At 49.2% G+C, this 52,806-nt stretch carries 45 protein-coding genes and 1 rRNA gene (1 of these 46 only partly in view); 24 read left to right on the top strand and 22 right to left on the bottom strand.

Annotation, left to right across the window (positions count from 1 at the left end):
• A protein-coding gene (gene rapZ, locus DES37_RS18010; RefSeq protein ID WP_110027141.1) for an RNase adapter RapZ crosses the window boundary here: on the top strand, positions 1 to 421 show its end. The gene continues 434 nt to the left of window position 1, outside the view; only the last 421 of its 855 coding nucleotides appear in the window; its start codon lies beyond the left edge, outside the window; the stop codon is at positions 419 to 421.
• A complete protein-coding gene (gene npr, locus DES37_RS18015; RefSeq protein ID WP_036104940.1) occupies positions 418 to 690 on the top strand; it encodes a PTS phosphocarrier protein NPr in 273 nt (90 codons plus the stop codon). The genes rapZ and npr overlap by 4 nt, the downstream gene beginning before the upstream one ends.
• Before the next feature lie 7 nt (positions 691 to 697).
• Here npr and mtgA read toward each other — a convergent pair whose 3' ends face one another.
• From mtgA to mnmL, 4 genes are all read right to left on the bottom strand, one after another.
• Complete coding sequence (mtgA, locus tag DES37_RS18020; protein WP_036104942.1) at positions 698 to 1,426, bottom strand: monofunctional biosynthetic peptidoglycan transglycosylase; 729 nt, start codon at positions 1,424 to 1,426, stop codon at positions 698 to 700.
• Positions 1,423 to 2,076 (bottom strand): isoprenoid biosynthesis glyoxalase ElbB, encoded by a 654-nt coding sequence (elbB, locus tag DES37_RS18025; protein ID WP_110027143.1) that lies wholly within the window; start codon positions 2,074 to 2,076, stop codon positions 1,423 to 1,425. The genes mtgA and elbB overlap by 4 nt, the downstream gene beginning before the upstream one ends.
• Positions 2,077 to 2,305: 229 nt before the next feature.
• Complete coding sequence (gene arcB, locus DES37_RS18030) at positions 2,306 to 4,642, bottom strand: aerobic respiration two-component sensor histidine kinase ArcB (protein WP_110027145.1); 2,337 nt, start codon at positions 4,640 to 4,642, stop codon at positions 2,306 to 2,308.
• A 61-nt stretch (positions 4,643 to 4,703) separates the two neighbouring features.
• Complete coding sequence (gene mnmL / locus DES37_RS18035) at positions 4,704 to 5,633, bottom strand: tRNA modification radical SAM protein MnmL/YtqA (RefSeq protein WP_110027147.1); 930 nt, start codon at positions 5,631 to 5,633, stop codon at positions 4,704 to 4,706.
• Positions 5,634 to 6,321: 688 nt separating this feature from the next.
• Here mnmL and gltB point away from each other — a divergent pair.
• Together gltB and DES37_RS18050 are read left to right on the top strand one after the other, a co-directional pair.
• A complete protein-coding gene (gltB, locus tag DES37_RS18045; RefSeq protein ID WP_110027148.1) occupies positions 6,322 to 10,782 on the top strand; it encodes a glutamate synthase large subunit in 4,461 nt (1,486 codons plus the stop codon).
• Between the two features lie 11 nt (positions 10,783 to 10,793).
• A complete protein-coding gene (locus DES37_RS18050) occupies positions 10,794 to 12,212 on the top strand; it encodes a glutamate synthase small subunit (RefSeq protein ID WP_110027150.1) in 1,419 nt (472 codons plus the stop codon).
• Between the two features lie 149 nt (positions 12,213 to 12,361).
• Here DES37_RS18050 and sspB read toward each other — a convergent pair whose 3' ends face one another.
• The 5 genes from sspB to zapE form a co-directional block, all read right to left on the bottom strand.
• Complete coding sequence (gene sspB, locus DES37_RS18055; RefSeq protein ID WP_036104958.1) at positions 12,362 to 12,868, bottom strand: ClpXP protease specificity-enhancing factor; 507 nt, start codon at positions 12,866 to 12,868, stop codon at positions 12,362 to 12,364.
• Positions 12,869 to 12,873: 5 nt separating this feature from the next.
• The gene (gene sspA / locus DES37_RS18060; RefSeq protein WP_036104961.1) at positions 12,874 to 13,512 is read right to left on the bottom strand and encodes a stringent starvation protein SspA; all 639 of its coding nucleotides are present in this window, start codon (positions 13,510 to 13,512) and stop codon (positions 12,874 to 12,876) included.
• 316 nt (positions 13,513 to 13,828) lie between these two features.
• The gene (gene rpsI, locus DES37_RS18070) at positions 13,829 to 14,221 is read right to left on the bottom strand and encodes a 30S ribosomal protein S9 (RefSeq protein ID WP_000829818.1); all 393 of its coding nucleotides are present in this window, start codon (positions 14,219 to 14,221) and stop codon (positions 13,829 to 13,831) included.
• 15 nt (positions 14,222 to 14,236) lie between these two features.
• Positions 14,237 to 14,665, bottom strand: coding sequence for a 50S ribosomal protein L13 (gene rplM / locus DES37_RS18075; protein ID WP_036104968.1), 429 nt, complete (start codon positions 14,663 to 14,665; stop codon positions 14,237 to 14,239).
• A gap of 228 nt (positions 14,666 to 14,893) precedes the next feature.
• Positions 14,894 to 16,024 carry a cell division protein ZapE gene (gene zapE, locus DES37_RS18080; protein WP_110027152.1) on the bottom strand — a complete coding sequence of 377 codons (1,131 nt, stop codon included), beginning with the start codon at positions 16,022 to 16,024 and terminating at the stop codon, positions 14,894 to 14,896.
• A 213-nt stretch (positions 16,025 to 16,237) separates the two neighbouring features.
• Here zapE and zapG point away from each other — a divergent pair, with 213 nt between their 5' ends.
• The 3 genes from zapG (at position 16,238) to degS (ending at position 19,315) form a co-directional block, all read left to right on the top strand.
• The gene (gene zapG / locus DES37_RS18085; RefSeq protein ID WP_036104973.1) at positions 16,238 to 16,639 is read left to right on the top strand and encodes a Z-ring associated protein ZapG; all 402 of its coding nucleotides are present in this window, start codon (positions 16,238 to 16,240) and stop codon (positions 16,637 to 16,639) included.
• A gap of 149 nt (positions 16,640 to 16,788) precedes the next feature.
• Positions 16,789 to 18,156 (top strand): serine endoprotease DegQ, encoded by a 1,368-nt coding sequence (gene degQ / locus DES37_RS18090; protein ID WP_110027154.1) that lies wholly within the window; start codon positions 16,789 to 16,791, stop codon positions 18,154 to 18,156.
• A gap of 91 nt (positions 18,157 to 18,247) precedes the next feature.
• Entirely contained in the window at positions 18,248 to 19,315 is a 1,068-nt protein-coding gene (gene degS / locus DES37_RS18095) for an outer membrane-stress sensor serine endopeptidase DegS (RefSeq protein WP_110027155.1), read from the top strand.
• Positions 19,316 to 19,356: 41 nt separating this feature from the next.
• Here degS and mdh read toward each other — a convergent pair whose 3' ends face one another.
• Positions 19,357 to 20,295, bottom strand: coding sequence for a malate dehydrogenase (gene mdh / locus DES37_RS18100; RefSeq protein ID WP_036104979.1), 939 nt, complete (start codon positions 20,293 to 20,295; stop codon positions 19,357 to 19,359).
• Between the two features lie 408 nt (positions 20,296 to 20,703).
• Here mdh and argR point away from each other — a divergent pair, with 408 nt between their 5' ends.
• Both argR and yhcN read left to right on the top strand, forming a co-directional pair.
• The gene (gene argR / locus DES37_RS18105; RefSeq protein ID WP_064600675.1) at positions 20,704 to 21,174 is read left to right on the top strand and encodes a transcriptional regulator ArgR; all 471 of its coding nucleotides are present in this window, start codon (positions 20,704 to 20,706) and stop codon (positions 21,172 to 21,174) included.
• Positions 21,175 to 21,548: 374 nt separating this feature from the next.
• Positions 21,549 to 21,812 (top strand): peroxide/acid stress response protein YhcN, encoded by a 264-nt coding sequence (gene yhcN, locus DES37_RS18110; RefSeq protein ID WP_036104984.1) that lies wholly within the window; start codon positions 21,549 to 21,551, stop codon positions 21,810 to 21,812.
• 83 nt (positions 21,813 to 21,895) lie between these two features.
• Here yhcN and aaeB read toward each other — a convergent pair whose 3' ends face one another.
• From aaeB to aaeX, 3 genes are read right to left on the bottom strand one after another with little or no spacing between them, the layout of a single operon-like run.
• Positions 21,896 to 23,866: a p-hydroxybenzoic acid efflux pump subunit AaeB gene (gene aaeB, locus DES37_RS18115; protein ID WP_110027157.1), complete on the bottom strand. Its 1,971-nt coding sequence runs from the start codon at positions 23,864 to 23,866 to the stop codon at positions 21,896 to 21,898.
• Between the two features lie 5 nt (positions 23,867 to 23,871).
• Entirely contained in the window at positions 23,872 to 24,804 is a 933-nt protein-coding gene (aaeA, locus tag DES37_RS18120) for a p-hydroxybenzoic acid efflux pump subunit AaeA (protein WP_036104990.1), read from the bottom strand.
• A 7-nt stretch (positions 24,805 to 24,811) separates the two neighbouring features.
• A complete protein-coding gene (gene aaeX / locus DES37_RS18125) occupies positions 24,812 to 25,015 on the bottom strand; it encodes a p-hydroxybenzoic acid efflux pump operon protein AaeX (RefSeq protein WP_036104992.1) in 204 nt (67 codons plus the stop codon).
• A 185-nt stretch (positions 25,016 to 25,200) separates the two neighbouring features.
• Between aaeX and aaeR the strand changes: the two genes are divergently transcribed.
• Complete coding sequence (gene aaeR, locus DES37_RS18130) at positions 25,201 to 26,133, top strand: HTH-type transcriptional activator AaeR (RefSeq protein WP_036104995.1); 933 nt, start codon at positions 25,201 to 25,203, stop codon at positions 26,131 to 26,133.
• 63 nt (positions 26,134 to 26,196) lie between these two features.
• Here aaeR and tldD read toward each other — a convergent pair whose 3' ends face one another.
• The 8 genes from tldD to csrD all read right to left on the bottom strand — a co-directional run bounded on the left by tldD (position 26,197) and on the right by csrD (position 38,488).
• Positions 26,197 to 27,642, bottom strand: a complete 1,446-nt coding sequence (tldD, locus tag DES37_RS18135) for a metalloprotease TldD (protein WP_110027159.1) — start codon at positions 27,640 to 27,642, stop codon at positions 26,197 to 26,199.
• An 87-nt stretch (positions 27,643 to 27,729) separates the two neighbouring features.
• Positions 27,730 to 31,536 carry an AsmA2 domain-containing protein YhdP gene (gene yhdP, locus DES37_RS18140; protein WP_110027160.1) on the bottom strand — a complete coding sequence of 1,269 codons (3,807 nt, stop codon included), beginning with the start codon at positions 31,534 to 31,536 and terminating at the stop codon, positions 27,730 to 27,732.
• A 29-nt stretch (positions 31,537 to 31,565) separates the two neighbouring features.
• A complete protein-coding gene (gene rng / locus DES37_RS18145; RefSeq protein WP_036105004.1) occupies positions 31,566 to 33,035 on the bottom strand; it encodes a ribonuclease G in 1,470 nt (489 codons plus the stop codon).
• Positions 33,025 to 33,618 (bottom strand): Maf family protein, encoded by a 594-nt coding sequence (locus DES37_RS18150; RefSeq protein ID WP_036105011.1) that lies wholly within the window; start codon positions 33,616 to 33,618, stop codon positions 33,025 to 33,027. The genes rng and DES37_RS18150 overlap by 11 nt, the downstream gene beginning before the upstream one ends.
• A gap of 9 nt (positions 33,619 to 33,627) precedes the next feature.
• Positions 33,628 to 34,116, bottom strand: coding sequence for a rod shape-determining protein MreD (gene mreD / locus DES37_RS18155; protein ID WP_036105019.1), 489 nt, complete (start codon positions 34,114 to 34,116; stop codon positions 33,628 to 33,630).
• The gene (gene mreC, locus DES37_RS18160) at positions 34,116 to 35,138 is read right to left on the bottom strand and encodes a rod shape-determining protein MreC (RefSeq protein WP_036105031.1); all 1,023 of its coding nucleotides are present in this window, start codon (positions 35,136 to 35,138) and stop codon (positions 34,116 to 34,118) included. Before mreC ends, mreD begins: the two co-directional genes overlap by 1 nt.
• Positions 35,139 to 35,201: 63 nt before the next feature.
• Entirely contained in the window at positions 35,202 to 36,245 is a 1,044-nt protein-coding gene (mreB, locus tag DES37_RS18165) for a rod shape-determining protein MreB (RefSeq protein WP_000913396.1), read from the bottom strand.
• Between the two features lie 302 nt (positions 36,246 to 36,547).
• Positions 36,548 to 38,488 (bottom strand): RNase E specificity factor CsrD, encoded by a 1,941-nt coding sequence (gene csrD / locus DES37_RS18175; RefSeq protein WP_110027162.1) that lies wholly within the window; start codon positions 38,486 to 38,488, stop codon positions 36,548 to 36,550.
• Positions 38,489 to 38,785: 297 nt separating this feature from the next.
• On the opposite strand from csrD, the gene msrP reads away from it, so the two are divergent.
• The 14 genes from msrP (at position 38,786) to DES37_RS18245 (ending at position 52,226) form a co-directional block, all read left to right on the top strand.
• Entirely contained in the window at positions 38,786 to 39,790 is a 1,005-nt protein-coding gene (gene msrP, locus DES37_RS18180) for a protein-methionine-sulfoxide reductase catalytic subunit MsrP (RefSeq protein ID WP_110027164.1), read from the top strand.
• Positions 39,791 to 40,396 (top strand): protein-methionine-sulfoxide reductase heme-binding subunit MsrQ, encoded by a 606-nt coding sequence (msrQ, locus tag DES37_RS18185; protein WP_110027166.1) that lies wholly within the window; start codon positions 39,791 to 39,793, stop codon positions 40,394 to 40,396. It abuts the gene before it with no gap.
• A 224-nt stretch (positions 40,397 to 40,620) separates the two neighbouring features.
• Entirely contained in the window at positions 40,621 to 41,073 is a 453-nt protein-coding gene (gene aroQ / locus DES37_RS18190) for a type II 3-dehydroquinate dehydratase (protein ID WP_110027168.1), read from the top strand.
• 20 nt (positions 41,074 to 41,093) lie between these two features.
• Positions 41,094 to 41,564, top strand: a complete 471-nt coding sequence (gene accB, locus DES37_RS18195; RefSeq protein WP_110027169.1) for an acetyl-CoA carboxylase biotin carboxyl carrier protein — start codon at positions 41,094 to 41,096, stop codon at positions 41,562 to 41,564.
• A 10-nt stretch (positions 41,565 to 41,574) separates the two neighbouring features.
• Positions 41,575 to 42,924 carry an acetyl-CoA carboxylase biotin carboxylase subunit gene (gene accC, locus DES37_RS18200; protein WP_036105054.1) on the top strand — a complete coding sequence of 450 codons (1,350 nt, stop codon included), beginning with the start codon at positions 41,575 to 41,577 and terminating at the stop codon, positions 42,922 to 42,924.
• A 107-nt stretch (positions 42,925 to 43,031) separates the two neighbouring features.
• Positions 43,032 to 43,274: a YhdT family protein gene (locus DES37_RS18205; RefSeq protein ID WP_110027171.1), complete on the top strand. Its 243-nt coding sequence runs from the start codon at positions 43,032 to 43,034 to the stop codon at positions 43,272 to 43,274.
• The gene (gene panF, locus DES37_RS18210; protein WP_110027173.1) at positions 43,264 to 44,754 is read left to right on the top strand and encodes a sodium/pantothenate symporter; all 1,491 of its coding nucleotides are present in this window, start codon (positions 43,264 to 43,266) and stop codon (positions 44,752 to 44,754) included. Before DES37_RS18205 ends, panF begins: the two co-directional genes overlap by 11 nt.
• Positions 44,729 to 45,610, top strand: a complete 882-nt coding sequence (gene prmA / locus DES37_RS18215) for a 50S ribosomal protein L11 methyltransferase (RefSeq protein WP_036105063.1) — start codon at positions 44,729 to 44,731, stop codon at positions 45,608 to 45,610. Before panF ends, prmA begins: the two co-directional genes overlap by 26 nt.
• 343 nt (positions 45,611 to 45,953) lie before the next feature.
• Positions 45,954 to 46,919 (top strand): tRNA dihydrouridine synthase DusB, encoded by a 966-nt coding sequence (dusB, locus tag DES37_RS18220; protein ID WP_036105067.1) that lies wholly within the window; start codon positions 45,954 to 45,956, stop codon positions 46,917 to 46,919.
• Between the two features lie 25 nt (positions 46,920 to 46,944).
• Complete coding sequence (fis, locus tag DES37_RS18225) at positions 46,945 to 47,241, top strand: DNA-binding transcriptional regulator Fis (protein WP_000462905.1); 297 nt, start codon at positions 46,945 to 46,947, stop codon at positions 47,239 to 47,241.
• Between the two features lie 826 nt (positions 47,242 to 48,067).
• A complete protein-coding gene (locus DES37_RS18230; protein ID WP_036105075.1) occupies positions 48,068 to 49,093 on the top strand; it encodes an amino acid ABC transporter substrate-binding protein in 1,026 nt (341 codons plus the stop codon).
• Between the two features lie 71 nt (positions 49,094 to 49,164).
• The gene (locus DES37_RS18235; protein ID WP_036105079.1) at positions 49,165 to 50,346 is read left to right on the top strand and encodes an amino acid ABC transporter permease; all 1,182 of its coding nucleotides are present in this window, start codon (positions 49,165 to 49,167) and stop codon (positions 50,344 to 50,346) included.
• Positions 50,347 to 50,355: 9 nt separating this feature from the next.
• The gene (locus DES37_RS18240) at positions 50,356 to 51,459 is read left to right on the top strand and encodes an amino acid ABC transporter permease (RefSeq protein ID WP_036105081.1); all 1,104 of its coding nucleotides are present in this window, start codon (positions 50,356 to 50,358) and stop codon (positions 51,457 to 51,459) included.
• 8 nt (positions 51,460 to 51,467) lie between these two features.
• Complete coding sequence (locus tag DES37_RS18245; protein ID WP_036105083.1) at positions 51,468 to 52,226, top strand: amino acid ABC transporter ATP-binding protein; 759 nt, start codon at positions 51,468 to 51,470, stop codon at positions 52,224 to 52,226.
• 307 nt (positions 52,227 to 52,533) lie between these two features.
• On the opposite strand, the gene rrf is transcribed toward DES37_RS18245, so the two are convergent.
• Positions 52,534 to 52,649, bottom strand: a 5S ribosomal RNA gene (rrf, locus tag DES37_RS18250).
• Positions 52,650 to 52,806: the final 157 nt, after the last annotated feature.

Here is a 52,806-nt window from a genome sequence, read left to right on the forward strand (position 1 = left end):
AGAAATGCTGCGAACCCGGCTGCTGGGTAAACGTGAGCGTGAACTCACCATGGTATTTGAATCATTCGGTTTTAAACACGGCATACCTATCGACGCAGATTACGTTTTTGATGTTCGCTTTCTGCCAAACCCGCACTGGGATCCCAAACTACGCCCGATGACCGGTCTGGATAAACCTGTCGCTGCCTTTTTGGACCGCCATACCGAAGTGCATAACTTTATTTACCAGACACGCAGCTACCTTGAGTTATGGTTACCCATGCTGGAGACAAATAACCGTAGCTACCTGACAGTTGCTATTGGTTGTACTGGTGGTAAGCACCGTTCTGTTTATGTTGCAGAACAATTAGCCGACTATTTCCGCTCACGCGGTAAAAATGTCCAGTCACGTCATCGCACGTTGGAAAAACGCAAAACATGACCGTAAAACAAACTGTTGAACTCACCAATCGTTTAGGCATGCATGCTCGCCCGGCAATGAAGCTCTTTGAACTGGTACAAAGTTTTGATGCCGAAGTGTTACTGCGCAATGAAACTGGAACTGAAGCAGAAGCCAGCAGTGTAATTGCACTGCTTATGCTGGATTCTGCCAAAGGTGGGCACATTGAAGTAGAAGCAACCGGGCCACAGGAAGAGGAAGCCCTTGCCGCCGTTATCGCGCTATTCAATGCGGGTTTCGACGAGGATTAACTCCAGGCTAGTTCAGCTTGTGCTCTGCCAGGAAGCTTTCCCCACCCAATTGCCTCATCTGGCGGAGTATCCATTGTTGCCTGGCGCGAACATACCCAGAAGGAGCACTGGCTTTATAAATAATCGGGTTGGGCAATACCGCAGCTAACAAAGCGGCCTCCGCTGGCGTCAGCCGGCTTGCAGGCTTGTGGAAATAATGTTTTGCAGCCGCCTCAACACCAAAGATGCCGTCACCAAACTCCGCTACATTCAGGTAAACCGTTAATATTCGGCGCTTACCCCACAGCAATTCAATGCCAACCGTTAACCCGGCCTCCAGGCCTTTACGCACCCAGGAACGCCCATCCCACAAAAACATATTTTTGGCTGTTTGCTGAGATAATGTTGATGCGCCACGTATTCGGTTTTCATGGCGCTCGTTATGAGCCAGCGCTTTCTGAATCGCTCCAACATCAAAACCCCAGTGTTCCGGGAATTTTTGATCTTCAGCCGCAATAACCGCAATCGCCATCCAGGGAGAGATGTTATCCATGGATTCCCATGTTGAATGCGCAACATAGTGAAAATCGCCCGAAAACCATGCAGATACCTGGCGTTCCACCATCACAGCACTGAACGGGACAGGCAACACGCGAAACAGTAGTATTAATGACAGCCAAAAACCAACAAGCCCCAGAACACCAAACAAGATGTACCGTTTCACTCTTGCTAACAACCCCTTACTGCCTCGGCTCATTGGCAAAGAACCAGAACACGGGAAACCAGTTTCTCAATACCCTGTGCGGCTTCATCAATACTTTTCGCCAGCATATAGGCCGGTGTGGTTACCACTTTTTGGTCTTCATCCACCACAATATCCTCTACCGGGCAAGGAACGTGTTCCCCGCCCATCTCTTCCACTAATTCAGCAGTGTCAACATCTGTACCAATAGTCAGCCGAACAGGTGTTTCAAGAATATGAGGAAGCATAGCAGGTGCAATACAGATAAAACCAAGTGGTTTTCCTGCTGCATGACAATCTCTGGCCAGGGCCTTCAGTGCCGGGTCAACGGAGCATTCCGCACCAGCAACAGCAAAGTTACTGAGGTTCTTGGCAGCACCAAACCCGCCAGGCACAATAAGTGCATCCAGTTCTGCCGCCCGGGCCTGGCTGAGAGAGCTCACCTGCCCCCGGGTAATACGTGCAGCTTCAACCAGGCAGTTACGTGTTTCCGGCATCGCCTCACCGGTGAGGTGATTTACCACGTCATACTGTGTTTTATCTGGAGCAAAACAAATGGCTTCTGCTCCTGCCCGGGCAATTGCCAGTAAAGTGAGGACTGCTTCATGAATCTCTGAGCCGTCATAGACACCCGCACCACACAGAACTACGCCAATTTTTTTCATACAAATTCTCTTTGTGCCGCTGTCAAATCGTTAAATAAAATGCTATTAAGACGCTATGCTTCACACATTTTACTGATTCATGTAACAACTAATTTAAGTTTTGCTATCTTATGGCTGAGTTGTGTGAGGAATTTCTCGTCTCGCCTCGTTAAAACATAAACCAATACTCTGCGGGACGTCAGTTTCCCTGGTGTTGGCGCAGTATTCGCGCACCCCGGTTAATCCGGGGTCATTTTTTTTCAGCATCGGCAACCCATTTTTCCAGCGCAGCGATATCGTTGCGCCATTCGTGCCGAATCTCCTCTATCCATTCACCAGCATTATCCCACCAGGCGGGTAAATCCGGAGACTGCACTTGCTGTGCCAGTTGCTGAATATGCCGTAACCCCACAGAGCCTGCGGCACCTTTGATTTTATGGCCCTCGTCAACAATGCCTTTCTGGTCCCGTGCAGTCCAGTTTGATTCCAGCACACTTAAATAGCCCGGCATCATTTTCTCAAACATCGCCAGCCCGTCACGAATCAGTTTTGGCCCGACTAACTCCATATACTGTTCGAGCATTGGCAGATCCAGGATAGCTTGTTTTTTATCATCAGCTTCAAGATTATTCACGCCATCCTCCGGTGCGGTATGTGCGTCCCAAAACTTCTTGATCATCGCGGTTAAAGCAGACACAGATAATGGCTTACTCAATACATCGTCCATGCCGGCATCCAGATACTCTTTTTTATCTTTAAGTACATTGGCGGTTAACGCAACTAACGGTGGTAATTCATCCCGTGTAAATGTTTGCGTTAATTTACGGGCAATATCCAGCCCGGTCATATCCGGCAACTGAATATCCAATAAAACTAAATCGTATTCACCGGGAATAAATGTCGCCAGAGCTTCTTTACCGGTCATTGCCACATCAACGGAGTTGCCCATTTTTTCCAGCACTGAACGGGCGACAATCACATTCAGTTCAATATCTTCCACCAACAGAATATGAAGAGCAGGCAGAGGCAACTCATCGTCATCTTCTTCATCCACTTCATCATGAACGGAAGGAGCATGTACTGTGAGGGTAAACAATGCGCCTTCACCTGGTTTACTGGAAACAGTGATATCCCCTCCCATACTTTTCGCCAGGCGACGAGATACCGCCAGGCCAATTCCGGTACCGGTTGCAGGCTTCCCACCCTGTTCGTCTTTCACCTGGTAATACATAGCGAAAATTTTATCCTGCTCACCGGGAGGAATACCAATACCCGAATCCTGAACTTCAAAGCGCATTATCTGGTCATCCTGATAGCTGACCTGCACCCGCACTTCTCCTTTACGGGTAAATTTCACCGCATTACTAATCAGATTCCACAGAATTTGCCGCAGGCGTGTGCCATCTGCGATTATTTTATGCGGCAACGGCTGCGAGGTTTCCATTACAAAACGCAGCCCTTTTTGCTGAGCCTGCAGGCCGGAGAGGTTTTCGAGGTCAGAAAGGAAACCGGTAAAATCAATTGGCTGGTTATCCAGTTGCACTTTGCGGCGTTCAATTTTATCCATATCGATAATATCATTGAAGATATTACCCAGAGTGACGGCCGAAACATGCACGGTTTTCAGGTACTTTTCTTGTTCTGGGGTCAGGTCTGTATCCAGCAGAATACGGCTCAAACCGACGATCCCGTTCAGTGGCGTACGCAATTCATGGCTGATAGTGGAAATAAACGTTGTTTTATCCCGGCTGGCGCGCTCAAGGGCATCCTGATAACGCTTACGCTCAGTGATATCACGCCCAAACCCCATCAGACCATGCCGTTTACCTACACGGTCGTAGTAAGGCACTTTACGGATTTCAAAGCAGGCTTTGCGCCCATCGGGGTAATCCAGCCACTGTTCATAGGTGAGTGAAACATTATGGCGAAAGACTTTTTCGTCCGTTTCAATCACTTTCTCGGCCGCCTCCGTGGAATACACATCGGCCGGACGCAGACCAATGAGTTGTTTCTCACTTTTCCCGGTTAACAGCTCCATCGCCCGGTTGCACCCGGAGAACTCCTGATCTTCATTGCGATAAAACACCAAATCTGGTGATGCATCGAGGAATGAACGTAAAAAAGAGGACTGTTGGGCCAGTTGGATCTGCGTTTGCTCACGCTCTTTTATTTCCAGTGTTAGCTGGTCAAGAACAGACTGGCGCTCTTTTTCCGCCCTTTCACGATCAGTAATCTCCTGATTAAGCTGCGTGATATTGTTTTTTAGCTGAACATTAAGCGACAAATCGCGTTCACGCATCTCTTCCAGTTTTTCTACCAGGCGTGTCAGCCGTTGCCGGGACTCCTCAATTTGCTCCACCACAACAGAGAGGAAATAGACCGCCCATGGCGTAATCAATAACCCGAAGAAGATAGAGCGGATAACATCAATACTCTCTACCTGACCGCGCAACACCATAGTGACAGCCATCTGAACAACAATAGCCAGGACTACCAGCGCAAACGCTAACAACAGGGAAAAACGCACCAGACCCAATTTCATCATCAGGTCTACATAATATTGCGCCAGCTTACGGATTTGATTCATGGAACATTCCTTAACTGAGAATTACCACCATGATACCGAAAAATGACATAACAGTATGTTTTCAGGCAAGCATCGGTGTCCAGGGCGTCCCTAATGCATCACCCTGAGGGCCATGTTCAAGTAAATAGCGGTTGATTTCCACCATGCCAGTCCAGCGATTTTCACACCACAAAGGGGCAAGCAGTGTCGGGCGCCGTGCACTGGCTGAAATACGGTGATAGACGACATCCAGCGGTGTGTGGCGAATCATTTCACTGGCAGTATGGGTATAGTCCTCAAGAGTAATCCCCGCCAGCCTGCCGGCTTGCCAGCTTTTTGCCATGATACTGCCTTTCACAATATGTAAGGGATGTAACTTAATGCCATCCACTCCGGTGCTCACCACACTTTCGAGCGTTTCCATACAATGCTGATGTTGTTCACCCGGCAAACCCACAATCAAGTGGCAACAAACTTTCAGACCGCGCTGGCGAGCCAGTTGTGCCGTTCGCTGGTAGCAGGCAAAGTCATGGCCACGATTAATGCGATGCAATGTTTTATTGTGTGCGGTCTGTAACCCTAACTCGAGCCAGACTTCATAGCCCTGAGCCGCATAACCACTCAGTAAATCCAGCACAGCTTCCGGAACACAGTCCGGTCGGGTTCCCACACATAAACCAACAATATTCGCCTGTGCAACCGCCTGTTGGTACATATTACGCAGCACTTCCACCTCAGCCCAGGTGCTGGTGTAAGCCTGAAAATAAGCAAGATAGCGTTTTGCGCGGTTCACCAGATGCGCCTGCTCAGCAAGTTGCTCAGCGATGGAATGATATTGTTGCGCTTCATCAGCAAAAGAGGCGACGTTGCAAAACGTACATCCCCCGCGCCCGATGGTCCCATCGCGGTTTGGGCAACTGAACCCGCCATGCAAAGTCAGTTTATGTACCTTTTGCCCATAGCGGCGAAAAAGATCACCACCAAACATATTGACTAAATTCTGTAACTGCATAATTCTGTTAGGCCGCCCTTAGTAAGGGCAACAGACTGCCACTTTCCTTAACCGACGGCGATGACCTGGATCAAGCGCCCCGGCCGCCTTTATTCAAATGAATAAAAATTCACAATAAACGTTTTTTCACTCACTTTACTGACGATTACTTTTCCTTATGTGAATTTAATTTCTCGACAAAAATTCTTCATAAGCCAAAAACAGTTTCATCAATTACAAAAACGGCATCAACAGGTAAAAAATACTGGAAGTTTAGAAAATACCAGTGACAAATCGCATTGGCACCACAATTACACAGTGATACAGGTCACATTCCCTGTTGAGCCAGATTTAGGTAAACTGAATGTAAAAAAGTTATTTTTTAATTTAATATCATTATGTTAAGTTGTTTTTCCTTCTTTTTTGTACAAATAAGAATGCCATTTGACCTGAGTAGCGATTCTCGCTAACTTGGGAGTCCGCTGGAAGCTTTCTCGATGAGTTCTCTGCTCATCATATTTATGCAGTAATTGAGATTCCCTCTGAAGCAAGTCCTCAACACTTGTGCACCGATGTAAAACGTCGAGTCGATAAGAGGGCGACATGCGAGGCACGCATACTGAGTATGCACACCCCGTCGCCTGTCCCCTGTTACGCCTTAACGCAATCGGTCTCGGGAATCCCGTAGAGCCTGGGGAGGTTCACTGATATGTTGTACGATAAATCCCTCGAACGGGATAACTGTGGTTTCGGCCTGATCGCCCACATAGAAGGCGAACCTAGCCACAAGGTAGTGCGTACCGCAATCCACGCACTGGCCCGGATGCAGCACCGTGGTGCAATTCTTGCCGATGGTAAAACCGGCGACGGCTGCGGTTTGCTACTGCAAAAACCCGATCGCTTCTTCCGCATCGTTGCTGAAGAACGCGGATGGCGTTTGGCGAAAAACTATGCTGTTGGCATGTTATTCCTTAACCAGGACGATACGCTGGCCCAGGCAAGTCGTCAGGTAGTAGAAGAAGAATTGCAGCGGGAAACACTTTCAATTGTTGGCTGGCGCGATGTGCCGACCAACGAAGGTGTGCTCGGTGAAATCGCCCTCTCCTCTTTACCACGTATTGAGCAAATTTTTGTTAATGCTCCCGCAGGCTGGCGCCCGCGTGATATGGAACGCCGCCTGTTTGTTGCCCGTCGCCGTATTGAACAGCGCCTGCTCAACGATAAAGAATTCTACGTTTGCAGCCTGTCTAACCTGGTGAACATTTATAAAGGTCTGTGTATGCCGGCTGATTTGCCGCGTTTTTACCTGGACCTGGCTGATTTACGTCTGGAATCGGCTATTTGCCTGTTCCACCAACGTTTCTCAACTAACACCGTACCACGCTGGCCTCTGGCTCAGCCGTTCCGTTACCTGGCACACAATGGTGAAATCAATACCATTACAGGCAACCGTCAGTGGGCAAAAGCACGTACTTACAAATTTAAAACGCCACTGATCCCTGACCTGCAGGATGCCGCGCCCTTCGTTAACGAAACAGGCTCGGACTCCAGTTCACTGGATAACATGCTGGAACTGCTGCTAAGTGGCGGGATGGACATTATTCGTGCCATGCGTTTACTGGTTCCACCAGCCTGGCAGAACAACCCGAATATGGATCCTGAGTTACGTGCATTCTTTGACTTTAACTCCATGCACATGGAGCCATGGGATGGCCCGGCAGGGATCGTAATGTCTGACGGGCGTTTCGCCGCCTGTAACCTTGACCGTAACGGTCTGCGCCCGGCACGTTATGTCATCACGACAGATAAGTTGATCACCTGTGCCTCTGAAGTAGGCATTTGGGATTATCAACCCGACGAAGTGGTAGAAAAAGGGCGTGTTGGCCCCGGCGAACTGATGGTTATTGATACACGCATCGGCCGTATCCTGCACTCAGCAGAAACCGATGATGACCTGAAAAGCCGCCATCCATATAAAGAGTGGATGGAGCGCAACGTGCGCCGTCTGGTACCGTTCGAAGATTTGCCGGATGACCAGGTCGGTGCCCGCGAATTGAGTGATGACCTGCTGGGCAGTTACCAGAAACAATTCAACTACAGCAGTGAAGAACTGGATCAGGTGATTCGCGTGTTGGGTGAAAATGGTCAGGAAGCGGTTGGCTCGATGGGTGATGACACGCCATTTGCCGTGCTGTCCAGCAAACCCCGCATTATTTATGACTATTTCCGTCAGCAATTCGCACAGGTGACCAACCCACCAATCGATCCGCTGCGTGAAGCCCATGTCATGTCACTGGCGACCAGCATTGGCCGCGAGATGAATGTCTTTTGTGAAGCGGAAGGCCAGGCTCACCGCCTGAGCTTTAAGTCACCAATTCTGCTTTATTCTGATTTCCGGCAACTGACTTCGCTGGATGAAGAACATTACCGTGCAGACACACTGGATATTACCTTTGATCCGGCCAAAGCCTCTCTGGAAGAGACTATCAAAGCGTTGTGCGACCAGGCAGAAAAAATGGTTCGTGAAGGAACCGTTTTACTGGTGCTTTCAGACAGAAATATCTCTAAAGAGCGTTTGCCCGTTCCTGCACCAATGGCTGTTGGCGCTATCCAGACTCGTCTGGTAGACCAGAGCCTGCGCTGTGATGCCAACATTATTGTGGAAACAGCCAGTGCCCGGGACCCACACCACTTTGCAGTTCTGTTAGGTTTCGGTGCCACAGCTATCTACCCTTATCTGGCCTATGAATCACTGGCGAAACTGGTTGATGGTGGCGCGCTTGAGAAAGATTACCGTACAGCGATGCTTAATTATCGCAACGGGATCAACAAAGGCCTGTACAAGATCATGTCCAAAATGGGCATTTCTACTATTGCCTCTTACCGTTGTTCAAAACTGTTTGAAGCGGTTGGCCTGCATGATGATGTTGCCAGTCAGTGCTTCCAGGGCGTGGTCAGCCGTATTGGTGGCGCCGGGTTCAGTGATTTCCAGCAAGACCTTGCTAACCTGGCCAAGCGAGCCTGGCTGGCGCGTAAACCACTGGAACAAGGCGGTTTATTGAAGTATGTCCATGGCGGCGAATACCATGCTTACAACCCGGACGTAGTTCGTACACTGCAACAGGCAGTACAGACTGGTGAATACTCAGGCTACCAGGCATATGCCAAACTGGTTAATGAGCGCCCCGCAGCCACTCTGCGTGATTTACTGTCAATCACGCCGCAAGGGGAAACCGTCAATATTGAGCATGTGGAACCAGCAACCGAACTGTTCAAACGCTTTGACACTGCAGCTATGTCCATTGGTGCGCTGAGCCCTGAAGCTCACGAATCCCTGGCAGAAGCAATGAACAGTCTGGGTGGCTTCTCCAACTCCGGTGAAGGTGGTGAAGACCCGGCACGTTATGGGACCAACAAAGTTTCCCGTATTAAGCAGGTTGCCTCTGGCCGTTTTGGGGTTACTCCGGCTTACCTGGTAAATGCAGATGTTATCCAAATCAAGGTAGCGCAAGGTGCCAAGCCGGGTGAAGGTGGGCAATTACCTGGTGATAAAGTCACCCCGTATATCGCGCGTTTGCGTTACTCAGTGCCGGGTGTGACATTGATTTCACCACCACCGCACCATGATATTTATTCTATCGAAGATTTGGCTCAGCTGATTTTTGACCTGAAACAGGTCAATCCTAAAGCGATGATTTCCGTCAAGCTGGTATCGGAACCTGGTGTGGGTACGATTGCCACCGGGGTAGCAAAAGCCTATGCAGACCTGATTACCATTGCCGGTTACGACGGTGGTACTGGCGCAAGCCCGCTTTCCTCAGTGAAATACGCTGGCTGCCCATGGGAATTAGGCCTGGTGGAAACCCAGCAGGCACTGGTCGCGAATGGTTTGCGCCACAAAATTCGTCTGCAGGTTGACGGCGGATTAAAAACAGGCGTCGATATCGTTAAAGCCGCGATTCTGGGTGCGGAAAGCTTTGGTTTCGGTACAGGTCCTATGGTTGCCCTGGGTTGTAAATACTTGCGTATTTGTCATCTGAACAACTGTGCAACGGGTGTTGCGACTCAGGATGAGAAACTGCGCCGTAATCACTACCATGGTTTACCGTGGAAAGTGACCAATTACTTCGAGTTCATCGCCCGCGAAACCCGTGAAATTATGGCTTCTCTGGGTGTAACACGTCTGGTCGATTTGATTGGCCGTACAGACTTACTCGGCGTACTGGATGGGTTTACTGCCAAACAGCAAAAACTGGATTTATCGCGCCTGCTGGAAACAGCTGAGCCATTGCCAGGAAAAGCGCTGTATTGCACAGAGCAGAACCCGCCGTTCGATAAAGGCGAGTTAAACGCCCAGTTGCTTAACCAGGCGATGCCTTATGTCGAAAATAAACAGAGCAAAACTTTCTGGTTCGATATTCGCAATACTGACCGTTCTGTTGGTGCGTCTTTGTCTGGCCATATTGCCAGCCATCATGGTGATCAGGGCCTGGCGGCAGACCCTATCGTGGCGCATTTTACCGGCACAGCAGGCCAGAGCTTCGGTGTATGGAATGCCGGTGGCGTTGAACTGCACCTGACGGGTGACGCAAACGACTATGTAGGTAAAGGTATGGCTGGCGGCTTAATTGCAATTCGCCCACCTGTGGGTTCAGCATACCGCAGCCATGAAGCCAGCATTATCGGTAACACATGCCTGTATGGTGCAACCGGTGGCCGGTTGTATGCTGCCGGGCGTGCCGGTGAACGTTTTGCAGTCCGTAACTCTGGTGCCATCACTGTTGTAGAAGGCATTGGTGATAATGGCTGTGAATATATGACTGGCGGTATCGTCTGCATTCTCGGTAAGACAGGTGTGAACTTTGGTGCCGGTATGACAGGGGGCTTCGCATATGTTCTTGATGAAGACGGCGAGTTCCGTAAACGCGTTAACCCTGAACTGGTTGAAGTCCTGGATGTTGATGAGCTTGCCATTCACGAGGAACACCTGCGTGGCATGATTACTGAGCATGTTCAGTTTACCGGCTCTCACCGCGGTGAAGAGATTCTGGCGAACTGGCCGGTATGGTCAGCGAAATTTGCTCTGGTTAAACCGAAATCCAGTGATGTAAAAGCATTATTGGGTCACCGTAGTCGTTCCGCAGCTGAGCTGCGGGTGCAGGCGCAGTAAGAGGTCATACAATGAGTCAAAACGTTTATCAATTTATCGACCTGCAGCGCGTTGATCCGCCGAAAAAACCGCTCAAGATTCGAAAAATTGAGTTTGTAGAAATTTATGAAACCTTCTCAGAAGGCCAGGCTAAAGCACAGGCAGATCGCTGCCTGTCCTGCGGCAACCCTTACTGCGAATGGAAATGCCCGGTACATAACTACATTCCAAACTGGCTGAAGCTTGCCAATGAAGGGCGTATTGTTGAAGCAGCTGAGTTGTCGCACCAGACCAACAGCCTCCCGGAGGTATGTGGTCGCGTTTGCCCGCAGGATCGCCTGTGTGAAGGTTCCTGCACGCTGAATGATGAGTTTGGTGCTGTCACCATCGGTAATATTGAACGCTATATCAATGATAAAGCCATCGAAATGGGGTGGCGGCCAGATATGAGTGGCGTTAAACCCACTGGTAAGCGAGTTGCTATCATTGGTGCCGGCCCTGCTGGCCTGGCATGCGCCGATGTCCTGACACGTAATGGCGTGAAAGCAGTTGTCTTTGACCGCCATCCAGAAATTGGTGGGTTGCTCACTTTTGGTATCCCTGCATTCAAGCTGGGCAAAGAAGTCATGAGCACTCGCCGGGAAATCTTTACCGGTATGGGTGTGGAGTTCCGTCTGAATACAGAAGTAGGCAAAGATATCCAGATGGACGATTTGCTGAACGAGTATGATGCGGTATTCCTGGGTGTCGGGACTTATCAGTCTATGCGTGGCGGGCTCGAAAATGAGGATGCCACAGGTGTGTTTGATGCACTGCCATTCCTGATAGCCAACACACGTAAACTGATGGGCTTTGAGGAAGACGCGGAACAGCCTTACGTTAACCTGCAAAGTAAGCGTGTAGTGGTTCTTGGTGGTGGTGACACTGCAATGGACTGTGTACGTACCTCTGTTCGCCAGAGTGCCACACATGTTACCTGTGCTTATCGCCGCGATGAAGAAAACATGCCTGGCTCCAAACGCGAAGTTAAAAATGCGCGTGAAGAAGGCGTTGAATTCCAGTTCAATGTTCAGCCGTTAGGTATTGAAGTTAATGGCAATGGCAAAGTGAGCGGCGTGAGAATGGTGCGCACAGAAATGGGCGAGCCGGATGCCAAAGGCCGTCGTCGTGCTGAAATCGTCGCAGGATCTGAACATGTGGTTCCTGCTGATGCCGTCATCATGGCATTTGGTTTCCGCCCGCACCGTATGGAATGGCTGGAAAAACACAGCGTAGAACTGGATAACCAGGGGCGCATTCTGGCACCAGAACACACGGATAACCCTTACCAAACAACCAACCCGAAAATCTTTGCCGGCGGTGATGCTGTGCGGGGTTCCGACCTGGTTGTTACTGCAATTGCAGAAGGCCGTAAAGCCGCAGATGGCATTATGAACTTCCTGGAAGTGTAACGAACACGGCAACAAATGAGCATTAGCTCATCCGTCAAAGCCAGTCAGTCCACGCTGACTGGCTTTTTTTACGTTGGTGGACAGGGAACGACAGGCGTAAAAAAACCGGGGTAGCGTCCCCGGTTTTCACTATTAACCAATCAGTATGGTTACTTCACAACCCGTAATGCCGGGCGGCCACCTCGTGGTGGTGGTGGATCGTTGTCCGGGTTATCACTTTCTGCCGGGGTATCAGGTTTATCGCCATCAATCACCGACATCATGGTGTTATCGGGTGATTCACCCTCAGACTCTGCAACCTGTGCGGCGTTTTCGTCATCCTGCTCGTAGGCAGGTTCAGGCTCAAACATCGTGCCTGCACCATTTTCCCGGGCATAGATGGCCAAAACAGCAGACATAGGTACGGAAACCGTACGAGGAATGCCACCAAAACGGGCATTAAACTGCACCTCATCGTTCCCTAACTCCAGGTTACCGACAGCACGAGGCGCAATATTAAGCACGATTTGTCCGTCCCGGGCATATTCCATGGGTACGTTCACACCCGGCAGCGTCACATCTACTACCAGGTGCGGCGTCAACTGGTTATCCAGCAACCAGTCATAAAAAGCACGCAGCAGATATGGACGGCGAGGTGACAACTGAGACATTTCCATTGGTATTAGCCCCGGGTGTGCAGGCGAATTTCACGCTCTGCTTCCGTCAAAGAAGCCAGGAATGCATCGCGCTCAAAGACACGGGTCATGTAGCCTTTCAGTTCTTTAGCACCAGCACCAGCAATCTCAATGCCCATCAGTGGCAAACGCCACAGCAGCGGAGCTAAATAGCAATCGACCAGGCTGAACTCATCGCTCAGGAAGTAAGGCTTCTGACCAAACACAGGTGCAATAGCCATTAACTCTTCACGCAACTGTTTACGTGCAGTTTCTACGTCCCCGGTGCCAGCCATGATGATGTTCATCAGGCTGTACCAGTCCTTTTCAATACGGTGCATATACAGGCGGCTTTCGCCACGTGCAACCGGGTAAACCGGCATTAGCGGTGGGTGCGGGAAACGCTCATCCAGATATTCCATAATGATACGGGATTCCCACAGCGTCAGTTCACGATCAACCAGAGTAGGAACACTTTGATTCGGGTTGAGGTCAATCAGATCCTGAGGCAGATCATCCGTTTCCACATTCTCGATTTCGAAACTTACACCTTTTTCCGCCAGGACAATACGCACCTGATGGCTATAGATGTCAGTAGGACCGGAAAACAGCGTCATCACCGAACGTTTGTTGGCAGCGACAGCCATGAAAACCTCCAAGTATATTCAGAAAATTACTGCCACTAACCGCTACAGCGGAGCGGCCAGCCAGATTATGGGCGCCCTGAGTCTGTTGTTGTAGTCACTTGCACCAGGCAATCCGGCTAAAACGTAAACAGATACCAGCTTTGGGGCATAAAATTGGATGATAGTTTACCAGATTTTGTTGTACTTGTGGTGAAGGGCTGTGGGAATTAACAGAAAAACACACTTGCCAGGCAGGTAACTACAGCATAGTACAGATATAAAAAAACCCGGCCAGGCCGGGTTTTTTCGCCAATGCAATCTGCTGAGCAGAGAGTAATTAACGTTTGGAGAACTGCGGACGACGACGTGCTTTGCGCAGACCAACTTTTTTACGTTCAACCTGACGAGCATCACGAGTGACGAAGCCAGCTTTACGCAGTTCAGAGCGCAGAGACTCATCGTACTCCATCAGAGCGCGGGTGATACCGTGACGGATTGCACCTGCCTGACCGGAGATACCACCACCTTTAACGGTGATGTACAGATCCAGTTTCTCAACCATGTCGACCAGTTCCAGCGGCTGACGAACTACCATGCGGGCAGTTTCACGGCCAAAGTACTGTTCCAGAGAACGTTGGTTGATAACGATTTTACCGTTGCCCGGTTTGATAAACACACGAGCGGCGGAGCTTTTGCGGCGACCAGTGCCGTAGTATTGATTTTCAGCCATTGCCTGATATCCCGATTAAATGTCCAGAACTTGCGGTTGCTGCGCCGCGTGGTTGTGCTCGTTACCTGCGTAAACTTTCAGTTTACGGTACATAGCACGGCCCAACGGGCCTTTCGGCAACATGCCTTTAACCGCGATTTCAATCACACGCTCAGGACGGCGGGCAATCATTTCTTCGAAGGTCGCTTCTTTGATACCACCGATGTGGCCGGTGTGGTGGTAGTACATTTTGTCAGAACGCTTGTTGCCGGTAACAGCAACTTTATCTGCATTCAGAACGATGATGTAATCACCAGTATCAACGTGCGGAGTGTATTCCGCTTTATGCTTACCGCGCAGGCGACGAGCCAGTTCGGTAGCCAGACGGCCCAGGGTTTTACCGGTCGCGTCGACAACATACCAGTCGCGTTTTACGGTTTCTGGTTTAGCTGTAAAAGTTTTCATTAAAAGCTTACCCAATAAATAGTTACACGTTGGTGAACACCCAAACGCTTAAAATCAGTTGAGGTTCACACGACATTGTCCAGTAAACCTACCCCCTCGGATAGTTTTCACCGGCACTCTAAAGTTTCGGGAAAAAAACTTTGTTGTAACGTGGGGTCGCAAGATTATAGAGAAGTCACTAGTAAAGATCGACCCTTTTTTCTGATTTTCAGCAGCAGTGCGCAAGGGTCATGGCCGGTGCGGTGCCTGCAAATAAGCTTCACTTTGCATTTCCTGTAACCGGGACAGGCAACGCTGGAATTCAAACTTCAGGTGTTCGCCCTGATAAATCTCGAACAAAGGCACTTGCGCGAGAACCACCAGCTTCACCTGGCGTTCATAAAATTCGTCCACAAGTGCAATAAAACGCCGGGCGGCATTCTCAACACGCGTGTCCATAACGGGTACGTTGTACAGCATCACGGTATGAAACAGGTGTGACAGCGCGATGTAGTCATGCTGGCTGCGTGCGTCCACACACAACGTATCAAACGTCACAGCCAGCGTCTGATTAGCACTGCCAAGCGTCGCCAGTGAACGATGGTTTACTTCCAGTACTTCACCCTGCCCATCGTGCCATGGTGAACCTGAAAGCGTTTGAAATAATTGCCCCATGCGCTCCTGGTTAGCTGCATTACAAGGCGAAAGCCATAAATGTGCCTGTGTTAACGCACGCAGGCGGTAATCCACTCCGGCATCCACATTCATCACATCGCAGTGAGCCTGAATTGCAGCAATGGCAGGCAAAAACCGCGAGCGCTGTAATCCATTGTGATACAGATTCTCTGGCGGAATATTCGACGTTGCCACCAGCGTAATCCCCCGGGAAAACAGAGCCTGCATCAACCCGCCCAGCAGCATCGCATCGGTAATATCAGAAACAAAGAATTCATCAAAGCAAAGCAGGTCTGCCTGGGCTTTGAAGCTGTCGGCCACAATTTCCAGCGGATCGCTGTGCCCCTGCAACCGGGTTAGTTCTTCATGGACACGCAGCATAAAACGGTGAAAATGCAGCCGCAGCTTTCTTTCACCCGGAATACTCTGGAAAAACATATCCATAAGCCAGGTTTTCCCACGCCCTACGCCACCCCACATATAAAGGCCTGTTACAGGCTGTGGGGTGTCTGGCTGGCGATTAAACCAGCGGGAAATCTTTCCTGTCAGGCCTTTTGGCTCAGCATGAGGTGCCGCCTGCCGTGCGATCAATGCCTGGTAAATAGCGTCCAGACGCGTAATTGCATCGCGCTGAACATTGTCAGGCTGAAACTGCCCATCGCGAAGCGCCATTTCGTACCGCGATGCCGGAGAGAGGGTTTGCATGGTGTTATTCTTACTTCCTTAGCAATCTAATTAACGAGTTGCCATTACTCTTTTGTCTAAAAAAAGGCCGTTCTACACTACGCGATACACCAGCAGGATTCCACTTCTCATGAATTAACGGTTATAGTGGCAGTTATAAAGCGATGGCACGGACATAATAGAAGGTAAGCCTCGCAGTTAACCCTACGACCAAACAATAAATGGGAGATGTTCATGACCTGGGAATACGCGCTAATTGGGTTAGTCGTCGGTATCATTATTGGCGCCGTCGCGATGCGTTTTGGCAACCGTAAGCTTCGCCAGCAGCAGGCATTACAGTATGAGCTGGAGAAAAATAAAGCAGAACTGGAAGAATACCGGGAAGAGCTGGTAAGCCATTTTGCCCAAAGTGCCGAATTACTGGATAATATGGCGCGTGATTACCGCCAGTTGTACCAGCATATGGCGAAAAGCTCTTCCAGCCTGTTACCAGAAATGAGCGATGAAACTAACCCGTTCCGCAATCGGCTGGAAGATTCAGAAGCCAACAACGACCAGGCGCCGGTGCAAATCCCGCGAGATTACTCTGAAGGCGCATCCGGGCTTCTGCGCAACGAAAAAGTAAAACGCAGCTAACGCCTGGTAAACGACAGGGTGCTTCGGCACCCTATTTTTTTGCGTGGTTGCGGCTACACGTTATACAAGTTGTTCATTCCTGGTATATTCAATACTATCAATCCACTCAGGATAGCTGTTTTCAAGCAAGTCAATGGGAGCCTGTATTAATGAAAAAAACAACTCCACTTTTTTGTGCTGTCGCATTAGCGCTTGGCATCGGATTGTCTGTTCCTGCAGCTTCACTGGCCGCCCTGCCTTCACAGGTTCCTGGGCAACCTGCCATTCCAAGCCTTGCACCAATGCTTGAAAAAGTGCTTCCGGCTGTTGTCAGTATTCAGGTGGAAGGCAGCGCCGTAGAGAGCCAACAAATTCCTGATGAACTGAAAAAATTCTTTGGTGATGACGGTTCAGACCCACAAGCCCAGCCATTTGAAGGTTTAGGCTCCGGTGTGATTATCGATGCAGCAAAAGGTTATGTTCTTACCAATAACCACGTTATTGAGCATGCAGATAAAATCAGTGTCCAGTTAAACGATGGCCGTACGTTCGATGCCAAACTGATTGGCAGCGATTCGCAGAGTGATATCGCGGTTGTGCAAATTCAGCATCCCGAAAAGCTCACTCAAATTAAAATTGCTGATTCCGACGCGTTGCAAGTGGGGGATTTCGCCGTTGCCGTGGGTAACCCTTTCGGTCTGGGGCAAACAGTGACGTCCGGCATTATTTCCGCACTGGGGCGCAGTGGGCTGAATATTGAAGGGCTGGAAAACTTCATTCAAACAGATGCTTCAATTAACCGCGGTAACTCGGGTGGTGCACTGCTTAACCTGAAGGGTGAATTGATAGGGATTAACACGGCCATTCTTGCTCCAGGTGGCGGCAGTATCGGTATTGGTTTCGCTATTCCGGGCAATATGGCTATCACGCTGGCAACCCAGCTTATTCACTCCGGGGAAATTCAGCGTGGGTTACTGGGGATTCGTGGTACGGAGCTGAATGGAGATCTGGCTAAAGCCTTCAACCTGAACATCCAGCGGGGTGCGTTCGTAAACGAAGTACTACCAGGTTCTGGTTCAGCCAAAGCGGGAATCAAAGCAGGCGACGTGATAACCAGCCTGAATGGTAAACCGCTCAACAGTTTTGCTGAACTGCGGGCAAAAATTGCTACAACTGAGCCCGGAACCAAAGTAAAACTGGGGCTGCTGCGTGCCGGTAAAGTACTTTCAGTCGAGGTCGTTCTCGATAAGAGCACCGCATCTTCTGCCAGTGCTGAACTAATATCACCCGCACTACAGGGTGCAACACTCAGTGATGGTCAGTTGAAAGACGGAACCAAGGGTGTACATATTGATGCGGTAGATAAAGGTAGTGCAGCTGCAAGAGCCGGGCTGAATAAAGATGATTTAATCGTCGGTGTTAACCGTGAACGTGTTCGTTCCATCGCTGAAATGCGCAAGATAATGGAAAATAAACCATCGGTTATTGCGTTGAATATCTTACGTGGTGATACCAATCTTTATCTGCTTTTGCGCTAAGTAACATAATTACCAGCCTCCGCAATGCGGTGGCTGGTAAACTCATGGTATGCTCCCTTCCTGTTTACTCCATTAATCACAATATACCTCCATGATTCTGAAGCTATTGCGGTCAGCACTAATTGGTTTATTTGTCGGTGGCATTCTGGTGCTCGCTGTGCCTTCGCTGCGCACAATGGTGCCTGCATCGGTGAGTAAGTTCACCAGTGCAGATGAATCACCGGTTAGTTATAACCAGGCTGTACGCCGGGCAGCACCGGCTGTGGTTAACGTTTACAACCGCAGTAGTAATGGTAATACCCATAACCAGTTGGAAATCCGCACCCTCGGTTCCGGGGTCATAATGGATGCCAGAGGGTATATCCTTACCAATAAGCACGTTATTAATAATGCAGACCAAATCATCGTTGCCTTGCAGGATGGCAGGGTCTTCGAGGCATTATTAGTTGGGTCTGACAGCCTGACTGATTTGGCTGTACTAAAAATTAACGCCACAAATCTGCCTGTTATTCCCATTAACCCACACAGAGTGCCACATATTGGCGATGTTGTGCTGGCGATTGGCAACCCTTATAACCTGGGGCAGACCATTACTCAGGGTATCATTAGTGCGACCGGGCGAATTGGTCTTAACCCGAGTGGCAGGCAAAATTTCCTGCAAACCGATGCATCGATTAACCATGGTAACTCGGGGGGCGCACTGGTTAATTCACTGGGTGAGCTGATGGGGATCAATACGCTCTCATTCGATAAAAGTAATGACGGCGAGACACCTGAGGGCCTGGGGTTTGCCATCCCTACTCGCCTGGCAACCCGCATCATGGATAAGCTGATTCGTGATGGGCGGGTAATTCGTGGCTATATAGGTATCACCGGTCGAGAAGTGATGCCCATGCATACAGCTGCAACATCCGGTCTGGACCAGATACAAGGTATTGTCGTGAGTGACGTGGCGCCAGACGGGCCTGCGGCAAAAGCAGGTATCCAAATCAACGATGTGATTTTATCGGTAAACCATAAGCCTGCGCTTTCTGCTCTGGAGGCAATGGATCAGGTGGCTGAAATCCGCCCAGGTTCAGTCATCCCGGTTGAAATTATGCGTGGCGAACAGAAAATGACGTTGATGGTGACAGTCCAGGAATACCCGGCAACAAACTGATAAAAACAAACATGGGCCGGGAGACGGCCCATGTGGTTATGTTAGCGGTTTACAAAATCCACGCCCAGCTCAATATCTTTCTTCAGCGTGTCAATTAACCCTTCCAGCGCTTGTTTTTCAAACGCACTTAAAACCCCAGGGGACTGGCGCTCTACAATGCCATTTTTGCCAAGCAACAGTGGCTGAGCAAAGAAACGAGCATATTCGCCATCGCCTTCTACGTAGGCACATTCAACAACACCTGCTTCACCTTCCATTGCCCGTACCAGTGACAGGCAGAAACGTGCAGCAGCAAGGCCCATAGAGAGAGTTGCTGAACCGCCACCTGCCTTGGCTTCAACCACCTCAGTCCCCGCATTCTGGATGCGAGTTGTCAGTGCCGAAACTTCATCATCCGTAAAGCTGACACCTGGAACATGAGAAAGTAACGGAAGAATGGTGACACCAGAATGACCACCAATAACAGGAACATTCACATCCGTTGCGCTTTTACCCTTGAGCTCAGCAACAAATGTATTGGAACGAATAATATCCAGCGTACTGACACCAAACAGCTTATCTTTGTTATAAACACCCGCTTTCTTAAGCACTTCAGCCGCAATCGCAACTGTAGTGTTAACCGGGTTAGTAATAACGCCAATACATGCGGTTGGGCATGTTTTCGCTATTTGCTGCACTAAGTTCTTCACAATCCCTGCATTCACATTGAACAGATCGGAACGATCCATGCCAGGTTTCCGGGCAACACCCGCGGAAATTAATACAATATCAGCGCCTTCCAGAGCGGGCGTTGCATCCTCACCAGCAAAACCTGTGATTTTCACATCGGTAGGAATATGGCTTAAATCAACTGCCACCCCCGGGGTTACCGGAGCAATATCATACAAAGTCAGCTCTGAACCAGAAGGCAGTTGGGTCTTAAGCAGAAGGGCTAGCGCCTGGCCGATACCACCTGCCGCGCCGAGGACTGCAACTTTCATCCTAAACTCCTTATTATGGTTAGCAATAAGTGCCTTAACTCCATAGGGGTTGCGACCATAATCCAGAGATGAAGTAAATACAATCTTCACGCCGCCAGTTTACTAAGTATTACGGTGTTTTGTTTACTCCGTATACTTTTCCGGGGTGGACAGTAAGTCACTTCCTAAACAGGCACTCCAATACTGGTTTTCTTAACTTGCTGAATGAATCAAAACAACATCATTTTGATAACATTTACTTTACCTTATAGCGCATATTTAAGACGTGATGCAGGTATATTTCTGGATAACATTTTTTGATAGAATCCGCGGCTTTCATCAATTTAATTCAGTTGCCGGGATACATTTGCATAAAAATTCAGTTAATTGCATAATGATGCCACTTATTGGCCTGAATGAAGGTAAATTATGCGAGCCTCTGCTAAACAAGAAGAATTAGTAAAAGCTTTTAAGGCGCTTCTCAAAGAAGAGAAATTTAGCTCTCAGGGAGAGATCGTTCAGGCTCTCCAGGAGCAAGGCTTTGAAAACATCAACCAGTCGAAAGTTTCCCGTATGCTGACCAAGTTCGGCGCCGTACGAACACGTAATGCAAAAATGGAAATGGTCTACTGTTTACCAGCAGAACTTGGGGTGCCGACAACTTCCAGTCCACTCAAAAATCTGGTACTGGATATCGACTACAACGATGCCGTGGTAGTGATTCACACAAGCCCCGGTGCAGCTCAGTTAATTGCCCGCCTGCTTGATTCTCTTGGTAAAGCTGAAGGGATTCTGGGCACCATTGCTGGTGACGACACGATTTTCACGACGCCAGCCAGTAACTTCACAGTGAAAGAGCTCTACGACGCAATTCTGGTGCTCTTCGAACAAGAACTCTGAATCCCACTGTATGGGTTTGCGCCCCCAGGGCTCCATTCCTGAGGCACGTAAACCCACTCAGCTTCTTCCTGCCATGGCCTTCTTTTCCGCTCTTTTGCCGTTTATGGCTTGTCCACCAGACAATTCCCATGCATTAAACCGCATCAATAATCAAATATTCATATCCAGTTGATTTTTATTATATTTAAAAAACAAAACCTGATTAAAAACACGCTTTTATGAATTAATGATCTAAAAAGATTTTCTTATACAATAAATATTCATTATGAAATAATTAGCCTGTTATCTTTTTTTGTGGAGGCGGACTATACTGTTTTTTGTGACACTGCTCACGAATAATGAGCAACACAAAAAAGATAACAGAGGTACCTGATATGAACATGACAAAAACTCTTACTACAGCCAGTCTGCTTTCTATGTTGTCGTTTGGCGCTTTTGCCGCAACGCAAATCAATGATGAGCAGGCAGAATCACGCCAGCCAATCGGTACAATCAGTGTCGACGGCGTTGCCAGTTCACCAATGGATATGAACCAGATGCTGAATAAGAAAGCCACTGAACAAGGCGCTTCCGCTTACCATATTATTGAAGCGCGTTCAGGCGACAGTTGGCATGCAACGGCGGAGTTATACAAATAGATTGTAACTGCCAGGGAACTGACAGCCCCATCCTGGCGTGATTGATAAAAGAAACCGGCATAATGCCGGTTTCTTTTTTGCGATCATGAGTGACTTTCTGTTAGTGCGTGCTGGTACTTGTTCAGCATTTCTGTAAGTCGACGTACTGGCTCGGTAACACTAAGCGGTGCATCCCACTGTTCCAGTTTTTGCTGGTAAATAACTAACTCGTGCAACAAACGCTGAAAGTATTCACGCCGCCGGAAATTATTGGATGACGACGTAATACGGTCTGCTGTACGCCGTAATTGCCGGTGAAAAGCCGACAACTCATCATTCACGGGAACCGGGGCATCGCGCAGGCGCTGATGGGCAATAATCAGGTTAAGCGCCAGCCGAAAGCGCGCAATATCTCCCGGAAACTTATTCAACAGCAGGAACAATTGTTGGTACAGTGCTGGTAAATGATTTTCCTTACGGCGTACCACATTTGTGGTGAGTGAAGATACAGCGGCTGACATAAGCTGGTTCAAAATATTCTGCCCGGTTTGTTCGCGCGAATTATCCCGAATGACAGAAATTACGATCATAGCCAGCACCACGCCCACCAACTGCCCCAATGCATTGTCGAGGAAAAAGTTGAAGTCGAACTGCATGGGGTTATCCAACACAATAATGTTGATAGTACCGGCAAGCGTCGCCATTGAACCCAACTGGCGTTTTTGCACCTGAACCCCAATGAAAAAACCAAGAATAGCCAGACTCAGGCACAGCAAAAGCATGCTTTGCTGTGTTGCGGGGATAATAAACAGGAAATAGAGTGCGCCGAGTGGCAATGCCATCAGCATGCCGTAGACAAAATCAAGACACACCATACGTGGGTTAGGCAGACGCATCGCCAGTGAAGTGACAACGGCTATCATCACCATCGCACCACTACCTGATGTCCAGCCCGTCCACAACCAGAACAGTGTACCCAAAATACAGGACACCGACGTGCGCCAGAAGTTAATCATCGCATGATGGCGTTCCGCTGATACCGGCTTAACAACCGGCTCCCCATTGAGAACCTCTTCTTCAACGGCACTGATTTTAGTATTCGCGTTAACACCACGTTTTAACAGCAAAAAACGAGTTGCGGAGCCCACCCAGGTATAAATCGTAACCGGAGTATCATCACCACTGATTGAAATAACCCGGCGCATCAGTTTCAACCGCCGGTGAACATCAGCGGCCGATTCAACCGGCAGTTCGAACAAGTAATGGAACTCCGAGGGTACGGCTTCTGGGCGGGTATTCTGAATCAAAAAGGTTTCAGCAGCCTGAGTTATCATGGTCAGCGACAAGGAGTGGATAACATTCAAACGGCGAGTCGCTTTATCCCAACGGGAGGATTCCAATTTTAAATTACTTCTCATCCCGTTTAGTGCATTCGTGCGTCGCAACAAATTACTCCAGGCTTTATCAACATCTTCGCGGGAACTGTGCGCAATACACAGTTGCATCAACCGGTAATGGTCAACGACTATCTCTTCCAGCTCTTTATCAATTTCTTGTTTAATTGAGCGCGGTGAAAAAAGCAGGTCAGCAACAATAGCGCACATTATCCCAATGACGATTTCACTGCAGCGTTCTACAGCAAACTGCGGAGTCAGCAGCGGGGCTTTCTGTATGGTAATTACAATGATCAGCGCTGTATAACCGGAAAGCCCCCATGCATATGAGTTTTCGACCCGTACCAGAGAAGAAACCCAGGTACAAAACCCCGCCCATATGCAGCAGACTATCAGCATAAGTAACGGGGACCGAATCAATAAAATGATAATGGCCAGTGCGGCAAAACAACCAATGAATGTCCCAATAATACGTAACATTCCCCGGTAGCGAATAGCCCCGGAGTAAGGCTCTCCACCTGCAGCAAAAGCCGGGCCCGCAGCAACAATGGCAGCGGTCAGTACAGCCCAGCGAGGGGTCTCAAGCTGAAAATGAAACCCCACAAACAGCGCCAGCACAATGGCTGTAGCCAGCTTGATAGCGAAGCGCAAATGAATCTGAGAGATGGAGAAAAAGCCCATGATAATTAACCAAACTCACGAAAACGGCGGAAAAACTTACTGATAAAAGACATGTTCTCAGTATTCCGGTCATGCTTTCCGGTAACAACAACCGTTGCCGTTGTGCCTGCCGGGAACAAGTTGCCATACTGCTTATCCAGGTGAATACGCACCGGAACCCGTTGCGCCAGGCGTACCCATTCAAGGTTTGAGTCAACGCTCGCCATGCCTTTCGTATCCTGGCTGCTGCTGGCGTTTGTCACCCCGGCGGCAATACTGTTTACCGAACCATGTAAAACCTTATTACTACCCAGAGGCGTAATTTCGACACGGTACCCGGGCCGCACACCATCCAGCTTAGTTTCTTCCATGTAAGCCACTACATAGAAAGAATTTTCTTTCACCAGCGCTACGGATGTTGAACCACGAGTAATAAACTCACCGGCATAAACATTAAGGTTGGTTACCCAGCCATCTGCTGGGGCATAAACAACAGTTCGCGCAAGGTCTAGTTTTGCCACATCTCGAGTTGCCCGGGCTTTTGCCAGTTGGTGTTCCATTGTCTGCAGGCTATTGTTCGCCTGATCGATTTGTTCTTTTGCCACTGCACCAACCCCCAGGCGGTTACGGCGAATGGCTTCGCGACGTTTTTCTTCTACCTGAGCCTGGTAGTACGCAACATCCGCCTCTGCTTCAGCCAGAGCCTCTTTGTAACGCGGCTGATCAATCACGAACAGTACCTGCCCCTTTTTCACCAACTGGTTATCATGAACATCAACGTGCTCAATCAAACCGGAAACATCCGGTGCAATAGCCACAATATCGGCACTAAAGCGGGCATCTCTTGTCCAGGGCGACTCGGTATAAAACGACCAAACCCGGAATACAGCAATAAAGGCCAGAATAACCAACACCACGGTGATTGCCGTGCGGGTCAGATTTTTTGTTAGTGTTTTCACTTCTACCTCAAACAAACAGGCGGGTTATTAACCAGAACAGACAACAATACAAAGCTGTATTGAACAATGCAGGGTGCCAGACAAAATCATAGATACCAGTGGGAACCAGTACTCTACGCAGCCCCCAAAATAGTGCCAGCGATAATAGCAACTCGAAAAAAATCGGCGGAAACGAAAGGCCGAATACTACAATAACCGGAAATAGAGTCATTTTTGTCCTGATATGAACGGAGCAGGCGATACCATTAATTTTGTTAACACACCGTAGCCACATCAAACGAAGAATTTTGCAGGCAGGAACTACGCAGTGCTCAATCTAATAATAATATATTAGCGTAACTGTTATGCTGTTATCTATAATCTGTGATCTAAATCACTTTTAAGCCAGAGTGAATAATGGAACGACTTAAACGGATGTCAGTCTTTGCCAAAGTAGTTGAACTGGGGAGTTTCACCGCCGCGGCAAGGCAATTGCAAATGAGTGTCTCGTCAATCAGCCAGACTATTGCAAAACTGGAAAATGAACTTCAGGTAAAACTACTTAATCGCAGCACTCGTAGCCTGGGCCTGACTGAAGCGGGGAAAATTTATTACCAGGGCTGCCGGCGCATGTTGCACGAAGCGCGGGAAGTACACGAACAACTTTACGCGTTTAACAACACGCCGATAGGGACACTGCGCATTGGCTGCTCCTCAACCATGGCGCACAATATTCTGGCCGTCATGACAGCCAACATGCTGAAAGAATACCCCGGGTTGTCTGTTAACCTGGTGACAGGTATTCCGGCACCAGACCTGATTGCCGATGGGCTGGATGTAGTTATTCGTGTTGGTGCGCTGAGTGATTCCAGCCTGTTTTCCCGGCGCCTGGGTGCCATGCCAATGGTTATCTGTGCCGCGAAAAAGTATCTTAACCAGTACGGTATACCGGAAAAACCCGCCGACCTGAGTAACCACTCGTGGCTGGAGTACAGCGTTCGCCCGGATAATGAATTTGAGTTGATTGCTCCAGAAGGGATAACCACGCGGATGACCCCCCAGGGGCGGTTTGTTACCAATGACCCTATGACATTATCTCGCTGGTTAAGTGAAGGTGCAGGGATTGCCTATGTGCCACTGATGTGGGTACTGGATGAAATAAAACGGGGAGACCTGGAAATATTACTGCCTCGCTACCAGTCTGATCCTCGCCCAGTCTATGCACTGTATACTCAAAAAGATAAATTACCGCTGAAAGTGCAAGTCTGTATTAACTGGCTGATGGAATACTTTGTGAACGTTGCAGAGACTTACCAGGAAATGCATGGTCGGCATAGTAATCAGGGGTAAAAAATAAGCCGCCATGAAAATGGCGGCCTGGTATGTAACCCGTATTTTGCATTGTTCCTGTTATCAGGCCGTTCCGCCAACAGTGAGGTTATCCACTTTAAGTGTCGGTTGCCCCACTCCGACAGGAACACTCTGCCCTTCTTTACCACAGACGCCGACGCCGTTATCCAAACGGAGATCGTTACCCACCATTGAGATCTGCTGCATCGTTTCGATACCAGAACCAATAAGCGTTGCCCCCTTCACCGGTTTCGTCACTTTCCCTTTTTCAATTAAATAGGCTTCTGAAGTGGAGAAAACGAATTTCCCGGAGGTAATATCAACCTGACCACCGCCAAAGTTCGGGGCATACAGGCCATATTCAACGGATGCAATAATGTCTTCTGGTGTAGACTTGCCTGCCAGCATATAGGTGTTTGTCATACGCGGCATCGGTAAGTGCGCATAAGATTCACGCCGGCCATTACCTGTCGGGGACATATCCATCAGGCGTGCGTTCATTTTATCCTGCATAAACCCTTTGAGTACGCCGTTTTCAATCAGTACGTTGTACTGCCCGGGCACCCCTTCATCATCAATCGCAACAGAACCACGACGATTTGCCAGCGTGCCGTCATCAACGACAGTGCAGAGTTCAGACGCCACCAGTTTGCCCATCTGACCACTGAATACAGAAGTCCCGCGACGGTTAAAATCGCCTTCCAGGCCATGCCCGACGGCTTCATGTAACAATACTCCCGGCCAACCGGCACCTAATACAACCGGCAGTGTACCGGCTGGAGCAGCCACCGCGGACAAGTTGACCAGCGCCATACGAACGGCTTCGTGCGCCCAGGCATCAGCCCTGACTGTGCCATCTTCTTCTTCAAGGAACCAGGCATAATCAAACCGGCCTCCTCCGCCACTTGAGCCGCGCTCGCGTTTGCCATCTTCTTCAACCTGCACACTGACTGATAAGCGGACTAATGGCCGTACATCGGCTGCCAAAGTACCATCCGTGGCAGCAACCAGTATCAACTCGTACACACCCGTCAGGCTGGCATTCACTTCTTTCACGCGAGCATCGGCAGAACGCGCCACGTTGTCTACACGGCGTAAAATATCCAGCTTCTCCTCACGGCTCATACCTTGCAGTGGATCGAGCTGCATATAACGTGCGGGCGTTGCTACAGCGCTAAACGCTTTGGTTTGACCTTCACCTTGCTCCTGCACAATGCTGCGTGCGGCCTGGGCACTTTGTTGCAAGGCCTCAAGGCTAATCTGGTCTGCATAAGCAAACCCAGTTTTTTCACCGCTTATTGCACGAATACCGACACCCTGGTCAATATTCCATGAACCATCTTTAATAATACGGTCTTCCAGAACCCAGGATTCGTGATAGCTGGACTGGAAGTAGAGATCGCCGTAATCAAGGCGACGCTGTGATAATTGACCCAGGATAGAAAACAAGTCTTGATGACTTAATCCATTCGCGGACAATAACTGCTCGGTTACCAGATTCAGACTCATCGTGCTTATTACTCTTATGCTGACCACCCAACGGGTGGTGAAATGTTTTATCTATTGAGCTTGCGGTAATTCATCGCTAACGTCAAATCATTGCGTGGCGGTTTTACGAGGTTGCCGTAATACTTCGTTAATCCGCGGCTTATCTATCGGGCCCGTGATTTGGTAACGCAGCAAGGCAATTTTACTCCACAAAGGCCCCAGTACTTTACTGGCGGCAAACACCGCAGCACCAACTATCGGGTTCACCGCAAAAGCCGTAGCCACCCCCACAGTTGCTGAAATTTCAGGTGCCACAGCAGCTTCAATGTTCAACTGCCGGTTAACCAAATCAACAGTACCTTTCATTGCTATATCAGCTTCCAGCCCGTCCACCAGCGTATCATCGGTGTGCAACGTACCGTCTTTAATCCAGGCAGTGCTACGGATGGAGTCAAAATAAAAACCACTGCCAAAAGTATCACTGAAATCAAAGCGCAATTTACGTAATAAGGCATCAAAACTCACCAACCGCAGAAGTTGGCCCGCATGCCCTGTTTCCAGTTCAGATATTTTTCCTTTACCCAGTTTGGTTTTAATTACCCCATTCAGTGAGGCAACATCAGGATGCCAGGGAAGATTGCGCCAGTGCAGGTCGTATTCGGTGTTGAAAGAAGCCCCTTGTAACGGAGTACCAACGCCAAAGAAGCCGGTTGCCTTATCGATCGACTTGCCGCTCAGGACGCCTTTAAGCGATGTCCTTTCACTACCCGGCTGGTTAACCCACTCACCACTCGCCGTCAACTTTGCAAAGCCCGTATCAATAAGGCCCTGAGTTAACGTAAGCGTATTACCCTGAATCGCTAAATCTGCGTTAATACGACCATATTTTTGCCCCATCAGCCAACATTCTGCGCAGCGCATATTCAAATCAGGCCACTGGCTAAAATCAGTTGTACTGCCGGTCGCCGCCAATGTGTTTTCAGCCGTTTTATCAACCTTGAGCTCAGATAAAGCCGGGTTGTAATAAAGGTAGTTCAGCGATACGTCCCATGGGGTATTTTCACGCCGGGTTAATTTGCCATTAATTTCACGCCCGGTTACGTCAACAATTGTGCTGTCGGCAGCTTTATGCATCACCAGATTGAGGTTGTTCCATGCCTGTCCTGCAAACTGGAATGAAGGTGTTCGCAATGTGACAGCATCCGGGAAGCTCGCGCTGTTGCTTACTGTTTCAGCCGTCCCGGCTTGTAAGACAGCCAGCCATTGAGCACCATCAAGTGGTGGAAGGTTAAGTTCCACCATTTGGTTTTCAGGTAACGGGGGAATACTCCGCGAATCAGACACCCAAATAGCTCGATCCAGTGTCAGTTTTTTATTGAGTAACCAGTGGCTATTAAAGTGCGTGCTCTGCCCAAGGCTGCCGGTCAGCGAAAAACTGTGCATGTCACCTTTCGTTTTGATGACCAAAGGCAAAGGCTCACCAGCAGGTTTAGCCGCCGGGACTGGTAAGTGACTACTTACATTTTTCAAGTCACCTGTGAGGTCTACCTGCCAGGTTGCATCCCCCCGATAAGGTAAGGTCACCCCAACATTCCCTTTCCAGCCGAAAGAACCTTTTAAATTCTGGCTAAGAGCCTCAGGCAATACACCAGTACTGGCAGCCTGCCAGTTACCATTCAGGTTAATATCCACCTGATACGCTTTTTCCTGCTCTTGTGTTGTGAAATCAACGGTAAGAGGCTGATTAAACCAGGTTGCCTGCAGCGGCCCACTGGTTAAATTGCCATTATTAAAGCTGAACTCGCCGCTCAGGTGATGCAAGGTGCTGTTAAGGGGAACAACCAACAACGTGTTATCACGCAAAGAAACATTTCCCTGCGCTGTCGTCATTTCACCATCTAAAGGTATAGCCAAATGTAAGCGAGCGCTTACATCCCCTTTCAGTTTGAGTTCATCAAGGGTTGTGCCAAGCGTATCCGCCAGAGGCGTTTGTTTGAAATATGGTCCAACAGATTCCCCCGGCCCTTTGATATCAGCATCAATAAATAGTTTTTCTTTAGCATAGTCAGGAATCACGGCGTCCAGATTACTGGCAGTAACCCCGCCCAAAATCGCTTTGGGAGCCTTCATCCACAAACCGTCATTACGAAAATCGAGATCAATATCAAGATGCTGGAGTGCAGGCCAGTCTGGCTGGAAAGCAAAAGTCGCGTCTTTGAGTGGAACAAAAACCTGGAACTGACCTTCATTATGCAGATATGGGAAAAAATGAGGGTTTCCTGAGTAAACCAGTGTCGCATTTTGCGCTTTCCCGGCTTTAATCGCACCACTGAGATAATCCACCAGCGGTTTGCCCATCAGGTTTTCCGGGAAATAGCGCCATGCCTGCCCCCCGTCAGTTGCCGTGATCCCGGCCAGTATTTTAAGCCAGGGCTGGTCACCTTCCGGGTGCTGATAACTGAAATCGCCATGAGCCTGAACACCATTGGCCTGTACATTGATATTATTTCCGTCAATCCGCAGACCCTGAGCATCATTTTGCCAACGTAAAGTAGCATCACCTTGTGCGATTTCCAGTGGTGCGCGGAAAACATGCTCATAAGGCATACGGGCATTATGGATATTCAGAAAAAGACGGCCATTGTTCAGGCTGCCCATAATATTGCCGCCAACATGCTGTGCACCTGGCAGTAGCTTCCACTGGTTCCAGGAAAGGTCATGCCACTGCGCCTGCATGCGCAATGTTTCTGGTTTATCTAAGGGAATATCCAGCGCCAGTAAGTCTATATTTCCTGCCGGGTGCAGAGTACGCCAGACATCGACAAATTTTGGAGCGAATGTTTCCGCCAGCGGGAGCAACGGCGCCAGGTAATCAGGAGTCAACTGGTTCGCCCGAATGCGTAGTTCCCCCCCTGAAAACGCGGGAGTAGCCGTTTTTTTTGTAGCATCGGGTAGCCAGGCAAGCACCATACTCCCCTGAGCCCACGACTGATCATCCAGTTTCAGACCTGATAACGGAAATTGCACTTGCCAGCCGGTGCCCAGCTTAGAGATATGGGTAAGCAGATTTTGTACCGAAAGCTGATGCCGGAATTTGTCACCAGACCATTCCGCGCCACCTTGCTGTAGCCAGATGTCCGCGCTCTCCAGCTCACCGTCTTTGATATTGACCCAGGTCGCCATGCTGAAGCGTGCACGATTCAACTTAACGTTGTCCTGCATCCACTCACCAAACCAGGGCTTAACATCGACATCATCTGCCTGCATCCAGATTTTCCCGGAGTTCAGCGTGCCATTTTGGTCACGCAAATCCATGCGCACATTCACCAGCCCGTGTTGCCCGTTAAAACTGGACAGGCTTATCTCACCTTCGGCCCGGTGACGTTTATTGTCATTCAGCCAGGTTAAATGAGGAATATGTAAGTTGGCCCGCTGGCCTGAAAGCGTTAAAAAGCTGATGTTGCTGTCGCGCAAATCGAAGTGGTCAAATTGCCGTAAAAACAGATCATTGAGCTTACTGACCTCAAAATCTGTCGTTTCACCGTTATGGGAAATGGCCGTATTGGTCACGGCGTTTAATTGGTAGAAAGTAAGATCACGGAATTGCCAGCGAGTGTGTAACAAGCTTTGCCAGATATCCAGCGCCAGCGTGACTCGCTTGATAGTGAGGGTGCCTCTGTCTTTCAGGAGGACATTGATGTCACGAATATCCAGGGTAGGACCAAATGTCTGCCATGAAGCATGGATTTCACTGGCCTCGACAGGAATACCGGTAACCTGTTCAACTTTAGCAAGAATGGGTTCCCGCCAGCTATTCAGATGCGGCAAGGCAAGGCGCAGCCCACTGACCAGTAGCGCAATAACGACAACCAGTGCAGCAAAGGTGAGCAGCAAGATGCCCGGCAGTCGCTTCACATTTCTCTCCTTGTCTGCTGGCGGCAGTGCTACATCATGACCACATCAAACTGCTCCTGATTATAGAGCGGCTCTATCTGAACTTTAACTTGTTTACCTACGAAAATTTCTACCTCAGCCAGTGCATGAGATTCTTCGCTCTTCAGTGCTTCAGCAACAGACGGAGAAGCGTAAACCAGGAAACGATCAGAATCATAAGCATGATGGACGCGCACAATTTCACGCATAATCTCGTAGCAGACGGTTTCGACGGTTTTTACAGTACCACGCCCATGGCAAGTTGGGCATTCACTGCACAGAACGTGCTCCACACTTTCCCGTGTACGCTTACGGGTCATTTCCACCAGGCCAAGGGCAGAAAAACCATTAACACTGGTTTTAACACGATCTTTGCTCAGAGCCTGCTCCAGGGAGTGTAATACCCGGCGCCGGTGGTCATCATTACTCATGTCGATAAAATCGATAATGATAATCCCACCCAGGTTGCGCAAACGTAACTGCCGGGCAACGGCCTGAGTCGCTTCAATGTTGGTGTTAAAGATGGTGTCATCAAGGTTACGGTGCCCCACAAAAGCGCCCGTGTTGATATCAATGGTGGTCATCGCTTCTGTCTGGTCGATAATCAAATACCCACCAGATTTCAGTTCAACCTTGCGCTCAAGAGCACGCTGGATTTCATTTTCAACATCGTAGAGATCAAAGATAGGCTGGCGGCCACTGTAATGTTCCAGCTTGGCTGTCATATCCGGAATATATTCAGCAGTAAACTCCAGCAGCATTTCATATGTCAGCCGGGAGTCTACGCGAATTCTGTCCAGTGAGGCATCAGCGAAGTCACGCAATACTCGCTGAGCCAGTGCTAACTCACCATACAGCTGGCAGCGGGTTTGAGGGCGTTTACGGCGTTCAATAACTTTACGCCAGACGCGTTTCAAATAAGCAGCATCAGAAGCCAGGTCTTTCTCACATATACCTTCTGCCGCGGTGCGAATGATAAAACCGCCCATTTCGTCGCAATAAACACTCACAACCTGTTTGAGGCGCTCACGCTCTTCTTCACTTTCAATGCGCTGTGATACACCAACATGAGACGCACCAGGCATGAAAACCAGATAGCGGGAAGGGAGTGTAATATCTGTCGTTAAACGGGCGCCTTTCGTGCCCAGGGGATCTTTCACCACCTGAACCACCAGATCCTGCCCCTGACGAACTAACTCGGAAATATCCCGTACCGTGAAGTTTTTCTGTTCTTCACCCGCAACACATTCAGTATGCGGCATGATATCTGAGGCATGTAAGAATGCTGCTTTATCAAGGCCAATATCTACAAATGCCGCCTGCATGCCCGGAAGTACACGACTCACGCGACCTTTGTAGATATTGCCTACAATTCCCCGGCGAGCTTCACGTTCAATGTGGATTTCCTGCAGAATTCCACCATCAATGTAAGCCACCCGAGTTTCAGAAGGGGTAATATTGACTAATAACTCAGCCGTCATGATTGTTTTTTCCTTCGCGTAACGCACTAAACGTCGCTATTAATGCATCAGTTTCAACCAGAGGCAGGCCAACCACAGCGTGGTAACTACCATTAATTTTTATCACAAAACGCCCCCCCAGCCCCTGGATTCCATATGCTCCAGCTTTATCCATTGGTTCACCTGATGCAACATACTCTGCGATATCACGCTCTGATAATGGGCGAAATGTCACCTCAGTCACTACCAGGCAGTCCAGCAAATGGGTGCTGTCCGCAATGGCAACTGCAGTCATAACCTGGTGCGTTTTCCCGGAGAGTAACTGTAACATAGCACAGGCATGAGCTTGATCCTGCGGTTTTTCAAGAACTTCTCCATTTAATACCACAATGGTATCTGCACCTAATACCGGTAAATCCCGGGAGGCCATGCCAACCCCGGCAGTGGCTTTATCCCGGGCGAGGCGTGACACGTATTGTTGCGCGGTTTCCCCTGGCTGGCGGATTTCATCCACACCAGTAACAATGCGTTCAAATGAAACGCCCAACTGCGTCAGCAATTCCTGGCGACGAGGTGAACCTGAAGCGAGATACAATGTTGTCATCATTACCTGCTACTGCACGGCAAATTGCTGGCGCACTTTGCGCATAAGTAAGAAAAGCCAGGGCCAAAGCACGCCATTGACCACACTGCTCCAGTAAATTTCCGGATGAAATGTAACGTCAATGACCAAAAACTCAGCCCAGAAGACAAGTAAATCAGCAGCCAGAGAGAGCACTACAATCACTAACGCCTGTTGCCATAAGGCAAGATTGCGCAATAGCTGAAATTTTAACGCAACCAGGTAGGCAATAATGCTCAGTGAAAGTGCCCGGATACCCAGCGTTGAGCCACTGATAAGATCAAGTATGGCTCCCATTATAAATCCGGTACCAACATTTACCCTGTGCGGCAACGCCAGTATCCAGTAAATAAGGATAAGCAATACCCAATCTGGCCGGAAAACAATGATTTGTTCCGGCCATGGCATAACCTGCAATATCAGCGCAATGATAAAAGATAAAACGATTACCCAACGCCCCTGGCTACGATAACTCGCCACTACTGACCTCCCTGTAAGGATGGCGCCCCGTTTTGGGGTTCAGTAGCTGCCGGTGGTTGAGACAGGCCCGTTGCTGGCGCAGGTATTGGCGCAGGCGGCCCCATTTGCCCCGGAGCTGGCAATACTTGCGGCATCATTTGCATCAGGCGCTCATTGGCAACACGGTGGACTTCATCTGGTGTCATTGGGTGTAACCCCTGGCGGTCGGCCCCCCACAGCAACAGCAAATAGCGTAAGCGCTGCAGACCCGCAGTAGGACGCGCCTGGATGACAGTGTAAGCACGCTGTGTATCCAGTTTGACAGAAGAGACAACCGCCACGGGGTAACCTTCCGGGAAACGCCCACCCAGACCGGATGTCACTAACACATCCCCGACCCGGATATCTGTATTGGCAGGTAAATGTTCAAGCTGGAGATCATCTGTGCAGCCATTACCTGCAGCAATAACACGGATGTCATTACGCAATACCTGAATAGGTAAAGCATGTGTGGCATCGCAAATTAACAACACCCGGCTGGTAAATTTCGCTACGGCAACAACCTGCCCAACGACGCCTTTGTCACTGATAACCGGCTGGCCTTCATAAACCCCATTCACGCTGCCTTTATCAATGACGACCTGGTCACTGTATGGGTCGGTACCCGCCGAAATTACCTGCGTCACCATTTTTTGCTCATCCTGACGCAAAGGAGAACCCAGTAATTCACGCAGGCGTGCGTTTTCCTGCCGATACTGCCCAAGCAGAAGCAAATCACTGTTCTTTAGTAATAATTCCCGACGCAGAGCACGGTTTTCCAGCTCTAGTTGATCTCGCGATGCCAGAGTCTGTGACACGCTGTCCAGCAATGCCCGCGGGCCATTGGAGATAAAATAGAAAGGGCTGACAGCCGTATCCATATAGGCCCGGATCTGACTAAACATACCCAGGCGGCTGTCCGCAACAATGACGCCCAGCGCCACCGCTACGGCCAGAAAAAGGCGAATCTGTAGCGAAGGGCCACGGCTAAAAATAGGCTTCATAGGCTATGCGTATTCCTGGGCTGGCAACAAGGGCAATCAGGCGATTGCCCCTTTCAGCATTAATTACTCTTCGCTGAACAAATCACCGCCGTGCATATCGATCATTTCCAGCGCTTTACCACCGCCACGAGCAACACACGTCAGAGGATCTTCAGCAACAACAACAGGAATGCCCGTTTCTTCCATCAACAAGCGGTCCAGATTGCGCAGCAACGCACCACCACCTGTTAATACCATACCGCGTTCAGAGATATCAGAAGCCAGTTCTGGCGGGCACTGTTCCAGCGCAACCATAACCGCACTCACAATACCTGTCAGAGGCTCCTGCAGGGCTTCAAGAATTTCATTTGAATTCAGCGTGAACCCACGAGGCACACCTTCAGCAAGGTTACGCCCACGAACTTCAATCTCACGAACTTCGTCGCCCGGGTAAGCGGAACCGATTTCATGCTTAATACGTTCGGCTGTCGCTTCACCAATCAGTGAGCCATAGTTACGACGAACATAATTAATGATAGCTTCATCGAAACGGTCACCGCCAATACGAACAGAAGAAGAGTACACCACGCCATTCAGAGAGATGACCGCAACTTCAGTTGTACCACCACCGATATCTACAACCATAGAACCGGTTGCTTCGGAAACCGGAAGGCCTGCACCAATTGCAGCAGCCATCGGCTCTTCAATCAGAAAGACTTCACGTGCACCAGCACCCTGTGCGGACTCACGGATAGCACGACGCTCAACCTGAGTGGCGCCAACAGGCACACAAACCAGTACTCGCGGGCTTGGGCGCATAAAGCTATTGCTATGCACTTGCTTGATAAAGTGCTGCAACATTTTCTCGGTCACGAAAAAGTCTGCAATAACGCCATCTTTCATAGGACGAATAGCAGCAATGTTGCCAGGTGTACGGCCAAGCATTTGCTTTGCATCATGGCCTACTGCAGCCACACTCTTCGGCGAACCAGCACGGTCCTGGCGAATGGCCACAACAGACGGCTCATTCAACACAATGCCCTGTCCTTTTACATAAATAAGGGTATTCGCGGTACCCAGGTCAATGGACAGGTCGTTGGAAAACATGCCACGAAATTTTTTCAACATACTAAGGGATAATCCTGCAAGCTGGGGCGGAAACAAAATCCGCTTACTTTACCAACCACTCGACACAGCGACAAGGCGCAAAAACGTTCTGCATCGGTGAAAAATAGTGCAATTCATTTCCAGCTTTACAAAGTTGCTACCTGGCTCCCGGTGTACCAGTAAAATGCCACTAAGCAACTTTATATTTTGTTACATGGCTGGCCATAAATTGTCCGGTTTGCTGAGATACTCCGTCCGGCAAGCCGAGGCTCCCATAGGATTCAGCGGACGTTATTCTACGTGAAAACATCACAAACGGCAGGTTAAACCGAGTATCTTTGCAAATATTTTTTTACGTTCGTATCCAGTGCCTGTGTTGCAGCAATAAAATCACCCTGCGCGCCACTGACACCGCGATCAACTAACGTTTGCCACTCACCACGAGCCCTGACACCAGTGGCAAAAACTCGCGTCTGCATGCCGGTACATGCTTCAACAAGACTTCGTATCAACAACTGATTCTCTGTGCGCTTTTCGATATTGCGCACCAGACCGGGGTGAAGTTTGATCAACTCCACATTCAGTTCCTTTATATAAGCCGTACTGACCAGTGTCAGACCAGCCTGATTGACGGCAACTCTGCTACCCAGCGCTTTGATTAACCGAATAACAGATTGCAGACGACCGATATGTTGACACACATCTGCCTCAGGGAGTTCCAAAATAATTCGTCGCCTTAACGATTTCTCACATTGCATGAGTGTGTCACGTAGCCAACGCTGAAAAGGAGGGCGCAGCAGAGAATCCACCGTAATTGAAAATGCGAAGGTTTCTTCAGGCCAGAACTGGAGCAACTGGATTCCCCGGCTAATCATTTGCCGGTCCCAGGAATCAGCAAGACCAAACTGTTGCACTACTGGCATGTATTCAGCCGAAAGGACCTCCTGCTGCCCGTCAAATATCCGGCACAACAATTCCCGATGGTGCACTACGCCATCCTGCATCACTGCGGGTTTCTGGTAAATCCGTGGTCCACCTCGTTGTAAAACCCCTTCCAGCAAAGTACGCCAACGCACATTGCCGCGCACTTTTTCTGGGGTTGATTCATCCCAGGTTGACCAGCCATTGCCACCATGAAGCATTGCTTCCCGGGTAGCCACTTCAACCTGCTCCATCACCTGCTCAGTTGATTGCCCACTGCGCCACGCGGTAATCCCAATATGCAGCATATCGTTACGGTCCAGCATAGGAGTGGGAGGCAGTGCATCTACGGCATTAAGTAACTGGCCGGCAATGCTACCGGCTTCTTTTAGTGAGCGGTGGGGTAACAGCACAGCAAAATCACTGTGATAATAACGCGCCAGTAATGCTCCCGGGTAACGCATGATAAAAGTGGAAAGCATGTTGACCAGGCTGTAGAGATAATCATCAACAACACTTCTTCCCCAGGTTTCATGCAGCATTTCAAAGTCAGGCAGGCGAATCATCATAACAACACCATGACTCTGAACGTTGTCCTGCCCTTCGAGCAAGGTTGCCAGTTGATTATCAAAAAACAGACGATTATTCAGCCCTGTTCTGGAATCCTGAGCGGCATAGGCACGAATCAGATTCTCCACCCTGCCTTGTTGCTCGCCAGCATTTTGGATATCAGCCAACAGCACATCAAGTGCACTACTCAGGTTGTGAGGCCATTCATCCATTGTTCCCCGAATTCCTGCCCGGCGTTCCCCCTTAAGAATACGAATAGCCCGGGCTTCAAGATGTTCCAGCCCCTGAAACTGCCGTTTGATCCACCAGACAGCGAGCAAGGCCATTATCACGATGAACAACACCGCAATAGATAATGGTGTGGTTGCCAGAATAGAGTGAAAGTAATTGGCCATTGGATCCATCCAGACCAGCGTCAGTGTCATACCTGGGTGTTTAACCAGAGGGACATTCAGCGATTTATACTGCTGAGGAAGACCTGCCGGGTTATACCCTTCGGGCTGGTCATGGAGAAAAATGGGCACGCCATCCTGGCGGATAACCATTCTAACCACATCAACAGGCGTCATAATTTCATCGAAAAAGCGTGACTGAGTTTCTGGCGGGTACTCTAGCAGGCGATTATCTACGATAGTGGCGATCGCACTCACCCGCTGGTTCAGCTTCACCTGAACCGCGGTATAGAAACTCCATGAACACCCTATCAGAACAGCCAGCATGGCCAGCCCGGACAGTAATGTCACAATGGCAGAGAATTTTGTTGTCAGTCGCATCCTTGTGTGAACTCCGTCGGGCACCTCGTTAATTGGATAATATGCAGACTCGTTCGAAATGAGCGCCAGCCATGAAAACAGATGCACGTAAAACACACTGCATACTAGCAAATATCGCTGCGCTAACCAGGGTTTTTCTCAACAAATCCCCAGTGCTGGCGCAGACAAATCGGCCAACGGGCACTTTCTCTGCCTCATAAGTCTTAACAGAAAGTTGAATATTTGAAACTGGCTTCATCTGATTCCGCCCGCCATGCTTAGAACAACCCACCTGCATGGCAACAAAGGCAATCAATAATGAAAATGAAAAAACACCTCAGTGAAAACGATGTTACTCATGAAAGCGTATTTTTTATGCAGCGCCGGCAGGTTCTGAAAATGTTGGGCATTGGCGTAGCCAGTGCTGGCTTGCAGGCAAAAGCACAGGCAGATGTATTGTCGTGGTTTCAAGGTAATGACAGACCGGCAGCACCTTCGGGCAAACCACTGACCTTTACCCGCCCTGAAGCCTGGCAAGCAAAATTGACATTAACTCCGGAAGATAAAGTCACTGGTTATAATAATTTCTACGAATTTGGCCTGGATAAAGCGGACCCTGCAGCGAATGCAGGCACCCTGATTACCGACCCATGGACGCTGACCATAAGCGGTGAAGTTGCAAAGAAAATCACGCTTGATCATGATGACTTATATAAAAAACTACCACTGGAAGAACGAATTTACCGTATGCGCTGCGTAGAGGCCTGGTCAATGGTGGTTCCCTGGATTGGTTTCCCTTTAGCCAAACTACTGGCTTTGGCGGAACCCACCAGCAATGCAAAGTATGTTGCCTTCACAACTCGCTACGCCCCCGATCAAATGCCCGGCCAAAAAGACAGATTCATTGGCGGTGGCCTGGCATACCCTTATGTGGAAGGGTTGCGCATTGATGAAGCAATGCACCCTCTGACCTTAATGACAACCGGGGTTTATGGCAAAGCCTTACCGCCACAAAATGGTGCTCCGGTTCGCCTGATTGTTCCCTGGAAATACGGTTTCAAAGGCATAAAATCGATTGTCAGTATTCGTCTGACGCGTGAAAGACCACCCTGTACATGGAACCTGGCTGCTCCTGATGAATATGGCTTTTATGCCAATGTAAATCCTCATGTTGACCATCCCCGCTGGTCACAGGCTACAGAACGTTTCATTGGCAGCGGCGGTATTCTTGATGTCAAACGCCAGCCCACACTCTTGTTCAATGGCTATGCGGACCAGGTTGCTTCACTGTACCGTGGGCTGAATCTGCGGGAGAATTTTTAAGTGCGCCTGACACTTCAACATATTCGAATTCTAAAAGGCCTGCTGCACCTGCTGGCTGTTTTACCACTGGCATGGCTATTTTTTGCCGTGCACTATGGTTGGTTAAGTGCGGACCCGGCGAAGGACATTCAGCATTTTACTGGCCGTATGGCTCTGAAATGCTTACTGGTAACGTTGCTGATTTCGCCGCTTGCGAAATATTTGAAACAACCACTACTTATCCGGGTCAGGCGGCTAACCGGGCTGTGGTGCTTTGCCTGGGCATCCCTGCACTTATTAAGCTACATTTTTTTGGAGCTGGGAATCACACAATATCGGTTGCTTGGCGAGGAAATAATTCATCGCCCCTACCTGACGTTGGGAATAGCCTGTTGGATTATTTTGCTGGCACTGGCAGCAACATCAACAAGGAAGTTGCAACAGTGGATGGGAAGGCGCTGGCAAACATTACACAACGGAGTCTATCTGGTCGCTATCCTTGCACCGATTCACTATATCTGGTCAGTAAAAATATTGTCGCCACTGCCTTTGCTGTATGCAGGTGCGGCAATCCTGCTATTAATATGGCGATACAAAACATTTCGCCAGTGGTTTCGTCGCCGATAAGCCCGCCGGGCCTGATGCCACAGGCCCTCATCAGTACCCATACTCATCGCATGTTGATTATCTTCCCTGATAAGACCAGTATTTAGCTGCCAAATGCCACGAAATCATTATAATGTGCGACTTTGGTTCGCTCTGGAGCGTTATTTTAGTGCTCTCAGGTGACAATAACAGCCTTAAGGTATATTTTGTAAATTACCTGGAAAATTGCTGGAGATAGCAGCACGATGGCGAACAATTTTCACATTTTGCTTTTGAATGGCCCGAATCTCAATATGCTTGGGACACGTGAGCCTGAGAAGTATGGCTCACAAACGTTACCCGAGATAGTGGCTCATTTGGAAGCAGAAGCAGAAAGTTTGGGTGCTGTGCTGGATCATCTGCAATCTAACGCTGAACATGTGCTGATTGAGCGGATTCATCAGGCTAAAGACACCGTTGACTATATCCTGATAAATCCGGCCGCATATACGCACACCAGCGTGGCATTGCGTGATGCGTTACTGGCTGTGAACATTCCGTTCATAGAAATACATCTCAGCAATGTGCATGCGCGGGAACCTTTCCGCCATCATTCATATCTATCTGATATTGCCTCTGGCGTCATTTGCGGTTTAGGCGCCGATGGCTATTCATATGCACTACAGACAGCGGTAAAACGTCTGTCACAATCAAACTAACAAGAGTACGGAACGCACTCATGGATATTCGTAAGATTAAAAAACTGATCGAGCTGGTTGAAGAATCTGGCATCGCTGAACTGGAAATTTCTGAAGGCGAAGAGTCTGTTCGCATCAGCCGCGCAGTGGTGAACCCGGCTCCCATGATGCAGCAGGCTTATGCTGCTCCGGTTGCCATGCCCGCCGCTCAACCTGCACTTGCATCAGCCGTAGCTCCTGCTGCTGAGCCGGTAAAAGAAGCTTCTGCTGAGATCAGTGGTCATATCGTACGCTCCCCAATGGTTGGGACGTTCTATCGCACGCCAAGCCCGGATGCGAAAAACTTCGTAGAAGTGGGTCAGAAAGTCAGCGCTGGCGATACCTTATGTATCGTTGAAGCAATGAAAATGATGAACCAGATCGAAGCGGATAAGTCAGGCGTTGTGAAAGCCATTCTGGTCGAAAATGGTCAACCGGTTGAATTTGACGAGCCGCTGGTCGTCATCGAATAACGAGGCGAACATGCTGGATAAAATTGTCATCGCTAACCGTGGTGAAATTGCATTACGCATCCTGCGTGCCTGCAAAGAGCTGGGCATCAAAACGGTTGCAGTGCATTCCACCGCGGACCGCGATTTAAAACACGTACTGCTGGCAGATGAAACGGTTTGTATTGGACCGGCGCCTTCAGTTAAAAGTTACCTCAATATCCCGGCAATTATCGCTGCTGCTGAAATCACAGGCGCAGTTGCTATTCACCCGGGGTATGGTTTCCTGTCTGAAAACGCGAACTTTGCAGAGCAGGTTGAGCAGTCTGGTTTTATTTTCATCGGTCCGAAAGCAGAAACTATCCGTCTGATGGGTGATAAAGTTTCTGCAATCACAGCCATGAAAAAAACTGGCGTGCCTTGTGTACCTGGTTCTGATGGCCCTTTGGGCGACGACATGGATAAAAACCGTACCATTGCCAAACGCATTGGTTACCCGGTGATTATCAAAGCATCTGGCGGCGGTGGTGGCCGTGGGATGCGCGTTGTACGTAAAGAAGCTGACTTATCCCAGTCCATCACCATGACCCGTGCGGAAGCGAAAGCCGCTTTCAATAACGACATGGTATATATGGAAAAATACCTGGAAAATCCGCGCCATGTGGAAATTCAGGTACTGGCTGATGGGCAGGGTAACGCAATTTACCTGGCTGAGCGCGATTGCTCCATGCAACGCCGCCACCAGAAAGTTGTGGAAGAAGCCCCGGCACCAGGTATCACTCCTGAACTGCGTCGCTATATTGGTGAGCGCTGTGCGAAAGCTTGTGTGGATATCGGCTATCGTGGCGCCGGCACATTTGAGTTTCTGTTCGAAAACGGTGAGTTCTATTTCATTGAAATGAACACCCGTATTCAGGTTGAACACCCGGTGACCGAGATGATCACTGGCGTCGACTTGATCAAAGAACAGTTACGCATTGCTGCAGGCCAGCCATTATCCATTAAGCAGGAAGAAGTTGTGGTTCGTGGGCATGCGGTTGAATGCCGTATTAATGCCGAAGATCCTAATACCTTCCTGCCAAGCCCGGGTAAGATCACGCGTTTTCATGCTCCAGGTGGTTTTGGGGTGCGTTGGGAATCTCACATTTACGCAGGTTATACCGTTCCACCCTATTACGATTCAATGATAGGCAAGCTTATCTGCTTCGGTGAAACCCGTGATGTTGCGATTGCCCGTATGCGCAATGCGTTGCAAGAACTGATCATTGATGGCATCAAAACCAACGTTGATCTGCAATCACGTATTATGAGTGACGAGAACTTCCAGCATGGTGGTACCAACATCCACTATCTGGAGAAAAAACTCGGTTTGCAGGAAAAATAATCCCCTGCAGGAATCTGAAGGGCCGGTTACCGGCCCTTTTCTTTTTTTATTTCCTCTCATCGTCCATAAGGTACAATCCCGGCTTTGATCTTTTACAAGGGATAACGATGGACGCGCGTTTTGTTCAGGCCCACAGAGAAGCCCGCTGGGCACTCTGGCTAACCCTTCTTTATTTAGCTGCGTGGATTGCTGCGGGATATTTACCCGACTCCGTCCAGGGCGTAACAGGCCTGCCTCACTGGTTTGAAGCAGCCTGTCTGGTGGTCCCCGTGGTATTTATTTTTCTATGCAAGATGATGGTCACCCACATATTCCGCGATATTCCGCTGGAGGAGAACCATGAAGACTGAAGTTCTGCTCCCGCTTGTCGGCTACTTAGCGCTGGTATTTGCTATTTCTATTTATGCATTCCGCAGGCGTAAGCAAGGAAACTTTTTGAATGAGTATTTCCTGGGAGGGCGCTCAATGGGAGGTTTTGTCCTCGCCATGACGCTCACGACCACCTATGTCAGCGCCAGTTCGTTTATCGGGGGGCCCGGTGCGGCTTACAAATATGGGCTTGGCTGGGTGCTTCTGGCCATGATCCAGTTGCCGGCTATCTGGTTGTCTCTGGGGATTCTCGGTAAGAAATTTGCGATTCTCGCACGCCGCTACAACGCCGTGACGCTCAATGACATGCTGTATGCCCGTTACCAGAACCACCTGCTGGTATGGTTGGCAAGCCTCAGCCTGATTGTCGCATTTTTAGGCGCAATGACGGTGCAATTTATTGGTGGTGCCCGTTTGCTGGAAACCGCTGCAGGCATTCCTTATGACACTGGGTTGCTTACCTTTGGCGTCACTATTGCACTCTACACAGCCTTTGGCGGATTTCGGGCCAGCGTATTAAATGACGCGATGCAAGGGATCGTCATGCTGCTGGGTACCGTCTTGTTGCTTGTCGGTATTATTCACCAGGCAGGCGGTGTTCATATAGCCGTAGAAAAACTGTCGCATATTAATCCGCAACTGGTCTCTCCAAAAGGAGCAGACAATATTCTGTCACCCACATTTATGGCTTCATTCTGGGTACTGGTCTGTTTTGGCGTTATCGGTTTGCCCCATACCGCGGTGCGCTGTATTTCTTACAAAGACAGCAAGGCCGTTCATCGTGGGATCATTATCGGCACGATCGTCGTCGCGGTACTGATGCTGGGAATGCATCTCGCGGGCGCTCTGGGACGCGCAATTCTACCCGACCTGACCGTACCTGATCTGGTTATTCCCACATTGATGATTACTGTCCTGCCACCAGCTTTAGCGGGGATCTTTCTGGCTGCGCCAATGGCCGCGATTATGTCGACCATCAATGCTCAACTCCTCCAGTCATCAGCTACGATCATTAAAGATCTCTGGCTCAGAACCCGCCCTGACCAGTCGCACAACGAATCCCGGCTGAAAAAGCTCTCAACCGGGATTACACTGGTACTCAGTGCTTTGCTATTGCTGGCAGCGTGGAATCCACCAGAGATGATCATCTGGCTGAATCTCCTCGCATTTGGCGGGCTGGAAGCTGTCTTCCTTTGGCCACTCGTACTTGGGCTTTACTGGGAAAAGGCCAATGCTACCGGAGCCTTATCAGCCATGATCGTTGGTGGTCTGCTTTACGCTGTGCTGGCCACACTGAAGATACAGTATTTGGGCTTTCATCCGATTGTCCCGTCACTATTATTAAGTTTACTGGCTTTTCTCGCAGGTAATTGCTTTGGGCGCCCTGCAGTCACCGCCAGTATGAATACCCACCCGGAAAATAAAGAGTTACGCCATGCCATGGATTCAACTAAAGATTAATGCTACCGGTGAAACCGCTGAAGAACTCGGTGATGCCATCATGGAAACGGGCGCGGTCTCGGTCACTTTTCAGGACACCCATGATACCCCGGTTTTTGAGCCCCTGCCGGGCGAAACACGTCTGTGGGGTGATACTGATGTCATCGGGTTGTTCGATGCCGAAGCAGATATGAATGATGTCATTGCACAGCTGTCGGTTCACCCACTGTTAGCATCCGGTTTTCACCATAAAATTGAACAACTGGAAGATAAAGACTGGGAACGTGAGTGGATGGAAAACTTCCACCCAATGAAGTTTGGTAACCGTTTATGGATTTGCCCAAGCTGGCGCGATATTCCGGATCCTGATGCCGTCAACGTACTGCTGGACCCGGGTCTGGCGTTTGGTACTGGTACCCACCCCACTACATCATTGTGTCTGCAATGGCTGGATGGGCTGGATCTGGCTGGAAAAACGGTTATCGATTTTGGTTGTGGCTCAGGAATTCTGGCAATTGCTGCACTCAAATTGGGTGCCGCAAAAGCAATTGGAATTGATATCGACCCGCAGGCGATTCAGGCCAGCCGGGATAACGCTGAACGTAATGGCGTTTCTGACCGGTTATCACTTTATCTGCCAGCGGATCAACCAGAAGGCCTGAAAGCGGATGTCGTGGTCGCAAACATTCTTGCTGGCCCATTGCGTGAACTAGCCCCACTTATCGGCGTACTGCCCGTTACAGGCGGCGTACTTGGGCTTTCCGGTATCCTTGCCAGCCAGGCAAGTTCGGTTTGCGCTGCCTACACTGGCCGGTTCGCACTTGACCCGGTGGTTGAAAAAGAAGAGTGGTGCCGAATTACAGGAACCTGCCTCTGAGTTACCCCAGCGTGGTGTCTTCGCACCACGCTCTTCTGTTTGATTATCAATCAATTTATCTGCGGCAATTCGCCTTACACACCCGGTTTTCCAGCATATTATCCCGGCCCAAAGCGCTTTTTATCCCCTCTTTTTAAGAAGTTTTAAGAAAAATTCAAAGCGCACAATTTAACCATAAAAATGTAATTGCATGATTATTAGGATTAATTTATCCGGCATTCATGTCCAGAAACAGATTCATTGATCTATAACAGCGGATTGTTCAAAGTTTGGCCTTTCATCTCGCGTAAAAAATGCGTAATATACGCCGCCTTGCAGTCACAGTATGGTCATTTCTTCACTCATGCAAATCGGACAATATCAGCTTCGAAACCGGTTAATCGCCGCACCAATGGCGGGGATAACAGACCGACCATTCAGAACGCTGTGTTACGAAATGGGTGCCGGACTTACCGTCTCCGAGATGATGTCTTCTAACCCGGAAGTCTGGGCAAGTGACAAGTCACGGTTACGTATGGTTCATGTTGATGAACCCGGCATTCGTACCGTACAGATTGCCGGCAGTGTGCCTGATGAAATGGCAGAGGCCGCACGCATTAACGTGCAAAATGGTGCCCAGATTATTGATATCAATATGGGGTGCCCGGCTAAAAAAGTGAATCGTAAACTTGCAGGCTCAGCACTACTGCAGTATCCGGTGTTGGTTAAAAGTATCCTGTCCGCAGTGGTTAATGCGGTCGAGGTGCCTGTAACGTTAAAGATTCGCACTGGGTGGGATAAAGACCACCAGAACTGTGTAGAGATTGCCCAACTGGCTGAGCAATGTGGTATTCAGGCTCTGACGATACATGGACGCACGCGCGCCTGCAGGTTTGAAGGCGAAGCAGAATACGACAATATTCGGCTGGTTAAGCAGACAGTTTCCATTCCCGTTATCGCGAATGGTGACATAACAAACCCGCTTAAAGCCAGAGCGGTTCTGGACTATACAGGGGCTGATGCCTTGATGATAGGCCGGGCTGCTCAGGGAAGACCCTGGATCTTTCGGGAAATCCAGCATTATCTGGACACTGGAGAGTTGCTTGCGCCACTGCCTCTGGCTGAGGTAAAGCGCTTGTTGTGCGAGCATGTTCGGGCGTTACACGGCTTTTATGGCCATGTGAAAGGTTACCGAATTGCACGTAAGCACGTGTCCTGGTATCTCCAGGAACACGCTCCAAATGACCAGTTTCGGCGCACATTCAACGCCATAGAGGATGCCAGCGAACAGCTGGAGGCGTTGGAGGCATACTTCGAAAATTTTGCGTAAACAGAAATAAAGAGCTGACAGAACTATGTTCGAACAACGCGTAAATTCTGACGTACTGACCGTTTCTACCGTTAACTCTCAGGATCAGGTAACCCAAAAACCCCTGCGTGACTCGGTTAAACAGGCACTGAAGAACTATTTTGCTCAACTGAATGGTCAGGATGTTAATGACCTGTATGAGCTGGTACTGGCTGAAGTTGAACAGCCATTGTTGGACATGGTGATGCAATACACCCGTGGTAATCAGACCCGTGCGGCACTGATGATGGGTATCAACCGCGGCACCCTGCGTAAAAAACTGAAAAAATATGGCATGAACTGATTTTAATCAGTTAATCCGTTGTTTTAAAAGGTACTACCCTTCACGGGGTGGTACCTTTTTATTTGTAAATCTTCCCCTTCGCAAGATAACCTGACAGCATGCTTTCCCTCCTTCAGATAATTAGCCACATATTAACAATGGTTATTTACCTGAGTCACTCTCTCAAATACATTCCCACCAGGTAATACATTCGGTATACGTAAGATTTATTAGCCACCTGAATCACTATTTATTTATATAAATGCCAGATAACTCTTAACAGCACCCCATCCACTCCTGTAGGACAAACTATAAAAATAGGCTGACGAAACAGCAGGACTTATGATGATGCAACTGTTGCAGCCCATGAGTACACGGCACACAAGTGTGGCAAAGGTAACTCTGCATTAAGGAAGTGCATTTTTTATCATCAGATGTTTATATGGATGCAACAAACCTTCAGCCAATTCACTAATAATAGAATATTAAGTTACTTTCTCTTACACGGAGCAGATAAGTAACCATATAACGTAGTGTTTATTAATATTAATCCTCAGCAAAAATTCATTTCATTAGCAGTTGTTTCGCCGCGTTAATTTCATCACATCAATGAAACTTTTTTGCGCCATTATGTGGCGTAAGTTTCATTTTTGCACCATGGCAGGGCGTTGCTTTATGAATTTCGTGTCTACACTCAACGCAGGGTGATTGCTTTGTCACATTTTGAATAGTTTAAAACCTGGCATCACCTTTGCTTTATTAAGTTCGGCAATCGCCACAGACAGGATGATGGCATCAATATGGATGCCACTTTTTATAACGATAATTTAGCCACACAGGATCCACTATGAAAAAATTGACGTTAGCCACTCTGGTAGCAGCAGGAGCGCTGTTTGGTATCGCCAACCAGGCACATGCAGGGTCAACCCTGGATGCCGTTAAAAAGAAAGGATTCGTACAGTGCGGTATCAGTGATGGCTTACCGGGCTTTTCATACGCTGATGCAAGCGGCAAGTTCACGGGTATTGATGTGGACGTTTGCCGTGGTATTGCTGCTGCCGTATTCGGCGACGCTTCAAAAGTTAAATATACTCCACTCACAGCGAAAGAACGTTTTACTGCTTTGCAATCTGGCGAAGTAGACCTGCTTTCACGTAATACCACCTGGACCTCTTCCCGCGATGGTGGCATGGGGATGGTTTTTGCCGGTGTTAACTATTATGACGGCATTGGCTTCCTCACACACTCTAAAGCCGGATTAAAAAGCGCGAAAGAACTCGACGGTGCAACCGTCTGTATTCAGGCCGGGACCGATACAGAGCTTAACGTTGCTGACTATTTCAAAGCCAACAACATGAAATACACACCAGTAACATTTGACCGTTCTGATGAATCAGCAAAAGCGCTTGAATCTGGCCGCTGCGATACGCTGGCTTCTGACCAGTCACAGCTTTATGCGTTGCGCATTAAGCTGAGCAACCCAGGCGAATGGATTGTTCTGCCTGAAGTTATCTCTAAAGAGCCGCTGGGGCCGGTTGTGCGTCGTGGTGATGATGACTGGTTTGCCATCGTTCGCTGGACACTGTTTGCCATGCTGGACGCAGAAGAAATGGGTATCAGTTCCAAAAACGTTGATGAAAAAGCAGCGCATCCTTCTACACCGGATATGGCACACCTGTTAGGTGCTGAAGGTGACTTTGGTAAAGACCTGAAGCTCGACAACAAATGGGCATTCAATATCGTTAAACAGGTCGGTAACTACGGTGAAGTTTTTGATCGCAATGTCGGTGAAGGTAGCCCACTGAAAATCAAACGTGGTCTCAACAACCTCTGGAACAATGGCGGTATCCAGTACGCCCCGCCAGTACGTTAATTTTTTGCAGTAATGGGCACTACATTTGTAGTGCCCTCACGTCTGTCGCATTGTATTACTGAGGTTCGTTTATGTCTCATCGCCGCCTTAAAACGAAAGGAGAACTCTCCTTTTCTAACCCTGCGGTGCGTGCCTGGCTGTACCAGATTATCGCAATTGTTCTGGTAGCAACGGCCGCAATTTATCTGATACACAACACCATCACAAACCTGAACAACCGCGGAATCACTTCCGGATTTGCTTTTCTGGACAGAAGCGCCGGGTTCGGTATTGTCCAGCATCTTATTGATTATGAACAGGGAGATACCTACGGCAGAGTCTTTGTCGTTGGGTTGCTCAACACACTGCTGGTTTCCGCGCTGTGTATTATTTTTGCTTCTTTTCTGGGTTTTTTCCTTGGACTTGCCCGTCTTTCAGACAACTGGTTGTTACGGAAGATCTCGACGATATATATCGAAACCTTCCGCAATATTCCGCCACTGCTACAAATTTTCTTCTGGTACTTCGCGGTATTGCGTAATTTGCCGGGGCCTCGCCAGGCGCTTGATCTGTTTGATCTGGTGTTCTTAAGCAACCGCGGTCTTTACCTGCCCTCCCCGATTATTGGGGAAGGTCTTATCGCCACAGGGCTGGCGATACTGGTCGCGCTGGTTGTCAGTTATGGGTTGTACCGGTTTAATCACACACACCAAATCAAAACAGGGCAACTTCGCCGCACCTGGCCTGTAGCTCTTGTGTTGATACTGGGTTTACCGTTATTAACTCACCTGATCTTTGGTGCTGCAATTCACTGGGATATTCCTGCATTGCGGGGATTCAATTTCCGCGGAGGGATGGTTTTAATCCCTGAACTGGCGGCACTTACTCTGGCTTTATCCGTCTATACATCAGCATTTATTGCGGAAATAATTCGCTCGGGTATCCAGTCGGTTCCGTTTGGCCAGCATGAAGCAGCCCGCAGCCTGGGTTTACCCAACCCAATAACCCTGCGCCAGGTTATTATTCCTCAGGCGTTGCGCGTCATTATCCCGCCACTGACCAGCCAGTACCTGAATATAGTGAAAAACTCCTCACTGGCAGCTGCGATTGGTTATCCGGACATGGTATCGCTTTTTGCCGGAACTGTACTCAACCAGACCGGGCAGGCTATCGAGACTATTGCTATCACCATGTCGGTTTATTTGATTATCAGCCTGAGCATTTCGTTGTTGATGAATATTTATAACCGCCGCATTGCCCTGGTGGAACGTTAAGGACGCATGATGAGTAAAGCTATTTTATCAAAAGACACTCGTCCTGATGCTTCCAGGTCCGGACGAACACTACTGTGGATGCGTAAGAATCTGTTTTCATCCTGGAGTAATAGCCTGCTGACAGTTATCTGCCTGTGGTTAATGTGGCAGTTAATTCCACCACTGCTCAACTGGGCTATTTTTCACGCTAACTGGGCAGGTTCAACACGTAGTGACTGTACTAAAGACGGTGCCTGTTGGGTGTTCATCCATGCCCGCTTCGGGCAGTTTATGTATGGGCTCTATCCGCATGAACAGCGCTGGCGTATTAATACGGCATTGATTATTGGCCTGTTGAGTATTCTTCCGATGTTTTGGAAAAACATGCCGCAACGGGGCCGCTACATCACCGGATGGGTAATCGTTTATCCAGTCGTTGTGTGGTGGTTAATGTACGGCGGTTTCTTCGGGCTTAGCCGCGTGGAAACACGCCAGTGGGGCGGACTGACACTGACTTTGATTATCGCCTCTATTGGTATTGCCGGTGCATTGCCTCTGGGGATTCTTCTTGCGTTGGGACGCCGTTCGCGCATGCCTGTAGTCAGAATTCTGTCTGTTGTTTTTATTGAATTCTGGCGTGGTGTGCCGCTCATTACTGTTCTGTTTATGTCTTCAGTAATGCTGCCGCTTTTTATGTCGGAAGGGACAACGATAGATAAATTAATCAGGGCGTTAGTAGGTGTGGTTCTTTTCCAGTCGTCCTATGTTGCAGAAGTAGTCAGAGGCGGTTTACAAGCTTTGCCAAAAGGGCAATACGAAGCTGCAGAATCCCTGGCGCTGGGATACTGGAAAACCCATATTTTAGTCATTCTTCCACAAGCTTTAAAACTGGTGATCCCAGGGCTGGTCAACACGATCATTGCATTATTCAAAGACACCAGCCTGGTCATCATTATAGGCCTGTTCGATTTGTTCAGTAGCGTTCAGCAAGCCACCGTTGACCCGGCATGGCTTGGGATGTCAACCGAAGGCTATGTCTTCGCCGCAATGGTCTACTGGATCTTCTGTTTCAGCATGTCGCGCTATAGCCAGTATCTGGAAAAGCGCTTCCATACCGGGCGCACACCGCACTAAGGAAAATCATGAGTCAAATTACTATTCAACCTGCCGACGCGATGATTACGCTGGAAGATGTTAACAAGTGGTACGGTCAGTTTCATGTATTGAAAGATATTAACCTTAACGTCCAGCAAGGCGAGCGCATTGTACTATGTGGTCCTTCAGGCTCAGGGAAATCAACAACGATTCGTTGTATCAATCACCTGGAAGAACATCAGCAAGGGCGCATTGTTGTTGATGGCATTGAGCTTAATGATGACATCCGCAATATTGAACGGGTCCGTAACGAGGTTGGAATGGTATTCCAGCACTTCAACTTATTCCCGCATCTTACCGTCTTGCAGAACTGTACTCTCGCCCCGATTTGGGTGAAAAAAATGCCCAAGCGTGAAGCTGAAGCACTGGCCATGCATTACCTGGAACGTGTACGTATTGCAGAACATGCTAATAAATTCCCCGGTCAAATATCCGGAGGCCAGCAACAGCGCGTCGCTATTGCCCGGTCGTTGTGTATGAAGCCAAAAATAATGCTGTTTGATGAGCCAACCTCAGCGCTGGATCCTGAAATGGTTAAAGAGGTGCTGGATACCATGATTGGCCTGGCTGAGGACGGAATGACGATGCTCTGTGTGACCCATGAAATGGGATTTGCCCGTACAGTTGCTAATCGCGTTATTTTCATGGACAGAGGCGAAATTGTAGAAGAAGCACCACCTGATGAATTCTTCTCTAACCCGCGCTCCGAGCGTACCCGGGCATTCCTTTCCCAGGTTATTCATTAAAATATCCGTATTGCGTTTGCTGATGCCCTGTCTTGTGACAGGGCATTTTTTTATCCGCCTAAACGGGTAAGCAAAACTGGCAAGAAGAATAAGTATCAGCGGTTCTGGCAGTGCAGCACAGGTTTACGGATGTGCCGTCTCTGCCAGCGCAGAGCCCGGTGGGTGATAAACCAAAAACCGGGCACGGTGGCCGGGATCACCTGACGGGAACTGTCCCCGGGTGTGAAACTGCAGGTAAGTGGCTGAACAGCCTGAAGCACAAAAGCAAAAAACCCCCAGCTTTCGCTGAGGGTTCTTCTTAATTGAAGCCTGGCAGTTCCCTACTCTCGCATGGGGAGACCCCACACTACCATCGGCGCTACGGCGTTTCACTTCTGAGTTCGGCATGGGGTCAGGTGGGACCACCGCGCTCTTGCCGCCAGGCATATTCTGTTTTATTCACCGCCTCCCGGCCATGAACATTATCCGTCAACAAGCTAAAAATTTCGTCTCTCACACCAAAACATCTTTGGCGTTGTAAGGTTAAGCCTCACGGTTCATTAGTACCGGTTAGCTCAACGCATCGCTGCGCTTACACACC

This window comes from Mangrovibacter plantisponsor (genome assembly GCF_003182475.1).
Lineage (GTDB): Bacteria > Pseudomonadota > Gammaproteobacteria > Enterobacterales > Enterobacteriaceae > Mangrovibacter > Mangrovibacter plantisponsor.

Excerpts from the sequence above, each read along its gene's own strand:
- msrP (WP_110027164.1), top strand. The coding sequence starts at position 38,786 with ATGAAAATGAAAAAACACCTCAGTGAAAACGATGTTACTCATGAAAGC.
- npr (WP_036104940.1), top strand. The coding sequence starts at position 418 with ATGACCGTAAAACAAACTGTTGAACTCACCAATCGTTTAGGCATGCAT.
- DES37_RS18235 (WP_036105079.1), top strand. The coding sequence starts at position 49,165 with ATGTCTCATCGCCGCCTTAAAACGAAAGGAGAACTCTCCTTTTCTAAC.
- prmA (WP_036105063.1), top strand. The coding sequence starts at position 44,729 with ATGCCATGGATTCAACTAAAGATTAATGCTACCGGTGAAACCGCTGAA.
- degS (WP_110027155.1), top strand. The coding sequence starts at position 18,248 with ATGATTCTGAAGCTATTGCGGTCAGCACTAATTGGTTTATTTGTCGGT.
- DES37_RS18245 (WP_036105083.1), top strand. The coding sequence starts at position 51,468 with ATGAGTCAAATTACTATTCAACCTGCCGACGCGATGATTACGCTGGAA.
- dusB (WP_036105067.1), top strand. The coding sequence starts at position 45,954 with ATGCAAATCGGACAATATCAGCTTCGAAACCGGTTAATCGCCGCACCA.
- csrD (WP_110027162.1), bottom strand. The coding sequence starts at position 38,488 with ATGCGACTGACAACAAAATTCTCTGCCATTGTGACATTACTGTCCGGG.
- arcB (WP_110027145.1), bottom strand. The coding sequence starts at position 4,642 with ATGAATCAAATCCGTAAGCTGGCGCAATATTATGTAGACCTGATGATG.
- degQ (WP_110027154.1), top strand. The coding sequence starts at position 16,789 with ATGAAAAAAACAACTCCACTTTTTTGTGCTGTCGCATTAGCGCTTGGC.
- zapE (WP_110027152.1), bottom strand. The coding sequence starts at position 16,024 with ATGCAAACCCTCTCTCCGGCATCGCGGTACGAAATGGCGCTTCGCGAT.
- sspB (WP_036104958.1), bottom strand. The coding sequence starts at position 12,868 with ATGGAAATGTCTCAGTTGTCACCTCGCCGTCCATATCTGCTGCGTGCT.
- mdh (WP_036104979.1), bottom strand. The coding sequence starts at position 20,295 with ATGAAAGTTGCAGTCCTCGGCGCGGCAGGTGGTATCGGCCAGGCGCTA.
- aaeB (WP_110027157.1), bottom strand. The coding sequence starts at position 23,866 with ATGGGCTTTTTCTCCATCTCTCAGATTCATTTGCGCTTCGCTATCAAG.
- aroQ (WP_110027168.1), top strand. The coding sequence starts at position 40,621 with ATGGCGAACAATTTTCACATTTTGCTTTTGAATGGCCCGAATCTCAAT.
- DES37_RS18230 (WP_036105075.1), top strand. The coding sequence starts at position 48,068 with ATGAAAAAATTGACGTTAGCCACTCTGGTAGCAGCAGGAGCGCTGTTT.
- accC (WP_036105054.1), top strand. The coding sequence starts at position 41,575 with ATGCTGGATAAAATTGTCATCGCTAACCGTGGTGAAATTGCATTACGC.
- argR (WP_064600675.1), top strand. The coding sequence starts at position 20,704 with ATGCGAGCCTCTGCTAAACAAGAAGAATTAGTAAAAGCTTTTAAGGCG.
- mreB (WP_000913396.1), bottom strand. The coding sequence starts at position 36,245 with ATGTTGAAAAAATTTCGTGGCATGTTTTCCAACGACCTGTCCATTGAC.
- DES37_RS18205 (WP_110027171.1), top strand. The coding sequence starts at position 43,032 with ATGGACGCGCGTTTTGTTCAGGCCCACAGAGAAGCCCGCTGGGCACTC.
- DES37_RS18240 (WP_036105081.1), top strand. The coding sequence starts at position 50,356 with ATGAGTAAAGCTATTTTATCAAAAGACACTCGTCCTGATGCTTCCAGG.
- mnmL (WP_110027147.1), bottom strand. The coding sequence starts at position 5,633 with ATGCAGTTACAGAATTTAGTCAATATGTTTGGTGGTGATCTTTTTCGC.
- aaeR (WP_036104995.1), top strand. The coding sequence starts at position 25,201 with ATGGAACGACTTAAACGGATGTCAGTCTTTGCCAAAGTAGTTGAACTG.
- aaeX (WP_036104992.1), bottom strand. The coding sequence starts at position 25,015 with ATGACTCTATTTCCGGTTATTGTAGTATTCGGCCTTTCGTTTCCGCCG.
- DES37_RS18150 (WP_036105011.1), bottom strand. The coding sequence starts at position 33,618 with ATGACAACATTGTATCTCGCTTCAGGTTCACCTCGTCGCCAGGAATTG.
- fis (WP_000462905.1), top strand. The coding sequence starts at position 46,945 with ATGTTCGAACAACGCGTAAATTCTGACGTACTGACCGTTTCTACCGTT.
- mreC (WP_036105031.1), bottom strand. The coding sequence starts at position 35,138 with ATGAAGCCTATTTTTAGCCGTGGCCCTTCGCTACAGATTCGCCTTTTT.
- zapG (WP_036104973.1), top strand. The coding sequence starts at position 16,238 with ATGACCTGGGAATACGCGCTAATTGGGTTAGTCGTCGGTATCATTATT.
- gltB (WP_110027148.1), top strand. The coding sequence starts at position 6,322 with ATGTTGTACGATAAATCCCTCGAACGGGATAACTGTGGTTTCGGCCTG.
- tldD (WP_110027159.1), bottom strand. The coding sequence starts at position 27,642 with ATGAGTCTGAATCTGGTAACCGAGCAGTTATTGTCCGCGAATGGATTA.
- rplM (WP_036104968.1), bottom strand. The coding sequence starts at position 14,665 with ATGAAAACTTTTACAGCTAAACCAGAAACCGTAAAACGCGACTGGTAT.
- rpsI (WP_000829818.1), bottom strand. The coding sequence starts at position 14,221 with ATGGCTGAAAATCAATACTACGGCACTGGTCGCCGCAAAAGCTCCGCC.
- panF (WP_110027173.1), top strand. The coding sequence starts at position 43,264 with ATGAAGACTGAAGTTCTGCTCCCGCTTGTCGGCTACTTAGCGCTGGTA.
- accB (WP_110027169.1), top strand. The coding sequence starts at position 41,094 with ATGGATATTCGTAAGATTAAAAAACTGATCGAGCTGGTTGAAGAATCT.
- DES37_RS18050 (WP_110027150.1), top strand. The coding sequence starts at position 10,794 with ATGAGTCAAAACGTTTATCAATTTATCGACCTGCAGCGCGTTGATCCG.
- sspA (WP_036104961.1), bottom strand. The coding sequence starts at position 13,512 with ATGGCTGTCGCTGCCAACAAACGTTCGGTGATGACGCTGTTTTCCGGT.
- mtgA (WP_036104942.1), bottom strand. The coding sequence starts at position 1,426 with ATGAGCCGAGGCAGTAAGGGGTTGTTAGCAAGAGTGAAACGGTACATC.
- rng (WP_036105004.1), bottom strand. The coding sequence starts at position 33,035 with ATGACGGCTGAGTTATTAGTCAATATTACCCCTTCTGAAACTCGGGTG.
- yhcN (WP_036104984.1), top strand. The coding sequence starts at position 21,549 with ATGAACATGACAAAAACTCTTACTACAGCCAGTCTGCTTTCTATGTTG.
- elbB (WP_110027143.1), bottom strand. The coding sequence starts at position 2,076 with ATGAAAAAAATTGGCGTAGTTCTGTGTGGTGCGGGTGTCTATGACGGC.